Annotated in this window: 53 protein-coding genes and 1 pseudogene (2 of these 54 only partly in view); 21 read left to right on the top strand and 33 right to left on the bottom strand. The window is 68.8% G+C overall.

All coding sequences use genetic code 11. The features are described from left to right. From OG811_RS16270 to OG811_RS16260, 3 genes are all read left to right on the top strand, one after another. A protein-coding gene (locus tag OG811_RS16270; protein WP_406075363.1) for a hypothetical protein crosses the window boundary here: on the top strand, positions 1–507 show its 3' portion. It extends 243 nt beyond the left edge of the window; only the last 507 of its 750 coding nucleotides appear in the window; the start codon falls outside the window, past its left edge; it ends in the stop codon at positions 505–507. A 32-nt stretch (positions 508–539) separates the two neighbouring features. Beyond that, on the top strand, positions 540–1,103 hold the full coding sequence (locus OG811_RS16265) for an SOUL family heme-binding protein (protein WP_406075361.1): 564 nt from the start codon (positions 540–542) through the stop codon (positions 1,101–1,103). Between the two features lie 113 nt (positions 1,104–1,216). Continuing rightward, positions 1,217–1,756: a DUF1697 domain-containing protein gene (locus tag OG811_RS16260; protein WP_406075360.1), complete on the top strand. Its 540-nt coding sequence runs from the start codon at positions 1,217–1,219 to the stop codon at positions 1,754–1,756. 36 nt (positions 1,757–1,792) lie between these two features. Here OG811_RS16260 and OG811_RS16255 read toward each other — a convergent pair whose 3' ends face one another. After that, a complete protein-coding gene (locus OG811_RS16255; RefSeq protein WP_406075358.1) occupies positions 1,793–2,776 on the bottom strand; it encodes an MBL fold metallo-hydrolase in 984 nt (327 codons plus the stop codon). Between the two features lie 153 nt (positions 2,777–2,929). Continuing rightward, on the bottom strand, positions 2,930–3,853 hold the full coding sequence (locus OG811_RS16250) for a serine hydrolase (RefSeq protein ID WP_406075356.1): 924 nt from the start codon (positions 3,851–3,853) through the stop codon (positions 2,930–2,932). Positions 3,854–3,904: 51 nt separating this feature from the next. On the opposite strand from OG811_RS16250, the gene OG811_RS16245 reads away from it, so the two are divergent. Then, positions 3,905–4,870 (top strand): LysR family transcriptional regulator, encoded by a 966-nt coding sequence (locus tag OG811_RS16245; RefSeq protein WP_406075354.1) that lies wholly within the window; start codon positions 3,905–3,907, stop codon positions 4,868–4,870. A 108-nt stretch (positions 4,871–4,978) separates the two neighbouring features. Here OG811_RS16245 and OG811_RS16240 read toward each other — a convergent pair whose 3' ends face one another. Further along, positions 4,979–5,494 carry a GNAT family N-acetyltransferase; N-acetyltransferase gene (locus OG811_RS16240; protein WP_406075352.1) on the bottom strand — a complete coding sequence of 172 codons (516 nt, stop codon included), beginning with the start codon at positions 5,492–5,494 and terminating at the stop codon, positions 4,979–4,981. Positions 5,495–5,740: 246 nt separating this feature from the next. On the opposite strand from OG811_RS16240, the gene OG811_RS16235 reads away from it, so the two are divergent. After that, on the top strand, positions 5,741–6,754 hold the full coding sequence (locus OG811_RS16235) for an ATP-binding cassette domain-containing protein (RefSeq protein WP_406075351.1): 1,014 nt from the start codon (positions 5,741–5,743) through the stop codon (positions 6,752–6,754). Then, positions 6,751–7,608 carry an ABC transporter permease gene (locus OG811_RS16230; protein ID WP_406075350.1) on the top strand — a complete coding sequence of 286 codons (858 nt, stop codon included), beginning with the start codon at positions 6,751–6,753 and terminating at the stop codon, positions 7,606–7,608. The genes OG811_RS16235 and OG811_RS16230 overlap by 4 nt, the downstream gene beginning before the upstream one ends. A 56-nt stretch (positions 7,609–7,664) precedes the next feature. On the opposite strand, the gene OG811_RS16225 is transcribed toward OG811_RS16230, so the two are convergent. Further along, on the bottom strand, positions 7,665–10,898 hold the full coding sequence (locus tag OG811_RS16225) for an ATP-binding protein (RefSeq protein ID WP_406075348.1): 3,234 nt from the start codon (positions 10,896–10,898) through the stop codon (positions 7,665–7,667). A gap of 156 nt (positions 10,899–11,054) precedes the next feature. Here OG811_RS16225 and OG811_RS16220 point away from each other — a divergent pair, with 156 nt between their 5' ends. Together OG811_RS16220 and OG811_RS16215 are read left to right on the top strand one after the other, a co-directional pair. Further along, a complete protein-coding gene (locus OG811_RS16220; RefSeq protein WP_406075346.1) occupies positions 11,055–11,507 on the top strand; it encodes a helix-turn-helix domain-containing protein in 453 nt (150 codons plus the stop codon). Next, positions 11,500–11,868, top strand: a complete 369-nt coding sequence (locus OG811_RS16215; protein ID WP_406075344.1) for a DUF4180 domain-containing protein — start codon at positions 11,500–11,502, stop codon at positions 11,866–11,868. Before OG811_RS16220 ends, OG811_RS16215 begins: the two co-directional genes overlap by 8 nt. A gap of 5 nt (positions 11,869–11,873) precedes the next feature. On the opposite strand, the gene OG811_RS16210 is transcribed toward OG811_RS16215, so the two are convergent. Beyond that, entirely contained in the window at positions 11,874–12,485 is a 612-nt protein-coding gene (locus OG811_RS16210) for a hypothetical protein (protein ID WP_406075343.1), read from the bottom strand. Positions 12,486–12,684: 199 nt separating this feature from the next. On the opposite strand from OG811_RS16210, the gene OG811_RS16205 reads away from it, so the two are divergent. Together OG811_RS16205 and OG811_RS16200 are read left to right on the top strand one after the other, a co-directional pair. Further along, entirely contained in the window at positions 12,685–13,380 is a 696-nt protein-coding gene (locus OG811_RS16205; RefSeq protein ID WP_406075342.1) for an ImmA/IrrE family metallo-endopeptidase, read from the top strand. Positions 13,381–13,958: 578 nt separating this feature from the next. Further along, the gene (locus tag OG811_RS16200; RefSeq protein WP_406075341.1) at positions 13,959–14,180 is read left to right on the top strand and encodes a hypothetical protein; all 222 of its coding nucleotides are present in this window, start codon (positions 13,959–13,961) and stop codon (positions 14,178–14,180) included. Between the two features lie 75 nt (positions 14,181–14,255). Here OG811_RS16200 and OG811_RS16195 read toward each other — a convergent pair whose 3' ends face one another. Further along, the gene (locus OG811_RS16195; RefSeq protein WP_406075340.1) at positions 14,256–14,384 is read right to left on the bottom strand and encodes a hypothetical protein; all 129 of its coding nucleotides are present in this window, start codon (positions 14,382–14,384) and stop codon (positions 14,256–14,258) included. Positions 14,385–14,495: 111 nt separating this feature from the next. Here OG811_RS16195 and OG811_RS16190 point away from each other — a divergent pair, with 111 nt between their 5' ends. Further along, entirely contained in the window at positions 14,496–15,380 is an 885-nt protein-coding gene (locus OG811_RS16190) for a fibronectin type III domain-containing protein (protein ID WP_406075338.1), read from the top strand. A 5-nt stretch (positions 15,381–15,385) separates the two neighbouring features. On the opposite strand, the gene OG811_RS16185 is transcribed toward OG811_RS16190, so the two are convergent. From OG811_RS16185 to OG811_RS16155, 7 genes are all read right to left on the bottom strand, one after another. After that, the gene (locus OG811_RS16185; protein ID WP_406075336.1) at positions 15,386–16,174 is read right to left on the bottom strand and encodes a DUF6082 family protein; all 789 of its coding nucleotides are present in this window, start codon (positions 16,172–16,174) and stop codon (positions 15,386–15,388) included. 33 nt (positions 16,175–16,207) lie between these two features. Next, positions 16,208–16,822: a DUF6879 family protein gene (locus OG811_RS16180; RefSeq protein WP_406075335.1), complete on the bottom strand. Its 615-nt coding sequence runs from the start codon at positions 16,820–16,822 to the stop codon at positions 16,208–16,210. Continuing rightward, complete coding sequence (locus tag OG811_RS16175) at positions 16,815–17,090, bottom strand: hypothetical protein (protein ID WP_406075334.1); 276 nt, start codon at positions 17,088–17,090, stop codon at positions 16,815–16,817. Before OG811_RS16175 ends, OG811_RS16180 begins: the two co-directional genes overlap by 8 nt. Before the next feature lie 102 nt (positions 17,091–17,192). After that, the gene (locus OG811_RS16170; RefSeq protein ID WP_406075332.1) at positions 17,193–17,453 is read right to left on the bottom strand and encodes a hypothetical protein; all 261 of its coding nucleotides are present in this window, start codon (positions 17,451–17,453) and stop codon (positions 17,193–17,195) included. Beyond that, a complete protein-coding gene (locus tag OG811_RS16165; RefSeq protein ID WP_406075330.1) occupies positions 17,453–18,523 on the bottom strand; it encodes an FAD-binding oxidoreductase in 1,071 nt (356 codons plus the stop codon). Before OG811_RS16165 ends, OG811_RS16170 begins: the two co-directional genes overlap by 1 nt. Then, complete coding sequence (locus OG811_RS16160; protein ID WP_406075329.1) at positions 18,520–18,810, bottom strand: hypothetical protein; 291 nt, start codon at positions 18,808–18,810, stop codon at positions 18,520–18,522. The genes OG811_RS16165 and OG811_RS16160 overlap by 4 nt, the downstream gene beginning before the upstream one ends. Then, the gene (locus OG811_RS16155) at positions 18,807–19,034 is read right to left on the bottom strand and encodes a hypothetical protein (protein WP_406075327.1); all 228 of its coding nucleotides are present in this window, start codon (positions 19,032–19,034) and stop codon (positions 18,807–18,809) included. Before OG811_RS16155 ends, OG811_RS16160 begins: the two co-directional genes overlap by 4 nt. A 292-nt stretch (positions 19,035–19,326) precedes the next feature. Here OG811_RS16155 and OG811_RS16150 point away from each other — a divergent pair, with 292 nt between their 5' ends. Both OG811_RS16150 and OG811_RS16145 read left to right on the top strand, forming a co-directional pair. Further along, entirely contained in the window at positions 19,327–20,427 is a 1,101-nt protein-coding gene (locus tag OG811_RS16150) for a multiprotein-bridging factor 1 family protein (RefSeq protein WP_406075325.1), read from the top strand. Then, on the top strand, positions 20,424–20,963 hold the full coding sequence (locus OG811_RS16145) for an isochorismatase family cysteine hydrolase (RefSeq protein WP_406075324.1): 540 nt from the start codon (positions 20,424–20,426) through the stop codon (positions 20,961–20,963). Before OG811_RS16150 ends, OG811_RS16145 begins: the two co-directional genes overlap by 4 nt. Before the next feature lie 704 nt (positions 20,964–21,667). Here OG811_RS16145 and OG811_RS16140 read toward each other — a convergent pair. Then, positions 21,668–22,903: an IS110 family transposase gene (locus OG811_RS16140; protein WP_406069517.1), complete on the bottom strand. Its 1,236-nt coding sequence runs from the start codon at positions 22,901–22,903 to the stop codon at positions 21,668–21,670. Between the two features lie 336 nt (positions 22,904–23,239). Here OG811_RS16140 and OG811_RS16135 point away from each other — a divergent pair, with 336 nt between their 5' ends. Next, positions 23,240–24,385: a transposase gene (locus tag OG811_RS16135; protein WP_406075322.1), complete on the top strand. Its 1,146-nt coding sequence runs from the start codon at positions 23,240–23,242 to the stop codon at positions 24,383–24,385. After that, positions 24,289–24,828, top strand: a complete 540-nt coding sequence (locus OG811_RS16130) for a transposase (protein ID WP_406075321.1) — start codon at positions 24,289–24,291, stop codon at positions 24,826–24,828. Before OG811_RS16135 ends, OG811_RS16130 begins: the two co-directional genes overlap by 97 nt. Positions 24,829–24,911: 83 nt before the next feature. Here OG811_RS16130 and OG811_RS16125 read toward each other — a convergent pair whose 3' ends face one another. The 5 genes from OG811_RS16125 to OG811_RS16105 are packed head-to-tail and all read right to left on the bottom strand — an operon-like array spanning position 24,912 to position 37,397. Then, positions 24,912–29,759: a helicase HerA domain-containing protein gene (locus OG811_RS16125; protein ID WP_406075319.1), complete on the bottom strand. Its 4,848-nt coding sequence runs from the start codon at positions 29,757–29,759 to the stop codon at positions 24,912–24,914. Further along, positions 29,756–31,393 carry a methylation-associated defense system protein MAD7 gene (gene mads7, locus OG811_RS16120; RefSeq protein WP_406075317.1) on the bottom strand — a complete coding sequence of 546 codons (1,638 nt, stop codon included), beginning with the start codon at positions 31,391–31,393 and terminating at the stop codon, positions 29,756–29,758. Before mads7 ends, OG811_RS16125 begins: the two co-directional genes overlap by 4 nt. Further along, on the bottom strand, positions 31,390–35,154 hold the full coding sequence (locus OG811_RS16115) for a protein kinase domain-containing protein (protein ID WP_406075316.1): 3,765 nt from the start codon (positions 35,152–35,154) through the stop codon (positions 31,390–31,392). The genes mads7 and OG811_RS16115 overlap by 4 nt, the downstream gene beginning before the upstream one ends. 3 nt (positions 35,155–35,157) lie before the next feature. Beyond that, a complete protein-coding gene (locus OG811_RS16110) occupies positions 35,158–36,732 on the bottom strand; it encodes a 3'-5' exonuclease (RefSeq protein WP_406075315.1) in 1,575 nt (524 codons plus the stop codon). A gap of 11 nt (positions 36,733–36,743) precedes the next feature. Further along, positions 36,744–37,397, bottom strand: coding sequence for a hypothetical protein (locus OG811_RS16105; protein WP_406075314.1), 654 nt, complete (start codon positions 37,395–37,397; stop codon positions 36,744–36,746). 342 nt (positions 37,398–37,739) lie between these two features. Between OG811_RS16105 and OG811_RS16100 the strand changes: the two genes are divergently transcribed. Beyond that, the gene (locus tag OG811_RS16100; protein ID WP_406075313.1) at positions 37,740–40,823 is read left to right on the top strand and encodes a DUF3427 domain-containing protein; all 3,084 of its coding nucleotides are present in this window, start codon (positions 37,740–37,742) and stop codon (positions 40,821–40,823) included. Between the two features lie 320 nt (positions 40,824–41,143). On the opposite strand, the gene OG811_RS16095 is transcribed toward OG811_RS16100, so the two are convergent. Next, entirely contained in the window at positions 41,144–42,259 is a 1,116-nt protein-coding gene (locus OG811_RS16095) for a ricin-type beta-trefoil lectin domain protein (RefSeq protein ID WP_406075311.1), read from the bottom strand. A 332-nt stretch (positions 42,260–42,591) separates the two neighbouring features. On the opposite strand from OG811_RS16095, the gene OG811_RS16090 reads away from it, so the two are divergent. Further along, positions 42,592–43,020: a VOC family protein gene (locus OG811_RS16090; RefSeq protein ID WP_406075310.1), complete on the top strand. Its 429-nt coding sequence runs from the start codon at positions 42,592–42,594 to the stop codon at positions 43,018–43,020. 52 nt (positions 43,021–43,072) lie between these two features. On the opposite strand, the gene OG811_RS16085 is transcribed toward OG811_RS16090, so the two are convergent. After that, positions 43,073–44,266, bottom strand: coding sequence for a hypothetical protein (locus OG811_RS16085; protein ID WP_406075308.1), 1,194 nt, complete (start codon positions 44,264–44,266; stop codon positions 43,073–43,075). Between the two features lie 154 nt (positions 44,267–44,420). Between OG811_RS16085 and OG811_RS16080 the strand changes: the two genes are divergently transcribed. After that, positions 44,421–44,804, top strand: coding sequence for a hypothetical protein (locus OG811_RS16080; protein ID WP_406075306.1), 384 nt, complete (start codon positions 44,421–44,423; stop codon positions 44,802–44,804). A 170-nt stretch (positions 44,805–44,974) separates the two neighbouring features. Here the strand turns inward: OG811_RS16080 and OG811_RS16075 are convergent, their stop codons facing one another. The 6 genes from OG811_RS16075 to OG811_RS16050 all read right to left on the bottom strand — a co-directional run bounded on the left by OG811_RS16075 (position 44,975) and on the right by OG811_RS16050 (position 49,693). Further along, complete coding sequence (locus OG811_RS16075; RefSeq protein ID WP_406075304.1) at positions 44,975–45,346, bottom strand: YciI family protein; 372 nt, start codon at positions 45,344–45,346, stop codon at positions 44,975–44,977. Positions 45,347–45,390: 44 nt separating this feature from the next. Continuing rightward, positions 45,391–46,062 (bottom strand): DUF998 domain-containing protein, encoded by a 672-nt coding sequence (locus tag OG811_RS16070; protein WP_406075302.1) that lies wholly within the window; start codon positions 46,060–46,062, stop codon positions 45,391–45,393. 115 nt (positions 46,063–46,177) lie between these two features. Continuing rightward, positions 46,178–47,452 (bottom strand): RNA polymerase sigma factor, encoded by a 1,275-nt coding sequence (locus OG811_RS16065; protein ID WP_406075301.1) that lies wholly within the window; start codon positions 47,450–47,452, stop codon positions 46,178–46,180. Between the two features lie 58 nt (positions 47,453–47,510). Further along, the gene (locus tag OG811_RS16060; protein WP_406075299.1) at positions 47,511–48,044 is read right to left on the bottom strand and encodes a hypothetical protein; all 534 of its coding nucleotides are present in this window, start codon (positions 48,042–48,044) and stop codon (positions 47,511–47,513) included. A 45-nt stretch (positions 48,045–48,089) separates the two neighbouring features. Next, the gene (locus OG811_RS16055; protein WP_406075298.1) at positions 48,090–49,241 is read right to left on the bottom strand and encodes a hypothetical protein; all 1,152 of its coding nucleotides are present in this window, start codon (positions 49,239–49,241) and stop codon (positions 48,090–48,092) included. Positions 49,242–49,408: 167 nt separating this feature from the next. Then, positions 49,409–49,693: a putative quinol monooxygenase gene (locus OG811_RS16050; protein WP_406075296.1), complete on the bottom strand. Its 285-nt coding sequence runs from the start codon at positions 49,691–49,693 to the stop codon at positions 49,409–49,411. A 345-nt stretch (positions 49,694–50,038) separates the two neighbouring features. On the opposite strand from OG811_RS16050, the gene OG811_RS16045 reads away from it, so the two are divergent. Further along, positions 50,039–50,317: a hypothetical protein gene (locus OG811_RS16045; protein ID WP_406075294.1), complete on the top strand. Its 279-nt coding sequence runs from the start codon at positions 50,039–50,041 to the stop codon at positions 50,315–50,317. 7 nt (positions 50,318–50,324) lie between these two features. Here OG811_RS16045 and OG811_RS16040 read toward each other — a convergent pair whose 3' ends face one another. The 3 genes from OG811_RS16040 to OG811_RS16030 all read right to left on the bottom strand — a co-directional run bounded on the left by OG811_RS16040 (position 50,325) and on the right by OG811_RS16030 (position 54,251). Continuing rightward, positions 50,325–51,095, bottom strand: coding sequence for a hypothetical protein (locus tag OG811_RS16040; protein ID WP_406075292.1), 771 nt, complete (start codon positions 51,093–51,095; stop codon positions 50,325–50,327). A 91-nt stretch (positions 51,096–51,186) separates the two neighbouring features. Beyond that, complete coding sequence (locus tag OG811_RS16035; protein WP_406075290.1) at positions 51,187–51,945, bottom strand: MerR family transcriptional regulator; 759 nt, start codon at positions 51,943–51,945, stop codon at positions 51,187–51,189. 50 nt (positions 51,946–51,995) lie between these two features. Then, entirely contained in the window at positions 51,996–54,251 is a 2,256-nt protein-coding gene (locus OG811_RS16030; RefSeq protein ID WP_406075289.1) for a putative bifunctional diguanylate cyclase/phosphodiesterase, read from the bottom strand. A gap of 535 nt (positions 54,252–54,786) precedes the next feature. Here OG811_RS16030 and OG811_RS16025 point away from each other — a divergent pair. Both OG811_RS16025 and OG811_RS16020 read left to right on the top strand, forming a co-directional pair. After that, positions 54,787–54,936, top strand: a pseudogene (locus tag OG811_RS16025) (DNA-binding protein); the annotation flags it as partial. Then, entirely contained in the window at positions 54,933–55,250 is a 318-nt protein-coding gene (locus OG811_RS16020) for a helix-turn-helix domain-containing protein (protein ID WP_406075288.1), read from the top strand. The pseudogene OG811_RS16025 and the gene OG811_RS16020, both read left to right, overlap by 4 nt. Positions 55,251–55,326: 76 nt before the next feature. Here OG811_RS16020 and OG811_RS16015 read toward each other — a convergent pair whose 3' ends face one another. The 3 genes from OG811_RS16015 to OG811_RS16005 form a co-directional block, all read right to left on the bottom strand. After that, positions 55,327–56,196 carry an SRPBCC family protein gene (locus OG811_RS16015; protein WP_406075286.1) on the bottom strand — a complete coding sequence of 290 codons (870 nt, stop codon included), beginning with the start codon at positions 56,194–56,196 and terminating at the stop codon, positions 55,327–55,329. After that, entirely contained in the window at positions 56,189–56,746 is a 558-nt protein-coding gene (locus tag OG811_RS16010; protein WP_406075285.1) for a helix-turn-helix domain-containing protein, read from the bottom strand. The genes OG811_RS16015 and OG811_RS16010 overlap by 8 nt, the downstream gene beginning before the upstream one ends. Before the next feature lie 100 nt (positions 56,747–56,846). Beyond that, positions 56,847–57,316 carry the final stretch of a class I SAM-dependent methyltransferase gene (locus tag OG811_RS16005; protein WP_406075283.1) on the bottom strand. 874 nt of this gene lie beyond the right edge of the window, so 470 of the gene's 1,344 nt are visible here — the last part of the coding sequence; the start codon falls outside the window, past its right edge — the gene reads right to left on this strand; it ends in the stop codon at positions 56,847–56,849.

The raw sequence follows: 57,316 nt of genomic DNA, 5'->3' as shown, positions 1-57,316 counted from the left end.
ATCGCCGGGATCGGCACCGCCGAACGACTGATCGTCACCGTCGACGCGGCGCAGGTCCGGCTGCGCCGCTCCGACCAGCACCGCACCGTCGCACGGGTCGACGCCCGGGTGGTCTTCCTCGCCGACGGGCACCTGGTGCTGCTCGACGGCGACGGCGCGGAGCTGGTCCGGGAGTCGACGGACCTACCCGCCACCCAACTCGCTGCGGCGTTCCGCACACACGGCTGGGGCTGGGCGGACGACGACCCGCACCGGTCGGCGTACCGGCTGTGGGTGCCCAAGCTGCCCGGCCTGCCCGCCGGGGCGGACGCCCTGCTGCAGGCCCGCGAGCGGGCGGTCCGGAAGGATCGCCACGATGACGCCCGGGAACTGCGCCGGGAGTTGAGCCTGCTCGGGGTGGTGCTGCGCGACGAGGAGAAGCGGCAGTACTGGCGGCTGAACGGACGCGCCGTCACGCCCGGGCAGCAGGAGACGACTTCTGTCGAGCGCGGGCCGGATGGGCGGTAGCGTCTGTCCCAGTAGATCACTGGGAGCGCGCGATGACCGAACAGCAGCCGTACCGGGTGGTGTCTCGACACCCCGGCTTCGAATTGCGTCGTTACCCGGCCCACCTGGTGGCCGAGATGCAGATCCAGGCGTCGTTCACCCGAGCGCCGATCGAGGCGTTCCGGCCGCTGGTCGCGTACATCGGGGGGGCCAACCGGGCCCGACACCCGATCGGTTCGGCCGCACCCGCGATGTCCGCGGCCGGCGGCTCGGAGAAGATCGCGATGACCGCGCCGGTGGTGCAGGTGGAGGGTGAGTGGCCGGGCGCGTACCTGATCCAGTTCGTCATGCCGGCCACCTTCACCGCCGCCACCCTGCCCGAGCCGGTGGACGCCCGGGTGCGGATCCGCGAGATTCCGGCGCAACTGGCGGCGGCGATGCGTTTCTCCGGGCGGTGGACGGAGCAGGCGTTCAGCCAACGGGCCACCCTGCTCGGCCGGTCGGTCACCGCCGCCGGGCTGCAACCCACCGACGCCATCCGGTACGCCCGGTTCGACCCGCCGTGGAAGCCGTGGTTCCTGCGCCGCAACGAGGTCGTGCTGCCCGTCGTGGAGTGAGCATCCTCCGTCGATCTAGGGATTATCGTCGCCAGTTGATCTCCAACAACGACGATAATCCCTAGATCGACGGACGAGAGAGAGGGAGAGGGAGAGGGGAGGGGGAGGACCGCATGAGTCGGTATGTCGCTCTGCTGCGCGGGGTCAACGTCGGTACCACCCGGCTTGCGATGGCGGACCTGCGCCGGATCGTCAGCGACCTCGGGCACGAGGACGTGAGGACGTACCTGCAGAGCGGCAACGTGGCCTTCGGCAGCACCGTGCGGGATGCCGAGAAGCTGGCCGCCGGGATCGAGCGGACGCTCGCCGACGAGCTGGGGTTGACCGTGCCGGTGCTGGTGCGCAGCGGCCGGGAGCTGGCGGCGGTGGCCGGCGGCAACCCGTACGCCGACCGGGAGAACGATCCGACGAGGCTGCTGGTGGCCTTCCTCGCCACCGCCCCGAAAACGTCCACGGTGGACGCGCTGACCGTGCCCGGCGGCGAGAACGTGGCGTTCACGGTGACCGGCCGGGAGGTCTACCTGCACTTCCCCGACGGTGGCTACGGGCGGTCGAAGTTCACCAACGCGTACCTGGAGAAGAAGCTCGGCGTGGTGGCCACCACCCGGAACTGGAAGTCGGTGCGCGCCCTGGCCGAGATGGCCGCCGGCTGACCAGGTGGGGGCCGCACCGGCCCCCACCGAAGCCGGTCAGAAGTGGTACGCGGTCTCGTACTCGGGCACCAGCACCCGGCTGCGCGGCGAGATCCGGCGCACCGCCGCGATCATGTCGTTCAACCGGGTGCGGTCGGTGGGGGCGACGACCGGAGGGTTCTGCAACGGGGTCTCGAAGTTGTCGTAGTGCACCGGCACCACGACCTTCGGGTAGTCGAGGCCGGCCAGCAGCCGGGGCAGGTAGTCGCCGGTGGTCGTGGCGTTCTGCAGGGCCACCATCGCCACGTCGGGCGCCAGCCCGGTGAGGTTCCGCTCGGCGACGTCGCTGGCCCCGGTGAAGTACACCGACGGGCCACCCTCGACCCGCAGCAGGTAGCCCAGCGTGTCGCCCTCCGGCAGGTCCGCGATGGTCGCCGGCTGCGCCGGCTGACTCACCCGCACCCCCGGAAAGGCCAGGGAGTACGAGGGGTTGCGGCTGTGCAGCGAGCCGACCACCTCGACGGTGTGGTCGCCGAAGTCCAGCAGCTCCCCACCCTTCACCGGGCTGAGCTGCGTCGACGGCACCCCGTAGGCCAACCCCAGGTGATACGCGGTCAGCGTGCCGAACACCCGCGCGCCGGTGCGCCCGGCGATGTACGGCACGTCCATGAAGTGGTCCCAGTGGGTGTGCGTGACCAGCACCGTGGTGGCCCGGTCGACGCGCGGATCGATCACGTCGGGGCGCACGGTCAACGGGGTGGCCGTCTTGAACGCGCCGGTGAACAGCCCGGTGTCGATCCGGCTGAGATACGGGTCGACGAGGACGGTCCGGTCCCCGATGTCGACGCGCCAGCCGGCCGTACCCCACCAGCGGAAGCTGACCGCGCCACGGCGTCGGGTGCTCGGCGCGGCTGCGGCGGTTGGCGTCGGTGCGGCGGCCTGGGCCGGGGTGGCGGTGCCGGCGGCGAGGCCACCGGCGGAGACCAGGGCGGTGGTGGCGGCGGCGTCGCGCAGGAAGCGGCGGCGGTCGATACTGGGCATGCGGATCTGCTCCCCGTGGTCGGGCGATTGGTCGAGACGAGCCAACCAGCGCCACCCGGCCCCGGTCCAAGATCGAAGACCGTCGGCTCCGATACGCCACCGCATATCTGGCCTGTTCAACAGGCGTGCGCCGACGCGCGGACGGGTGCGAAATCAGTCGCCGCGCAGCGCCTCGACGGCCGTCCGGGCGGCGTCGCCCATCGCCAGGTCCACGTCGATCCGGCGTGGGGCCAACTCGTCGGCGCGGGCGAAGACGGCGATGGCGTACCGGCCACCATCGGGGTATTCGGCGACCCCGGCCTCCAGGTGCAGCCCGGGCAGGGTGCCGGTCTTGCCGGAGACCCGGACGCCGGGCGGGAAACCGGCGGCCAGCCGGGTCCAGAAGATCTGCTGGGCCATCCAGGTACGGACCATCGCGCAGGCCGCCGCCGGCCCGGCCTCGCCCCGCCAGATCAGCGTGAGCAGGCGAGTGATCTCCCGGGCGGTGCTGGACGTGGTGTGCGCGGGATCGAAGACACGCATCGCCCTGATCCGGTCTGCTGGCAGCGTGGGGAAGATCCGGGCGAACTCCGCCTCGGTCCGCGCGCCCACGTCGGCGAGCATCATCTCGACCAGCTCCCGAGGACCGCCGAGGACGCGGGTACGGGTCAGCCCCAGCTCGGCGGCGAGCATCGGCAGCAGGTCCGGGCCGACCTTGCGCAGCAGCAGGTCGGCGGCCGTGTTGTCGCTGACCGACATGGCGAAGTACGCGAGGTCACGCAGCGACACCTCGGCGTCGTCGGTGCAGCCGGCCAGGCCCCACCCGCCGAGCCGGTCGGCGGCGGTGACCAGGACCCGTTCGGTCGGGTCCAGCTGACCGGCCTCGACCTGCCGGGCGAACTCCAGCACCAGCAGGATCTTGAAGATCGAAGCGATCACCACCTGCTCGTCGGCCCGCACCCCGACCGCCCGACCGCCGTCGGCCGGCTCGTCACTCGCTCCTGTGCTCAGGTCCACGGCGTCCAGGTCGACGACGTGCAGGCTCGCCGTCACCCCGGCGGCGGCGAAAATGGCCTCGATGCGCTCCCCCACGTCCACCCCGGCACGGTATCCAGCGGCACCCTGCCCGCGCTGGCGTAGGGTCCGGCCGTGGACCTGCTCCGGCACCTGCGGCACTTCGTGGTGGTCGCACACGAGCTGCACTTCGGGCGGGCCGCGGAGCTGCTCGGGATGGCCCAGCCGCCCCTGAGCCAGTCGATCCAACGGCTGGAGCGGGAGCTGACGGTCGAGCTGTTCGACCGGTCCCGCCGTCAGGTACGCCTCACCACCGCCGGGGAGTTGCTGCTCGGCGAGGCGGAGGACCTGCTCGCCGGTGAGGGTCGGCTGCGCAACCTCATGGGCCAGGTGCGGGCGGGTGAGCTGGGCGTACTGCGGGCCGGTGTGCCGCCGGAGACGCCCGCGGTGACGCTGCGCGCGCTGCTGGACGGGCTCACCACCCGGGCAGCCGGCCTGGACGTGGAGCTGCACGAGCTGACCACCGCCGAGCAGGTGCGGATGCTCGCCGAGCGGACCCTGGACGTGGGGCTGGTGCATCACCCGGTGTCGGCGGACGGGCTGCGCTTCGGCGCCCCGGTCGACGTACCCCTGGGGGTGCTGCTGCCGCGCACCTCGCCGCTGGCCCGCGACCGTGAGGTGGCGCTCGCGTCGCTGGCCGGTCTGGATCTGGTGGCCGCGCCCCGGGCCACCGCGCCCGGCTGGCACGACCACCTGCTGGCGGTGTGCCGGCAGCACGGTTGGCGCCCGGCGCGGGTGCGCCCGGCCCGCAACCCGGAATTCCTGTTCGGGCTGGTGCTGGCCGGTGGCGCGGTGGCCGTGGAACCAGCGACGGTGGCACGACGGGAGCCCCGGATGGCCTGGCGGCCGATCGCCGAAGCACCGCTGGAGAGGCGCACCTCGGCGGCCTGGCCGGACCGGTCGGCACACCCGGCCGCGTCGATGTTCGGGCAGCTCGCCGCCGAGGTGTTGGCCGACACCGAGCCCGGTACGCCCGCGCCAACCGCCACGTCGGTCCCGGCGGCACGGCCCTGGCCGGTGCTGTTCGACACGACCGGGTGAACGGTCACCCCGGCGGGCATGTCTTCAGCGAGCGTGATGCCTCAGGGGCATCTTGATGACTGTGCGGCATCGCGCTGTTTCGGATCCGTCTCCCCGCCGCGCCCGCCCTCAGCCCTCGGTCGGTGGGGCGGTCAGGTCGAGCTGCCAGTCGTTGGCGCGCATCATCTGCCCCGGCGGATACTCGAAACCCGTCTCGCCGAGCAGCGTGAAGCCGGCCTTGCGGCAGACCGCGTTCGAGGCGGGATTGTCGACCGAGGGGTAGGCGTGGGCGTAGTGCCGGTCCCGCCGGGCGCGGGCCACGTCGACGACCGCACGCACCGCGACGGTGGCCAGCCCCTGCCCCCGGTACGCGGGCAGCACCGCCCAGCCCAGCTCGTACACCGGTTGCTCGCGCCACTCGCGGGCCCAGTAGCCGACGCTGCCCGCCCGCGCGCCGTCCGGCAGCACCAGCGTGAACATGCAGCCCTGCCCGGTGTCGGCGAAGTGCACATACCGGTCGTGCCGGGCGAGCACCTGCTCGTCGGTCTCCGGGCCACCGGTGTGCCTGCGGGTGTCCGGTGAGTTGAGCTGCCGCAGCAGGTCGAGGTCGTCCTCGTGCCACGGTTCGATGCGCACCTGTGCCATCCCACTCCCCTGTTCGTCGACCCCAGTCAAGCCGACCCCACCGACATTCCGCCCCCAAACAGCGCCGCTAGATCAGATCTAGCGGGCGGCCGGCGCCGCCTCGCGCCTTGAGAATGGGAGGCGGTCGGCTTCGTGTCGTACGGCTGCCGGTCCACCGGCCTGCACGCGGTCCACCAGCTGCGCGACGTCTTCACCGCAGTGCACCGACGAGCTGCGCCGCAATTCGTCTGACGGAAGGTAAGGATCATGAGTAGACGCACCACCGGCCTGGCCATCGAGGCCGAGGGGCTCACCCGCTCGTTCGGGGAGACCCGGGCGCTGGCCGGGATCGACCTGCAGGTGCCCGCCGGCACCGTCTACGGCCTGCTCGGCCCGAACGGGGCGGGCAAGACCACCGCCGTCCGGGTGCTCGCGACGTTGCTGCGCCCCGACGGTGGCTCGGCGCGGGTCTTCGGGCACGACGTGGTCACCGAGGCCGACAAGGTCCGGTCCCGGGTCAGCCTCACCGGCCAGTACGCCTCGGTCGACGAGGACCTGACCGGTACGGAGAACCTGGTGCTCCTCGCCCGCCTGCTCGGCCTGCGCAAGCCGGCCGCCCGTGAGCGCGCGGCTGCCCTGCTCGCCGCATTCGGTCTGACCGAGGCGAGCGACCGCCAGGTTAAGAAGTACTCGGGTGGGATGCGGCGGCGCATCGACATCGCCGCGAGCATCGTCAACACGCCCGACCTGCTCTTCCTCGACGAGCCGACGACCGGTCTCGACCCGCGCAGTCGCAATCAGGTGTGGGAGATCGTCCGGGCCGTGGTGTCGCACGGCACGACCGTCCTGCTGACCACTCAGTACCTGGACGAGGCCGACCAGCTCGCCGGGCGGATCGCGGTCGTCGACCACGGCCGGGTGATCGCGGAGGGCACCCCGGGCGAGCTGAAGTCGTCGGTCGGATCCGGCACCGTCCACCTGCGACTGCGTGATCCTGGGCAGCGGCCCGAGGCGGAGAAGGTGCTCCGGGAGGCGCTCGACGTGCCGGTGCAGCTCGAAGCCGACCCGGTGGCGTTGACCGCCCGGGTCGGTGAGGCCGGCACCGACCTCGACGCCAGCGCCCAGGCCGCTCGAGCGCTCGGCGACCTGGCCCGTGCCGGCATCGTCGTCGACAACTTCTCCCTCGGTCAGCCGAGCCTGGACGAGGTCTTCCTGGCTCTGACCGATCACCCCGCCGTGCCGGCCGACGAGCGCGACGACGAGCTGGAGGCAGCCCGATGAGCAACGTCACGACCACCGCGACCGAACGGGCGCCGTCCGTCTACGTCCCGTCCGCCGAGGCACTGGCGACCGTGCTCGCGCCCGGTTCCCGACCGCCTCGACCGAGCGCGCTGGGCGCGTCGCTCACCTTCGGATGGCGGGCCATGCTGAAGATCAAGCACGTGCCGGAGCAGCTCTTCGACGTGACCGCGTTCCCGATCATCATGGTGCTGATGTTCACGTACCTGTTCGGCGGCGCCCTCGCCGGCAGCCCGCGCGAATACCTGCAGTTCTTCCTGCCCGGCATCATGGTGACCAGCGTCGTGATGATCACCATGTACACCGGCGTCGGCCTCAACACCGACATCGAGAAGGGCATCTTCGACCGGTTCCGGACGCTGCCCGTCTGGCGCCCGGCCGCCCTGGTCGGCATGATCTTCGGCGACGTGCTGCGCTACATCCTCGCCGCCCTGGTGATCCTGGGCCTGGGGCTGGTGCTCGGGTTCCGGCCCGAGGGCGGGGTGGTCGGCGTTGCCGCCGGAATCGGGCTGTTGGTGGTCTTCTCGTTCGCGTTCTCCTGGGTGTGGACGTTCTTCGGGCTGATCCTGCGCAGTGAGAAATCGGTGATGGGGGTCAGCATGATGGTGCTGTTCCCGCTGACGTTCCTCAGCAACGTCTTCGTCGAACCGAGCACGATGCCCGGCTGGCTCCAAGCGTTCGTGAAGGTCAACCCGGTGACGCAGCTGGTCGCCGCGATCCGCGGCGCGATGAGCGGCGAGTCCGACCCGTCCGCCACGATGTGGCTGCTGCTGTGGAGCGCAGGATTCGTGCTCGTCTTCGGCACGCTGACCATGTACAAGTACAACCGCCGCTGACCCCGCACTGACCGACGGGTGCCGCCCACGGCTGTGGTGGCGCCCGTCGGTCGGTCTCAGAGGCGCCAGGGTGGTGGGGTCGGTGGTTGGTAGCGGCAGGTGTTGCCGGTCGAGACGGAGTCGCGTAGGTGGCTGGCGAGGGCCGGGTGCCGCTCGTCGAGCTTGCGCAGCGTGTCCCGGATCCGCGCGGTCACCGTCTTGCGGGCCCGCTCGGCCTCGTCCCCCAGGCGGCGGCTCCGACCGGCCAGCCCCGCTGCGGCACGTAGCTCGTCGAGCAGTGCACCCCGCTCGGCATCCAGGGTGGACACCTTTCGGTCGTCGTCGCGCGCGGCAGCCCGGTCGATCTCCTCGTCGAGGCGTGCCAGGTGCCGCCGGTAGCGGGCCTTCGCCTCGTCGTCGAGGACCGGGTCGGCGCCCATCCTGCGGGCGGCCACCAACTCCGGGCCGGCGGCCGGGTCGAGCAGCTCGACCGAGGGCACGTCGCTGCCCGGCCGGCTCAGCAGCAGATGCAGGTCGTGCAGGCCCTTGGCGTCGGGCAGGTGCACCACGACACCGTCGTACGCGAGTTGCCAGACCGGCCCGTCGCGCCGAAACTCGTATCCCTCGATCGCCAGCGCGACCGGCGTGACCTGGACGGGTGCGGCGGGCACGGCTGCGTCGGTGGGGGTTGGGTCGGCGAGCCGGTGGAGCACCTGCGTCATGCCGAGAGCGGTAGCTTCCTGGGCGGTGGTGGCGCGCAGCACGGTCAGTGCCACGGCGTCGCCCGGGTGGCCCCGGCCGGCGAGGGCGTTCGCGAGGCCTGCGCGGGCGATGAGCGACCAGGGTCGGGAGCCCAGCCGGTCGGCGGAATCGCGGGCGGCCGTGAAGCCGGCGATGGCGTCGTCCCAGCGTTCCTGGGCGGCGTCGATCAACGCCAGCCAGTGGTCGACGGGGCCGCTGATGTCGCAGCCGAAGAGCCCCACCGTCCACTCGCCACGGTGCGCGGCGAGTGCGGCCCGCGCGGCGGCGCAGCGCTGCGGGTCAGCGGACGCGGCGGCGACCTGCGCGCGCAACCGCAGCCAGAGCGGCGACACCGGGCGCGGGTACCGGATGTTGGCGGCCTCGATGCCGGCGGTCAGTCGGATCGCCGTCTCGTCGTCGCCACGTTCTGCCGCGGTGATCGCCCGGAGCAACTCCTGGTAGGGGTAGTCGATCGGGGCCAGCCCGTCCAACAGGGTGTCGGTCTCGGCGAACCGGCCCTGGAGCAGCAGCCGGGACCAGCGCAGGTGATGGCCCATGAACCCGAACTCGGCATGGCTCGGGTCGGCGACGTCGGTGAGATCGGTGAACCGCTCGTCAGCCGCGGTGAAGTCACCCCGGAAAGCCGCGATGATTGCGCTGTCGACCGCGGCCGCCATCCGGTATCGGGTGAGGTCGCCCTGCCGATCCGCGTTGACGAAGGTGGTGAACTCCTCGATGAAGCCGGGGTCGCCCAACTCCAGCAACGCCACCCAGCGCAGGGAGGTGGCCCACAGCTCGGTCTCCCGGTCTGACGTCCGGCGGGCCACGTTCCGGATCTCGGCGGTCAGCGCGGCACGGGCCGCCGCGGTGCCCAGGCCCCATGTCGTGTCGTGGCGGGCCCAGAGGCTGAAGGTGAGCGCCTCGTCGTCCTGCCCCCGACGGGCGATCGTCTCGGTTGCGGTGATCAGGTCGGCGACCAGCGTGCCGACCGACGCGTCGGCGTCCGGTTCGCCGATCAGCCGCCGGTACGCCTCGCGCACCAACTCCGCCGCCTCGATCGAGAAGGCGATCTCGACCTGGCGGGCGCGGTTGACGATGAGGGCGACGCGGGCCAGCAGCACCGGGTCGTCGAGTGTGCGAGCCAACGCTCCGGCCTCGGTGAGCAGTGCGGTGGCTTCTTCTCGGCCGGCGTGGTGATATTGCGCCTCACCGAACTCGATGAGGATCCGCACTCGTTGCTCCCGGTCGTCGACGACCTCCAGCGCCCGGCGGAAGTGCACCGCCGCCTCGTCGGCGGCCAGCCGGACAAACGCGTCCCGCCCGGCGGCGACCAGCAGCGTGGCCACCCGGGCCCGGTCGAGCGCGGGCCCGGCGAGGTAGGCGTGGCGGGCGAGGTCGGCCGGGATCAGCCGGTCGGTGAGCTCCCGCAGGTCGTCGACGACCCGCACGACCATGCCGTGCCGCGCCTGCCGGTCGTCGTCGGTCAGCCCGTCGTAGAGGGTCTCCCGGACCAGGTCGTGGGCGAAGGCGAACCGGCCATCGCCCCGGGCGACCACCAGCCGGGCGGTCATTGCACGGTCGAGCAGCCGGTCGACCTGCGCCACCGGGGCGGCCACGCAGGCGGCGAGGACCTGTCGGTGGAACTCGCGACCCAGCACGGCGGCGACGGTGAGCGCCTCGACCACAGCCGGGGGTAGCTGGGCCAGGCGGCGCCGGACCGCTTCCCGTACGCCGGGTGCGATCGTGCCGGCCGCGTCGTCGGCGTGCCACAGCCGGGCGGTCTGTTCGATGAAGAACGGGTTGCCGCCGGTACGCCGGTGCACCTCGTCGACCAGGCCGGCGTCGGGTTCCCGCCCGGCGGTCCGTGCCATCAGTGCGGCCACCTCGTCCCGGGAGAGGCCGGTGAGGGTGATCGTGGTGGCCTTCGCGACCAACGGCATCAGTAGTGGGCGCAGCGGGTGCTCACCCGAGTCGACCTCGGCGTCGCGGTAGGTGCCGATCAGTAGTAACCGCTCGAACCAGGTGTGCTGGGCGGTGAAGCGCAGCAGCCGCAGTGAGGCCGGGTCGGCCCAGTGCAGGTCGTCGAGGACGACCACGACCGGCCGGTGCTGGGAGACCGCGACCAGCGCGGCGGTCACCGCGTCGTACAGTGCGAACGCCTCACGGTCGGCGACGTCCCCGCCCGTGTCGACGCCGGCCCAGTTGGCGGTGCGATTGGCCTGATCGCCGCCGGTGTCGGCCTCGCCGAGCAGGGCCGCGAGGGCGGGCTCCGCCGACTGCCGCGCCACCGCCCAGTCGTCGGCGGAGCGCCGCAGGCCGCGCAGCACCTGCACCCATGGCCAGTAACCGGGGGCGCTGTCGGAATCCCAGCAGGCGGCGCCGAGCACCAGCGCACCGCGCTGCCGGGCCTCCCGCGCTGCCGACGTGACGAGGGTCGTCTTGCCGATGCCGGGCTCGCCGGTGACCAGCGCGAGACCGCCATGGCTGGTGGCGGCGCGATCCAGCTCGGCGCGCAGCAGGCCCGCGGGGTGATCCCGCCCGATGATCGCGTCGCCGCGCCGCGCGTCCATGGTTTCCAGACGGTACTGGACTCCTCCGACACGATCTCGACGTTGGGGTCCGCGAGGGTAGGGCAGGTGTGCTGAGCGCCCTTTGGAGCTGATGTCGTAAACGAATCAGATCTTATCCTTCCGTAAACTTCCCTATTGGGTGTAGGTTAGGGAGCGATGAAGGAAGAAATGCACTCGGTCGAACAGGTCGCCGACCGGCTGGGGCTGCACGTGCGCACGGTGCGCGGCTACATCCGCTCCGGCCGGCTGCGGGCGGTGCGGATCGGCAAGCAGTACCGGATCGCCGCCAGCGATCTCGACGCGCTCACCGGTCAGGCTCCAGCCGCCACCCGCGTCAGTGGGCACGCGGAGGTGTCGAGCATCGTGCAGATCGACGGCGTCGACCGGGCCGCCGCCGACCGGCTCGGCACGCTCATGCTCGCCAGCGCCAACACCAGCCACGACCAGGCAAATCCACTGCGGGTGCAGACGGTGCACGACGAGGAGCGTTGCCGCATGAAGATCATCATTCTGGGTGATCCCGCCTCCACCGCCGAGCTGCTGCACCTGCTCGACGCTGTCCTCAACGCCGACAACGGCCTGCTCGGCCGGGAGGTCCACGATGCCTGACGAGATCCAGGAACGCGCCGGGGTGCCGGTGCTGGTCTGCGACCCTGCCGGCCCACCGGTGGCCACCGAGCAGGACGCGCTGGACCTGATCGGCGCGGCGTTCCTCGGTGCCCAGGTGGTCGCCATGCCCGCCAACAGATTCGACGAACGCTTCTTCTCGCTGGGCACCCGCTTCGCGGGCGACGTGATGCAGAAGTTCGTCAACTACCGGCTGCGGCTGGCCGTCGTCGGCGACATCTCGGCGCAGCTCGCGGAGAGTTCCGCGTTGCGCGCCCTGGTGTACGAGTCGAACCAGGGCGGGCACATCTGGTTCGTCCCCGACCTCGACGCGCTCGACACCCGCCTGCGCGCTGCGCGGTAGCAACCTCACCGGTCGTGGACCACCGCGTCCGCCTCGATCCCCCTGGCCTGGGCCTGCTCGGCCGCCCAGCGCAGATAGGCCAGCCACTCCTCGGATGACCACCCGTTCTGGCGGCCGACGCCGGCCTCGGCGGGGAGTTGGCTGGCCACGACACGGTCGAGGATCAGGGGCTGCACACCGCCCGCCCCTCGCCGGTAACCGACGAAGTAGAGGACCTTCGTGAACAAACCCGGCCCCAACCACGGCAGGAGAGCGTGGTCGGGGTCGCGGAACCGGCGGTACGCCGTCCGCAACGCGTCCTCGTCGGGTGCTGACGCCGACACCTCCGTGAGCGCGTGCGCCAGGCGCTTGCCGTCCGGGTCGGCGCCGAGGGACCTGGTGGCACGCCACGGGCCGTACCCGATGGGTCCGTAACCCCAGATCAGCACGGCGGCCAGCAGTTGCCGTGGGCTCGCGGAGCCGGCCCGGTATGCGTCGGCCACCGCGAAGATGTCGCGCCGCCAGATCTCGCCGCTCGCCGGAAGACTGTCGGGCCACGCGTCCGGCGGCAGCCCCGCCCGCCACCGGTCCACCTGCACGGTGACCGGGCTCCGCTCTCCCAATATTGGTCTACGCATGGTTGCCTCCCTCACGTCTCGGAGCGGCCCGTCGCACGTGGGGATCTCCGTAGCCCGAACGCTATTGCTGGGTGCTTCCATCGACTGACCGGTGCCGCCATGTCGGGGTATCGACGGGCGGAAATCACCGTTCGATTTCGTAGTGTCGATTCGCTGGGGTCGAGACGTAGAGCATGGGTCAGGTGTCCGACGTGTGGACGTGTTGGAACTGATCCGGCTCGCGACCGCGCTCGACGTACCCATTGATCACCTGCTTCAGCGACGACCAGCGGTGATCTCGCGTCGCTCGGAGGTTATCGCCGAGGACAACGACACAGACGTGGCGAGGCGTTCTCAACGACTGGAGATCACACTCGCCTCCTGGCTGAGGGACGTCCGCCAACTCCTTGACGCCGGCACCCTCACCCTCGTCCGTCCCGTCCAGTACGAAGGCAGTGTCACCTCGGACGAGGATGCCCGCGCTGCTGCTCGATGGCTGCGCGACGTGCGAGGCATTGGCACGGAGCCGATTGACACCCTGATGGACTTCTGCGAGCGCAGCGGTCAGTACGTCCTCATCAGTGACCTGCCGGGCGAAGGCGCATCAATGGTGGACGGGGACCTGGCGGTGTCGGTCGTCAGCCTCGAAGGAGATCCGGGTCGACGTCGAGCTACCGCCGCCCACGAACTGGGCCACCTGGTTTTGGGCGACGAATACTCCAGTGATCTGGCGGTCCATGTGTCCCGCGCCGATCGGGAAAGCCTGATCAACGCCTTCGCCGCCGAACTACTCCTTCCGATCGCCGCGTTCGGCGATGTCACCAGCCGCCCAGCCTCGCGGGAAGATCTGATCCGGTTCACCGCGCGCTACCGCACGTCGTGGTCGCTCGCGGTGCGCCAGGCGGAATGCGCTTGATGGCTCGATGTGTCATCCGTACGCTGGAGCCGAACCACGCCAACCCGGGCGGAGATCATGGACGCGGTTGGCTGGGCTCCGCAGCCTGATCTCGACGCCATTCGTGTACCACCGGGTTATCGCACGCTGTCATGGAGACATGGCGCCGTTCCCTCATCTCGGACGCCCGCGCGGTCGAACTCCTGCATGGCCAGATCGGGCTGGATGACCTGCCCGCGCGTGATGAGACAGACCTGACACCGTGAGCAACGCAGCTCTGGATTGCGAGCCGCTGCTCGTCTTCGACACGACCGTGCTGCACCATTTCGCCCTCGCCGACCGGCTCGACCGAAGTCAACGTCGGTGCCATCATCGACGCGCTACGCGAGACACAGCACCGACTGCCGTGCACCGGGGCGGAGTTTCCCGCATACGCACGAAAGGCCGGGCTGCTCCAGCTCAGCCGTCCCCCCTACATTCCGGGCCCGACGCGGCCGCCGACCATCCACCAGGTCTAGTAGGTAATGCCCCTGCTCCTGCCGCCACCGAGCCCACCGGGCTTCATGACTAGCCGCCCGGCGATCGGGTACGCGCGATGCATGGGTAGCCACAAGCAGAACAAACACGACAGCGGCGGCGAGTCGGCGCGAGGCCGGCGACATCCGGGCAGCGGCGCTCACGGCCGCCAGGGCTCAACCATGGAGCACTCGCCCGACCAACGGCACCGCCGTACCGCGACCGGCCCGGCCGGCACCGAAGGCGACCTGGGGCGGGCCAAGACTTCGGGCGACGGGCGGATCCAGCGCCAGGGCGGCTCCTGACCGGCTCCTGACCGACCAGTCAACGGTGTCGCCGCCCCGCGCGTTCGCGGGGCGGCGACACCGGATGAGGGGTTGTTACGCCGTCGCGCAGATGGCGTACGCCATGTCGGACCAGTTCCCGGCGAACGCGTCCTCCTCGTACGCACCCGAGGCCGCCGAAGTCGGGGCGGTAGCGGGACCACCGTTGGGGCGGAAGTCGTCCACGATGCCCTCGCCAAACCGACTACGTCGTGTAGCGGGTCACGGGCGCGGACCTTAGCCGAGATATTGATAGTTGGCTATTATTTTCGAGTGCGCGGCCCTAGCATTCGCACTATGCGTGCTCGCCGTGTCACCGCCGCCGTCGTCCTCGCCGCGCTGGCGAGCCTGCTCGCCGTCAACGCCGCACGCGCCGGCGGTCCGGCTATCAGCACCCCCGGCAGCCCAACAGTGGTGGCCAACCAACCACACCAGCTCACCCTCAGTTGGGCACCCTCCACCTGGGTCGGCGATCCGGCCGCCGAGCAGCCGATCAACTACGAGGTGCAGGTGCCGCTGGGCCCCAACACGTACCGCTGGCTCGGCACCACGCTCGACACCACGATCACGCTGACCGACCTCGCGCCCGGCACGACGTACCGGATCGCGGTTGCCGCCCGCGCGCTCGGCGGCTACTCCGACAGCTCGCCTGCCACCACCGTGCGCACCGCCAGCGGCCGCGCGACGGTCAGCTACCTCAATCTCGACTGGGCCCCGACGAACAACCAGATTCAGCACGTCCTCCGGGTCACCAACACCGGCACCGGGCCGCTCGACCTGAGCACGGTGCGGGTGCGCTACCACCTGCGCTTCGAGGGCGGCAACACCTCGCTGGTGCCGAACTGCGACTGGGCCGCACTGGGCTGCGACCGGATCCGGCAAACCGTGCAGTTCTTCCTCCCACCGGGTGGGCCGCCCGGATTGACGACGCCGGCGCCGCCGGGCTACCCGATCCCGGGCACCGCGGCCCCCGGCTGGGTTGAGCTGACCTTCACCAACGGAGTGCTCGATCCTGGCGCGTCGACCGGGCCGATCCAGCTACGGCACCACCGGCACAGTTGGAGTGACATCGACGAGCGCGACGACCCGAGTTGGCTTCAGGCCACCGGGCAGTGGACCGAGAACGGGCGGATCACGCTCGACGTCGACGGGGTACGAGAGTTCGGCGACACGAACGCCTGACGCACTCATCTGTCACGCCGGGCTGGGGCACCGTGGCCGCGACAGCGGCCGGCAATGACGGCAGCGGCACCCAGCACAACTCCGACCGCGAGCACGGTGGCTCGTCCCTTCGCGGCCTGCCGCTCGGGCCCTACCCCGGGGCCGCTCGTCCGCGTAGCCACACGGGGCTCGTTCTCCGCTGGCCCTGCCGCGGCTGCCAGCAGATACCGACGGTCGACAATCGCGGTGAAGCGCCGCGCGCGTCGTGACGTCTCGGCCGTCGTACGAGGGCCTCGCGCCTCCGCCCAGAATCGGCGACCAACCTGCCCCTTGAAGAACTGATCGGCGAGCACCTCCAGGTGTCGCGCGGCGAGTACGTCCACCTCCCACATCGACTGCCAGTGGGTCACGATCAGATTCGCGTACACGTGCTTACGGAACCATTCGACGTCGGCGGCGTCTTCGATTGGCCCCCAGCATTCGAGGAGGGCCGGATCGTCGATCGCCATCTTGAGCAGGTCGGTGTGCAGGGCACGTACTGCCTGCTCCCGGGCTGCCTTGGCCTCCCGGGACTGCAGCACCAACGACGACACGACACCGATGAGCGCCAGGGCCGCGAGGATCGCTGACGCGGCACCGTACGTCTGACCGACGTTGCCCAACAGCGGCCAGTCGTACCCGGGACGCCTTCCGATCCAGAGCAGCACGGCGGGCGAGATCAGGACGGCTGCAAGCATGGCCAGGACGGCAACGAGCAGGATCGTTGGCGTGGCGGATCGACGGGCCAGGTCGGAGACCATCCGGAGTCGGGGCACACTGCCTCCACGCTCGCTGGTGGAGGCAGGCTACTACAGCTGGGGCACCGCTGGACTTGTCCCGTCGACCTCTCGGCGAAAGAAGGATTCGAAGGACTCAGCCCGGTCAAGCAGCGTCAGGACCTGACTTCGACAGCCCTGTACGACCGTCGGTTCGACCGATTTCTCCGCACCGATCGGTGTGCCCGAGGTGTCGTACAAGACCTCGTAGACGGCCTGACGGCCCACCACCATCAGCTCAGGGATCGGTCCGGCCGCGGCCTCCAACTCGGTCACCGACTGGGCATCCAGCACACGGATCTGCTCGCCGGCTTCCGCACGGTAGCGAAGGAAATGCAGCTCCCAGACCAGATAGGGCGTCAGTGGCAGCTCAACGATCCGCAGGCGCCGGAGCCCGGAACCGAGCTGGTCAAGGTGCGCAAAGAACGCCACCAGCTCCGGATTCGGCTCGGCAGCGATCTGAAGAGCGTCCTCCCAACGACCGTCGGCGTAGGCCTCCCAGCTCGAGCTGCCTGGCTCGCGGAAGGTCTGGATCCGCTCGGTCTTGAGGATGGGGCCGTTGGTCGACTCGACCGTTGCGTAGAAGTCTGCGTCGTACTCGGCGAGACTGAGCCGCTGCCGGGTGGCCGATTCCAGCAGGTCACGCATCCGGGATGTCCGGCTTGGCCGCCACGAGCATGCTTCGCGGAATGACGACTACCCGTTCGTCTGCACCCACACTGACGTCGTCCGGTAGTCGGCTCGCGAGGACGTCGGTCAGATCGCGGCCGATGACCGCGACATCGCCGTTGGACAGCTCCCAGATGTCGGGACAGGTTGTGGTCCCCCCGCTCTCGCCCAGTTCTGCGGCGGACCTACCGAGTCTCCGAGCGAAGCTGGCAGTGCGGTCTGCTTCCCAATGTCCAGCCATGTTCATCTCCCACAATCGTGGACTGGCAGTCAGGTTAACAAGGTCAGGGCTCCCACCCGGACGAGATTTTTGGTGTTTTCGGATAGGAGGAAGTGGATCTGTTGAGCTTCAGGGCCGCTCATGCCGGATTCTGGCCTGCCGGGTCTGCCAGGTGCGGAGCGCGTTCTTGACGCGGTGGTTCTCGGCTTGGGCGAGGTCGAGTTGGCGGCCCTGTTCGTGCAGTTCGTGGGCAAGGCGGTAGAGCAGCGCGTTGACGACATCGGGCTGATAGCCACGGCGGCCGAGGCGAGTGCGGGGCAGGTCCAGCGCGGCGACCCGTTCGGGGGTCAGCGGGCCGGTCAGGGCGTGTCGACTGCGGTAGACAGCCATCAGCGGCTGAAGCCAACAGGCAGGTGGAGGCGCGCGGCGGGGATGCCGAGAGCGAGCAACCGTGGCCGCGCGCCGGCCAGCATCGCTGGTGGGCCGCAGAGGTAGATCTCCTGATCCGGCTGGTGGTGGTCAAGTGCCATGGTCAGGGCGTCGCCCTGTTCGGCCGGCTCGGCGCAGGGGTCGTCGGAGAAGGCCGGCACGATGGTCAGCCAGTCGTGGGCGCATTGCAGCTTGTCGAGAGCGATCGAGTCGTACAGGTCGGTGAAGGTGCGCGCGCCGACGACCAGCGTCACCCGCCGACCGTCCGGTGCGGCGGCGACCTGCTCGACGAGGGCGCGCAGCGGCGCCAGGCCGGTGCCACCGGCAACGAGCAGCAGATCGGTGGCTCGCGCCACATCGAGGCGCAGGCCGGTGTTGCCGGGTGGGCCGAGCCAGAGCAGCTCGCCGGGGCGTACCTCATGGACCAGGCGGTGGGAGACGGTCCCGGCGGGTACGGCGCGGACGTGCAGCTCGACGGTGCCGTCCGCGCGTGGGGCGTTGGCCGGCGAGAGCCAACGCCAGTGCCCCGGCAGGCGCGGTGTGCAGACCGGCACGGCCTGGCCTGGCTGGTAGGGCAGTCGCCGCCAGGGACGTACCGTCAGAATGGCGATGTCGGGGGACGGCCGTTCGTGGCCGATCACCTGGACGTGCCACCAGGCCGGACCGTCATCGACCCGGGCGGCGGCGTGGCGCACGGCGTGCGTGGCGCGGCACAGGGCGCGCTCCCCAGCGAGGGTGAGCGACGGCGTCCACAGTGGGTCGGCGTGGCGGGCCACGGTGGCGAGCAGCGCGTCGCCGATGGTGGTGGAGTGCGGGAGCAGGTCAAAGTGACGGTACGCGCGGCCGAGCACCATGAGCAGCGCCGCCCGGTTCGCCGGGTCGTCACCGCCGACCAGGAGGCGGCCCAGTGCGGTGAAGAACAGCGGCGCGTCGCGGTGTGGGAGCAGCCCTGGTCGGCGGTCTTCGAGGGTGCACCAGAAGTCGCCGGCAGCCCGGTCGTCGACGGACGCCCAGGCGGTGGCCAGGTTCACGCGGGCACCTCGAACGCCCGCCTCGCCAGGGCAATGCGGGCCTCCGGCAGCTCGGCCGCCCACAGCACCCCCACCAGGTAGTCGACGACCCTCCGATGCTGCGCCTCCGACAACCCCAGGCCGCCCCAGCCGGCGTCTGGCGTTGCTTCTCCGTCGAGCGCGTTGGCCAGGCCCGCGGTGAGGTGCGCGGCGAGCCGGCCCAGGTCAACCCCGATGAGGTACGGCGACAGCTCCGCGTCCGCCACCACCAGGCGCAGCCAACGGGCGACCACTTCTGCCGCGGTCATGCCGGTGTGCCTTGAGTGAGCTGCACTTCGCTGAAACCGGCGGCCTCGACGGTGGCCCGGCCCCAGCGGGCGAGCCGACACGGGTACGGGACGCGTTCGCTGCGGCACAACTCGCCCTGCGGCCAGCGCTCGGGAACGTGGATGGTGACCGCTCGCAGTGCGATGGACAGGTCCTCGTCGGTGACGGGCGTGAGGACCGGGAAATCGTCGATCAGGGTGGGCATGCCGGCTCCGAGACGTTGACGGATCGAGTGGCGCCGGGGCGGGCGGGAACGGAGCTGCGCCGTTCGGGTCGGCACAGCTCCGGAGCCAGCACCCGCCCCGGGCCATGCGTCCAGCCTGATCAAACGGCTGATACCGCGACATGACTACTCGCTGTACTTGCGCTGTACCTACCCTGCATCGAAGTCGTTAAGCTGGCCGAAGCGGCCACGACGCGATCGGAGGCGAGAAGACTTGCCTACTGTCCAAGCGTGGACGGGTCGGGAGACCCGTGCGCTACGACAAGCGCTGCGGATGAGCATTCGCGACTTCGCCGAGAACCTCGGGGTGAGTGAGCGGACCGTCTCCAAATGGGAGGCCGGACAAGATGCCGTGCGGCCTCGGCCGGAGATGCAGGCCGCACTCGACACCGCGCTAAGCAGAGCCGGCAGTCAGGCGGCAGATCGTTTCGTCGCTGCAACTAGCAGGGCTGCCCCCCAGCACACCCATGTCGGGGCTGACTATCGGGTCCAGTCGCACAAGTTCATACCGGCCTACACGAGCCCGTCGGCAGCTACGGAACTAGCCACCCAAGGCCTCTTTCAGCGACGTCCGCACGAGTGGTTGGACGTCTCGATCGCGGGGCTGCCACACCCCGAGGGAACCTGCACCGCACACGTCTTCGAGTGCGGTGTCGTGGTGCTGCACATCGTGCAGGAGCTGAACTTTCGCACCTTGGCCGCACTGGCTGCCTGGCGATACGCCAGCTACGAAGAGGACGTACCCTGGGCAGCCAATCAGGTTGCGAGGCTTCTCTCGCCTACTTCGTCCTCCGATCACGTAGCGCCGGAGTACGTGCTGTCGATGTACGTCCTGCAGGAGTCCGCATGGACCGGCGACGAGCTTGAGAACGCCCTGCGCCTCATGAGCCTGCCGTCTGTGCTGGTCAACCGTCGCGCAAGGCCCTGTCCCGAACCGGTCGCCGACGACGTCGAACTCCGCTTGCTAGCCCAAGGCTTCGATCAACCCTCGGTTCAGTCCTTCGGCGTGCACGGAGTCTCCCTGGGCTACGCCAGTTGGGCGGGCGTGGCCTACCACGCCCTCTCCCCCGAGCAGGCCCTCATGGTCGACGACCTGGTCTCCTGTGAGGTCGACGTGCAGATGCTCTGGGCCTACTGCCGCCACATCCAGCGTCAGGTCGAAGACGGACGGGATCCGGCCATGCCGCCCGAGTTCGGCTGGCGCTTCCTACGTGCTGCCCACTCACGATTGACGACGGCCAGGGCGCGCGAGACAGCGCAACATTGCATGATGCGCGAGGCGGCGCTCTCAACGAGCGGCCTCCCGGCACGTCTGATGCAGGCCCAAGCCGCCCTTCGCGAGACGGCTGCGTTGAGTGGCAGAGTCGACGCATGAACGAGACGCGTGCCGCCCTGATCGTCATCGACATGCAGAACGGCTTCATCAACGACCGCAGCCGAGGCGTCATCCCGAAGGTCGTCGAGCTGGTCGAACAGTGGGAGGCGACCGGGCGGCCAGTCGTGTTCACCCGCTATCACAACTACCCCGGCAGCCCATTCGAGCGACTGATCCACTGGTCCTCGGTGCAGCACCCGCCCGAGACAGAGATCGTGCCCGAGCTGGCACAGCACGCCAACCGCGCCAGAGCGGTGATCGACAAGAATATCTACTCGTACTTCTCCTCCGCTGGTACCGCCTTGACGGAACAGGAGGGATGGACCGACCTGGTGTTCTGCGGCGTAGCGACGGAGAGTTGCGTGCTGAAGTCGGCGGTTGATGCATTCGAGCGCGATCTAACACCGTGGCTGGTGACGGACGCGTCCGCCAGCCATGGCGGACAACCCGCACACGAGGCCGGCCTGTTGGTCGCGCGCCGATTCATCGGGAGCGGACAGCTCATCGACATCGACGACGTACGCGTCACATTCTGAGGATTTCGGCGACGGCCAGGCATTCTTTGACCAACTACACGTCTTTCCGCTTCGCCACCCGCTTGGCCGACAACGGGATCCTGCCCTCCATGGGCTCCATCGGCGACTCCTACGACAAGGCCTTGATGGAGAACTTCTTCTCCACCCTGAAGACCGAACTCGTCTACCGCACCACCTGGCGCAACCGCGACGACGCCGAAACGCGATCTTCAGCTACATCGACGGCTGGTGCAACACCCGCCGCATCCAGAAGGATCCGGGCTACCTCAGCCCAGACGAGTACGAGACCGCCTGGAAGTTAACCCACATCGATCAGCCAGACTCAACCAGCATCACCCCGACGCCAACCGGCGGCAGGTAACAACACCTCCGCGAAAGCGGGGGGGACCTAACAACTCCGCCTCGCCCGCGCTCTCGCCGCCGACCTGCGCCGCCCCTGGGAGAAACTCGCACACCCGAGCGTCTCTCGCCCGCCCGCGTCCGCCGGGGGTACCTCGCGCGAGGATCACCTGTCCGGCCGTTGCACCGAAACTCTGTCGGCCAGGAACGGGGCGACCACCCGGCGCCGCAACACCCACCCCGCCCGCGCCACGACGTCCACGTCTTGACCTCCCCCGTTCAGAGGGGAATTGATTCATCGAGGGCGGTAAAGGAAAGGTACTCCTGACGCGAAGATTCCCCTTCGCGTCAGAGGTTGGTTCGCTTCACGATGCCTTCTCCAGGGTGACGCTGTACCCCATGGCTTCGAGTTGATGGATGGCTCGTTTCTTGGATCGGTCCGGGTGAAGGCGGGTGAAGTAGTCGGCGCCGGGGTCGTCGTAGAAGGTGCCGGTGGTGCCCATGTGCCAGATCGCGATGAGCATGGAGTGCTGGATGGCCATGTTGGCCTTCTGCGGTCCACGGCGTGAGGCGATGCGCCGGTATCGGGCGCCGAGGTAGCTGCGCGGGTTCTGGGAGCACGCCATCGCCGCCGCCCCCAACGCTCCTTGTAGGTAGGGGTTGCCGGGTCGGGTTCGGCTGGACTTCACCTTGCCCGCCGATTCGTTGTTGCCGGGTGTCGTACCGGCCCACGAGGCCAGGTGCTTCGCAGTCGGGAAGCGAGTCATGTCGGCGCCGGTCTCGGCGATGATCACGTCGGCGGTCAGAATGCCGATGCCGGGGATGGAGCAGATCAGGTCACGGAAGCCCTGAAAGGGCTCCATCATCACCTCGATCCGCTCGGTGAGCCTGTTGATCGCTGCCGTATGCCAGTCGATCAGGTCCAGGTGCACGCGAGCGAGGAACGCATGGTGCTCGGTGAACCGGCCGTTCAACGCTTCGGTCAGCTGGGGGATCTTTGACCGGAGCCGACGCTTGGCCAGATCCGCGAGCGCGGCCGGATCCCTGTCACCAGCGATCAACGCCTCCAACATCGCCCGCCCAGACACTCCAAGGATGTCGGACGCGACCGCGGACAGCTTGATCCCGGCGTCCTCCAGCAACTTCTCCAGCCGCTGGACCTCCCGGCCACGTTCCCTCGTGATCGCCGTGCGTGCCCGGGTCAGATCCCGCAACTGACGGATCGGCTCGGGCGGTACGAACGACCCCCTCACCAGGCCGTGCGCACCGAGCTGAGCAAGCCAGGTCGCGTCCGCGACATCGGTCTTACGACCTGGCAGCGTCTTCACGTGCCGGGCGTTGACCAGCATGACCTCGAAGCCGGCGTCCTCAAGCAGGTAGTAGAACGGCTTCCAATAGTCGCTGGTCGCCTCCATCACCACACACGTCACCTGCTGATCGACGAGGTGGTCACGCAACGCGAGGATCTGGCTTGTCATCGACCCCCAGGTCGTGACCGTCTCAGTCGTCTTACGGCGACCAGCCCCCGCGATCCGCACGCACACCTTGGCGTCCTTCTTCGAGATGTCCATCCCGGCGCAGCGGGAGTGAACGACTTCCATCACCAGCCTCCTTCACACGCGGACCACGGCGTCCGTCGCGGGGAGGGCAGGGAGATTCGAAAGTCTGACGCTCGGGCTCACTGGCACCAATCCACGGTTCCCGTGGAAGCCCTCCGCCACCATGCTGACCTACAGGCTCATCAGCACCACAGAGCATTCGGGGTCGACCACGACGAACCCCATCACAATCCGCCCGAACACAGTCGGGCCGCAACCAGCAACCGGCGCCGAATCTTCGCACACCGTGGTGCGCCTCGAAGACGGCGCCGCGTTGCTGACCTGTAAGGATGTGAGTGTCTACGTCATATCCACAGCAGAATCGGGTGCACCTTTCCGGTGAGTAAGAGTAGCGGATGGGACCAGCGGCTGCAGGTAGCCGCCGGCGGTAAAGGCTTGGTCGGGCATGCGGGCGCGGTCCTGCTGCGGCGGTGCGCGGACCGGGCCGGGCTGACCGGTGCGTTGAACACGATTTTGCCCCGTGGGCGAGGGCCGGGCTGGTGGGATCGGGGCACGGTGCTGATCTGTCTGGCGACCGCGATCGTGCTCGGCGCTACCAGCATGTCCGACATCGGGCTGCTGGCGCATCAGGCCCCCGTGTTCGCTGATCCGCCGTCGGAAGCGACCGTCCGCCGAGCCCTGGCCGGTCTGGACCCGGTGTCGCTCGGCCGGATAGCCAAGGCCAGGGCGAGAGTCCGGGCCCGGGTCTGGGATCTACTTGCCCGCCGGCCTGACGGTTTTCCGTGGCTGATGGTGGCGGGCAAGGTGCTGACCGGGTGGGTGGTCATCGATCTGGACGCCACCCTGATCACCGCCCACTCACCGAAACAGGGTGCGGCGGCCACGTTCAAACGCGGGTTCGGGTTCCACCCGCTCGGGGCGTGGTGCGCGAACACCGGCGAGAGCCTGGCCATGCTGCTGCGCTCCGGTAACGCCGGCTCGAACACCGTCACCGACCATATTCGCGTCCTCGGCGAGGCGATCGCCCAGGTTCCCGTGAAGCACCGGCGCAAGATCCTCATCAGGGTCGACGGGGCCGGCGCCACCCACGACCTGCTCCAGCACATCGAAGAGATGAACCGGCTGTGGCGCACCGTGACGTTCACCGTCGGATGGACGATCACTGACATCGACGAAACCGCGATCGAACAACTGCCCGCCGAGGCGTGGACCGACAGCCTGCGGCAGGACGGCACCGCCACCGATCAGGCCCAGTCCGCCGAACTGACCGGTCTCAACCAGCGGGTCGCGAACTGGACCGATGGGCTACGGCTGATCGTCCGGCGGACCCGGCCTACCGCCGACACGCCAAGAAACTCACCGACCTGGAAAAACGCACCGGCTGGCGGTACGCGATCGTCGCGACCAACATCCGCCGTATCCACGGCGTGCCGGGCTCGCACCACCCACAGTTCCTCGACGTGCTGCACCGTTCACACGCCGACGTGGAAGACCGGGTCCGACACGGCAAGGCGATGGGCCTGAGGAACCTGCCCTCCAAAGCCTGGACCGTCAACCGCGGCTGGATCCTCGCGGCGAACATCGCCGCGGACCTGACCGCCTGGACCCGACTCCTCGGCCTGCACGACCAACCCGACCTCGCCCATGCCGAACCCGACACCCTGCGCTACCGAATCCTGCACCTACCCGCGAAACTCGCCACCCACGCCCGCCAGCGAACCTTGTCCATCCCCGACACCTGGCCTTGGGCCCAGGCGTTCCTACTCTGCTGGCACCGCCTCGGCCTGCTACCCCTGACCTGCTGGCCCCGCCACCCCGCCCCTACCAGCAGAAAGACCGTTCCGGCACCAGGAGAACCGGCGCGCCCGCAGCGACACGCGGTACTACCGACCTCCAACAGGATGGACAAAACGGTCAAGCCGAAACGGATGAGCAGGGACCAAACTCCTCCGACGGATCGAGGCTGACCACAAAGGACGCCGAGAAACCAGCTACGAGGGCAAACGAAGACCACGAATCCCCGCCCATGTCGCACAGGCTAAAAATCAAGTTAGGGGTTCATGTAGATTCTCCGAGCCTGCACTTCGTCCGGCGTTGCGACGTAAGCCTGACCAACGCCGAGCTGCTCAATCTGCTGGCTAAGATCTTGACCGGCACGGCCTCGCAGATAACCAGCCACCGCTTTCGAGGCCGGGAAGTTGGTTCGAAAGACGATTTTCGTTCCGGCGTTTTCCAGAACCTGGCGACGGAAATCTTCCAGTCCTTGACTGGCGACGACTACTGAGATGCCGTACTTACGGCCTTCCTTCATAAGTTTCGGCAATGTCACATCTTTCGCGAGCCGGTGTGCCTCGTCCAAGACGACTGCGAGACGCATGCCACCGCCCTCACCCCATCGGAACATCTCGCGGTACACCTTCCGGAGGAGGAAGGCGCCGGCGGCCAGCTGAACTTGTTCGAGGCCGAGGCCACTGACATCGACGACAACGCCACCGCCGCTCATTGGGTTGAAGGACCCGGTATCTCCGTCTCGGAACAGGCCAAAGTCTGTCAGCGGGCGCAGCCGATCACGGGCGTTTCGACCCCGGCTTTGCGCCTCCACCTCCTCAAGCGCCGCGGCGAAGTCCGACATGTTTGGCAGTTGCTGCCCCGGCTCTACGCCTTCCCAACCGCACTCGGCGTAGCACCGTTGGAGTGCCTTGTAGACATGGTTGCGCTGGATCTCCCCGAGGCCGCACACGTACGACATGATCTCGGCAATCTCCCAAGCAGCGTTGTTCGCGGCCTGAGCGACGTCGGTGCGCGGCTCCAGCGGATTGAACGGCAAGCCTTCCGTAGCGTTGATCACTGCAGCGCCGGCTGGCGGGTCTGCGGCCATGTCTCCGTGAAAGTCAAAGACCAATGCGGGCAGCCCCTGAGACGCGAAGTCTCGGATGATCTTCCTCGTCGTCACTGATTTGCCTTGGCCGGGGATCCCGATGATGAAGGCATGCGGGCTGCCTTTGGTGCTCACGCGCCAGGTCGCAGGCAGGCCCGAACCGTCAGCGCCGAGCGTTACCTCGACGGTGTTGAGGTGCCCGCGGTCACCGTCCGCCCCATCCGCCGAGTCATCGTCTGCGGGCAGAGGAATCTTCACGCCGGGATTGGGGGCTGCCGCCTCATCTCCCTGGTCCGCTGCCCCTGAGCCGTTCACAGTCGAGGCGTCGTCACCGCTCCCTGGCTCGGGCCGTGTAGAGGGAGGGTTGTCCAGTTCATCCCGCTTCGATAGTTCCATCTGCGTTGTGAAACCCACCCGGCCCAGCTCCTGTGCGGTGAGCACCGCCATGGGGATGTCCCGGTGCTTTCGTGGGAAGCCTTCGTCACCGTCGAGCGCAATGACGTATCCGCGCATGGTGATGTCCGGGTTCTCCTGCTGCTCTTCAATCCGATCCACGTATCGATGAATGTCGACGAGCCGTGCGCTATCAATCAGTTTGTGCACAGACGCCCTATCGGCGTAGTAGTGCAGCAGGTTTGCTAGCCGCGCTCGCTGAAGTTCGCCGTCGACTCGAGGCGGGTCGGTGGCAAAGTATCGCGCCTGCAGAAGTTTTCTGGTGTCCATGAGTTGGTCGGCGATGCGGTCGGCGAGGGCTTGCGGGAGGAAAGCCTCGCGTCGGGCTTTGACCTCGACGCATTCGATCCGGAAGGATCGTTGCCCGACACGGACCAAGAGCAGGTCGCATCGACGGGCTCGTTCGCCGTCGCGCGATGTCGGGCCGAAGATCTCGGGGTGGGCGTCGACCGGTATGACAATGACACCGTCAAGCTCGCCACGTTGTCGTAGATGCATGACGAGTGCACCGAGGCTGACGGCTTCGCGGGCGAGGGTGTTCTCGCCGAGCAGCCGCAGAGCGAGGCGCCCTGATACGACCGACAGGGTTTCAAGGAGATCGCCGACGCTCGCGTCGATGGCAGCCAGCCCGAGTTCCCGCATGGCGGAGGCAAGCAGCGCGGCGACCTCGGCACGGTGGGAGGTGGTGACGCTAAGACGTTCGCCCATGCCTTCGACGAAGTCCGGGGCGTAATCCAATAGGTATGCGCTGTCGAATCCGCTGCTCAGCGGGTCCTCATACAGGTTGAGGCCGAGAAAGCGGTCTACGGTGAGCACCCAGTCGGTGCGCTCATGGAGGCTGCGAAGCTGTGACAGACGGTCTTCGTTGAGAGTGACGTCGACGCTTGGCGTCGCGGAGGCATCTCCCATCCATCTTGCTAGGGCACCTTGATGGGCTCGGTGCGTGGCGGAGATGTCGCCGTGCTCGTTGGCCGGCCGCGGCCGTAGCGCAGCGACGTTGCGCCACACCAGTCGTCCGTCCCGCTCGACGGCGTGGGTCGTTGTCGGCGTCAGGAGGTCACGGAAGGAAGCCGAGCGGCTGGGTGGTGCGGAGGTAAGGCCAAGCTTTCCGGTGGGAAGGTTCTGTACAACCGCGAGGTGCGCGCCAGTTTCGTCTTCCAGGATCGCCTTGGTGGCCCGCACGGCCAATGACAAGGGTGGGGACAGGTGACTTCCCTGTGCGGCACGTGAGATCAGGCGCAATGAGCGCTGCAGGTCCTGGACAGGCGCCATTGGATCGGTGAAGGAGGTCTGGTCCGTGTAGGCGACGACTTCGAGCCGCTGACCCTCTGGTGCGTCCTCGCTTCCGGGGATGACCAGCGGGCGCAGAGCTCCGGCCAAGAGCCGGCCCGAGCCGGGATTGACGGCCAACAGCCGCAGCGCGGACCCTCCTGGGTGCGCCGCTCGAAAGGCCGCTATACGTTCGAGGACCATGTCCGACGCGGCGCGTTCTTGGGCCCCTTCACGGACGATTCCCAATGCGGCGCTGATGACGTCGGCGGCGGTCTCGGCGGCGGCTCGATCGACGGGCAGATATAGAGCGGTGCCGTGGGTGAGTTCGGAGTCATACACCATCGGTGTTTCGTCGGCTGACAGCAGCACGAAGGGCAGATTCGCCGCCGTTACCCGACCCGCAAGTTGCAGGTCCACGGCCGCGGGTCGGGCGGATCGTGGAAGACCGTCGAGTCCTGCCGCCCACCGGCGGAATACGTCATCATGCGTCGCAATCCACGCAAGGCGAAGAGGGTGCAGTGGGAGAATCACTACACCGCTGACCGGACCCGCTGCCGTTCGTGCATGCACGGTCAACGTGTCCAGGCGCAGCAGAGCAGAAATCTGTTCGCGGTCGGTAGTGTCGAGCGCCCGACGGTAGGTAGAGAGGTAAGACGCGACGAGCTGCCGCAGCTCGTCGGTCCATTCGATCGATTCGGCAGTATCGCGGGGGGCGGCTTCGGCGAGGGCTTGAAGGACTCTGCCGCGCCGTTCGCCGAGTGTGCGAGGCAGCTCGAGGGGTACATCAGCTATAGATTGAGCTTCTAGACGCGTGCCGGGCGCGACAGTGCCGGACAACGCCGAGGGCCGAGCTCGTTGTTCGATGAGGCGACGCTGCAGGTTCACCAACAGGTCCGAAACGCGGATTTGACTGACGCGCCGATTGCCTAGTCGAACGGAGAAAACCTGTCCCGGCAGATCCCACGTGACGAGGTCCTCGGTGCGATCGTCCAGCCCGTCGACGGCTGCCCGTAGCACGGCCTCTGGAAGGGACGTCGCCGAGGCGGTTCGCAGACTCTCGGTTGGGTCGCCGTCGACGACGACGACTTCGAACTCCTGGCTGTCAACCTCGGCTGGTGCGCCGTCGGATAGCAGGACTCGGTCGCCATGGGAATCAAGAGCTTGCAACCGGACAACGAAACGGCTGCCCTGAGCCAGGTCGTCTTCGGTCACGTTGAGCTTGACGGTGGCACGCCTCTTGCTGCCGGCGGCCTTCGCGCTACCAATCGCGCTGGTCTCCTCTGACCGGGCGTCTTCGGGCGGCAACACCTCGAGTAGCCAGTTCGCGACAGTGCTGGTTTTCGGTGGATCGGTGGTCCACTTGACAGCGACGGTCCCGTGGCTGTCCTCGGGGACCTGGCAGATAAGCTGACCGTCCGCGCCGAACTTAAGTTTGCTGGTGGCGTCCAACGCATTGTTGGCCTTGATAAAAGGCGCGATAACGACCGAGGTGAGCTCGCTCTCGACGTCGTCAACGAGAGGCCAGCATTCGAAGGTAAGTCGCCCCGAGTGCTCGTCGCCCAGCAACTTCGTCCATCGGGTCGCGTTCGACAGCGGCGACCCCTTTGATTCGAGAAACGCCCGTAGCCGCAGCCTTTCTTCGGAGTCCCGCAGTCCTGCATCCACGAGCCGGTCGCTGACCGAAGCGGTGGGTCGGCGTGCGTGAGCGATCGCAGTCGCGGCAGCGGCGTTGCGTGCGAGTCTCTCAATGGCTGCGGGCCCGTGGTCAGGTATGAGTCCAAGGCGCCACAGTTGACGACCTAGGTTCATCTCATCTGGCTGCTGCTCAACAGCGGCCAGGAAGCTGGCCCACGCCGCTGTGCCAGCACGCCGGCCCGCCTGCGCTCGGAGGATCCGTAGTTCCTCGGCGATGTCGGATTGCCGCAGCTCACGGTCGAGGACCTGTCCGGCTCTCTGTAGCAGGTCGACGAGTGGCAGTCGCTTGAAGGAGTTGTCCAGGGAACTGGCCGCATGTCCTTCGCCGGCTGGTACGAGCAGGAGCAGCGGTCGTCGCTTGCGATTTCTCAGCTCAACGGCACGATCCGAGTCAATTGCGTGATCATGCGACGGCTGCCTCTGCAGGACGTGCACGTCGACGCGTGGGAGGCTCTCGGTAAGGGTATTGGCCAACCGGATTGCGTCCGTAGTGTCGATGTCGTCCAGCCGGACGCAATGGCCGGGGGCCACGTCACGCAGGTCCTCGACTAAGAGCCGGGCAACGGTGTCGTCGAGGAGGTCGAGGTGGAATGCGCTCACGCGGCGGCCTCTCTCGGACGGTTGACGAACTGGGCGCTGAAGTCATCAGAGAGGCTCTGGAAACAACCGAGCAGTTGGAGCTTTCGCACAAATGCTTCAAGGTTGTCGGCCGCTCCAGCTCGGCTGTCCGGGCCGTCCAACATGACAGGTGGGCGGGCGATGAGCAGGCCGAAACGTTGCTCGAGGCGGCGCAACACCTCGGCGATGGGCAGCTTCGCTCGGGTACGAATCCCGGACGGTTCAACGAAGCACAGGGTGAGCAGCGCCGTAAGCAGCTCATCCGACGGCGCGTAGCGCCATGTCGTGCGCGCCTTTTGCGTGCCGGCGAGTAGGCCATAGGTCTTGTTGATCCCACCGGTCGACCAGAACCAGGCAACCTGCTTCTCCATGCCGCCTTTGCGGAGGCCGTCGACCAGGACGGTCGTGAGTTGCTCCGGGACGCTCAGTCCTGAACGGCGAACCTCGTCGATGAAAGCACGCCCTTCGTCGCCGGAGACGGAGTCGTCCAGTGCCTGCTCAATCGCGCGTAGCTGCATGCGCAGCGCAAGGATCATTTCCGGATCAGTGCGCATGTCGCTGATGGCCCTTAGCTGTTGGCTGGCTGGCATCTCTCGGACGGAGTTGCCGCCGCCGACCAAGACTAGAGCCTGGTACAGGGTACGCAGCAGCAACCGATCAGCGAAGAAAGACCCGAGATTGTCGAGATCGCGCTGCACACAGCGCTGCGACAACTCGTCGGACGGGCCGCCGCGCCGCCTGGTGAAGTCGCAGTAGATCTCGAGCGGGTTGTCCGCATCTGGCTTATCGAGGTCGGCGGTCGGCTGGTGTTGAAGGACGGCACGCGCGGCGGCGGCCGTTCGCAAGGGGAGCTGGAATAACCTCAGTGACAGCAATGCGGCCAAGTGCGACATGGCTTCCGCTGGCGGCATGAGGGCGCCGTAGAGGCGCAGGAAGGCCAGCACATCGCCGCCGAGTGGAGCGACCGCTCCGGGGACGGCGAAGTCGGGCAATTCCTTAGATTTGAATAGCTTCGCGTTACCTGGGAAGACTTCCAGCAAGCGCAGGCAAAGCAAACTGTTGATGTCTATGCAGGTACTCTCGTCGTAGCATGGGGTCGCCGACGGCATCGGCCCCAGATCGACGCCAGCGCCGAACACATCCATAAAGAGCTTCATGATAATCTGCTCCGGATGTTTCTGCCCAACGCCTCGAACCGCAAGCAATAGACTGCGATAGGTCAGCTCGTCAGCCCGCCTGTTGCGTCTGCTCTTCGGTAGTCCTGACCTATAGGTAGCGATGGTTAGTGGTTGCAGGTAATCCATTTGAGCAACGTTTCGGCGCCGACCGGCCGTGCCCGTCTTTACGACCGAGGTGCGTAACCACCCGTCGAGTATCTCGCGACCGCGTTCGTGGCCGAAGCCAACGAGCTTGACCGACTGGCGTAGAGCCGATAGTCGGCTTTCATAGTCCTTCGGATCGGTGGTGGAGGCTGCCGTACGACCCCCTTTAACAGCGAGTTCCAGGATAGGGGTCATCATGCGGTCGACGTCGACGTCGTTGAGCTCGACCGGTAGCAGCAGGTCAAAACCGAGCGCGTTGAGGTCTTTAAGCTGCTTAGGCAGGACGAAACTCACGTCTCCTCCAGGTAGATGTGTTGGCCGCGGAGCACGGCGGTGCTCGCTGATCCGGCCGGGTCGACGATGCGCACGACTGTCGCACTTTGGCGCCGAAGCTGAGCGGCGAAGCCGTCCAGGTCTTGCCGGACAGCATCGGAATGTACGTCGTTGAGAACCTCTCCGTCTGCAGCACGTAGGACGAGTTCGACGGTGTCCAGTGTCAGTGGTAGCCGGGAACCGGCGTCGTGCTGCAGCGTGAGCCGGTCCGGGATGGACTCGACATAGGACTTAGTCCCGCCGTGCACTTCGAGACGGAACTGGTCCGAGGGAATCTCTTTTAACACGGCCCAGCCGCTGCCACGGTCGCCTTCCTTAATGGCGAGACCAGTACCGTCGTAGCGCGGCGCGCCGACAATGCGACTGGCGCCCAGCAGCAGACGAGGCAAGGCGGCGTCATCCTCGGGGTGCCGCAGCATATAAAGGAAGTCGTCGAGGTAGCGGTAGGCTCGCGCTCGACGACGGTCGAGGGCTGGAGTCGTCCAAGTTGCCATGTAGAGCCGCCGTAGCGCGGTAGCTGCAGCACGCGGATCAAAGGCGGCAGAATCGGGGACAAGCTCTGGATCGAGCCGGGCGACGCGCTCTACCTCCGGTGAGGCGACAAGGGCAGGGTCCACGTCGGCCCATTCCCGTACCAGGTAGTCGCCGCTGGCGGCGTCGAAGGCCAGGTCGTGCAGCAGTGCGGACTTGTCGCGCGAGGGGTCCAGGTTCTGACGGGTTGCCTCGTGCACCTCCTGACAGGTGCGGTCCCCCGTGATTAGCCAGGCAATCGCGGAGCGCACGTCCCGGAAGGTGGCGCGGCGCAGGCGGCGAAGGTGGCTTATGAGCACCAGCTCGCCGACCGCTTGCTGCGAGTGCGTCTGGAGCGCGGTCGCGTTCTGTAGCATCGGGCAGGTCTTGCGGGAGATGCAGCTGGCGCAAACTTGCCAGCGGGTGTGGGCGGTGAAAGCATCCACGATGTCAGTGGCCAACCCATGGGAGTCGAGGTCGGCCAATGCGCGCTGCTTGAGGTCTACGACGGTCACCTCAGGAGACGCCGGGGCTTGCTCGTCGATCTGCGCGCGAACTTGGCCGGCAAGATCCTCGTACAGGTCTTCGAAATCTGTGAAGAACTGCAGCAGTCTGCCGTCGTTGGCTGCGATCAAAGCCGTATGTTTGTTCGGGTCGCGCCCGTCGGGGTCTAGGGCTTGTTGGATCAGACTGTCGGACGAGGTGCCCTCATGTGACTCGCTTGCGTCGTAGACCGCGACATAGGTATGACCGTCGCGTTCGAGCCGCCAGCCTGCGTCGTTAACTGCGAGGGTCGTGGCACCTCGCTCGCGCAGTTCCTGGCCAGCCTTCGCGAGAAACGCGGTTTTTCCGTCACCGGGATTGCCGGTGAGCAACACGACTCGTAGTGCACCTTCAAGGATTGCCGGCATGAGCTCGACGTCCAGACGAGTGCGGACGTAGGTGTCGACGGCGAAGTCATCGTCGAGACCTCGATTGCCGCTGTTGCCTCCGGTGCTGCCACGGTACAGCCGACGAAGACTGTCGACGGTGGGGTTGATGAGCTCCTCACCGGGGGCCGCCGAGGAAGCCTGCGCCATGTCCAACTGCGTGGCGAGCTTTACTGCACTGGCAGGCCGTTTGACCGGGTCCGGGTCAAGTGCCTGGAACAGCACCTCAAGGAATGCTGCGCCGTCTGGCCCCCACTGTTCCTTCTCGCTCTGGGTCGGTAGCACTGGCGTCGAATCCCGCAGCGGCCCTTCAGCGGCATCGCCGGCATACGGCGGCCGGCCGAGCATGCACATCGCGAGACTTGCGGCGAGCGCGTAAAGATCGCTCTGCACCGTCGCCGGAGCGCCTTGCAGCACTTCGGGCGCCATGACGAACGGTGTCCCTCCCCCCGAACGGTTACCGATCTTTCCCGTAAGGCCGAAGTCAATGAGGACGGCGGAGTCGTCGGGGGTGATGATGATGTTGCCGGGGCTGATATCCCCGTGCACAAGGTCGAGCCCATGGATGTGGTCGAGTGCCTGCAGGACGGTTGAGGCGATGCGGCGGGTGAGGTCCAACTGCAGCGGCTCTTGTCGCGCCTTGTCTCGAAGGCTTACCCCGTCGATGTAGTCGTTGACGAGAAACCCCGGCGGGGGCTGCATCTGGATGTCGTACACCCGGGCGCAGTTGGCATGCCTCACCCGTTCAGCGGCGTCGTACTCCTGGCGGGCGCGTGCCGCGACGTCCTCGTCGTGAAATTGCTTTAGCACCAAGCGCCGTTGTCGGTCGGCGTCCCACACTGCCCAAGTCGTGGCGTAGGCCCCTTGGCCCAGTCGACGCTCGATGCCGTAGCGGTCCTTAATCGTGGCGCCCGGACGAAAATCGTCACCAGCCGGCCGTGCCGGCTCTGCCGGTTCGATCAGTCGAGTGGCAACCTCCGCGGCCGTAGGGCGGCGCTCAGGCTTAGCGATCAGGCAGTCGGCGAGGGCGGCGCCGAGATCGCCGTGCTCCTGCAGTGCGTCGGCGACAGCTGGGACATCGGGGGCGTCGTGCACCTCGCCAATGAGCCAGACCGCCATGGACAAGGCCAGGGAGTAGACATCTGCGGCAGGGGTCGCCAGAACGAGGCTCTCCTTGCACTCGGGGGCACGGTAGGGCAACCCGAGATCCTCGTAGTCGACGAAGAGTGCAACCGACTGCTCGCCGCTGATCCGAGCCAGATAGAAGTCGCTGAAGCAGACGCGCATCTGCCGGCCGAGCCAAATACGTCGCGGGTGCAGGCCCCGGTGGAGCAGTTTGGCCCCGTGTACCTCGGTCAACGCCTGGAAAGCGTCGCGCACGACGGGTCGCGCCACTTCGACGGGGAGCCGATCATCCGGCCGAGCAGGATCGGATTGATCGACCGAGACACGCAGATTGCGAGCATCCGGCGGCGGAACGACAGGAACAATCAGCCATTGCCGGGCCTCGTCGGCGATGACAGGGTGCGACTGCCAGGCCCGGCCGAGGTCGGCCAGGCTGCGAATGGCGCGCTCCTCCCGCCGGATAAAGTGTTCCGGGTCGTCACCGCCCCAGCCGTGCAGGGGATAGCAGCGCAGGAGGACGACTTGCTGGTCGAGCTGTGCGCGGAAGCAGCGGGCACGTCCCACCGGCGCGAGTTCTTGATCCACGGTATACGGGCCGATGTTGACGACGCGATCATCTCGCTGCGGCAGTCCTTTCAGCACTGCCAGCGCAGACGCCCGCACCGGCGCAAAACCCGAACGCGCTGCCTTGTCAAGCCTTCGTAGGCCCTCCGCTGCTAGCGGCAGAGGCAAAATCAGCTCGCGCGAGTCATGTTCCCTGGCGCCGAGCAGATGCACATCGGGCTTCGACAGGATGATGCCAGCATGGACTCGGTGCTGGCCGCGCGCGGCAACTCCCCAGTGCGTCACTTTTTTTTGCAACAAGCCAGCGACGACGCGGGCGAGGTGACTCGCCCGGTCGAGGGGGTTGCGGCGGGGTTGACCGTTCACGAGCCACTGAGCGTCGCCCGCAACGATCGTCGGGCCCCAGTGCTTTTCGTCGAGGAGAAAGATCAGCTGCTCTCCCACTACCAGCAAGTCGACGTCGTCGCGCCGGTCTCCGGGCAGCTTCCGTCCAGCGATGACCTCCCAGTCAACCGGCAGATCGGCGGCCAGCGACTCGGCGGCCAGCTTCTCGCCCGGCCCCACCCAGTCCCCAAGGACGGTCAACTGAGCCATGAATCAGGCTCCTTCGGGATAGTCGTCAGGCCATGTCCATCGCCGTATGTCGCCCTCGAGCGACCGGAGGCGGTCAAGATAGTAGCTGTCCTTGGAGTACGTGATCAGCAGCTGATCGCGGGCGCGGGTGGCGCCAACGTAGCCCACTCGTCCCCAACGCGCAGTCTCAATCGTTCCGTCCGGGGCCGGAAGCCCTTCCAATCCAACGAGAAACACGACGGCGAACTCGTAGCCTTTGGCGGAGTGGACCGTCATGACGGTGACAGCCGGCTTCGACGGTTGATAGCTGTCAGATTCCCAGGATCTAGCAATTTGGTAGGGAACATTAGCTTCATCCAATGCACGAGCGACTGCACCGATACCGCGTTTGAAGGCTACGAGCACGCCGATCTCGTGTGGCTCCCGTTGTTCCTGATCGAGCAAAAGCCGGATGTCCGCCGCCACCGCCAAGGCCTGCGAGGCGGGCTTTTCCGCCCAAATGAGGTCGACCGGCTCGCCGGCGGGCGCCTGGCCGGCGCCTGCGACAGTGAAGGTGGAATCAAGGGCCGCAGCGACATCGAGAATCTCCCGTGTGCTCCGGTACGGGATGTCGAGTTGCAGTTCGTCGATCGCATGGCCCGCGAGGGCGTTCCGGGCGTCTCCGTCGCGGTACAGGGCTTGAACGGGGTCGCCGGCCAGCATCGCTCCTCCGCGCCCCGGACGCAGCGCAGCCAGGGCGAACCTCGTCCAGGCCGGGAAGAAGTCCTGCCACTCATCAATCAAGAGGCCGTCGATAGTCGGGGTGATGCCGCGACGGATGGCTCGTCCAAGGTCGGCCTCGGAGTGCAATTCTTCCCGCAGATCGATGCGGTGGCCCATGTCCTGGGCGAACCGCCCGAAGGTGTTGACCTGAACAGACGGAGTATCGGCGAGGAGGCGCCGCAGGTGCGGCACGAGTAGACGGTTGTAGCAGAGGACCTGGATACGCCAGTCCGGATGCGACCTCGCTAGCCAGCGTGCTCGCGCGACGAGTACCAAGGTCTTGCCGCTGCCTGCAGGACCGTGGACAACCGCAACATCCCGTATGTTCCGCATGGCGACTTCCGCCTGCGCAGAATCGAGCCGCAAGCGATAATGCGCCCGCCCTTCCGCATTGGGATCGTCAAGCGATCGAACGGGCAGGTCAGGGAAGAGAAGTGCCGGCGTGAGCCGCTGCTGCAGCCGCCGGAGAGCGTCAACATCTACCATGGCAGGGAGCCACGTCTCCGCCCAACGCCCACCCTGAACATCGGCGGCACCCAGCAGAAGTGCGCTGCCCTCAGCAGCCGGGGCAGGTGCCACGATTCGGCGGATGATCGGAAGATCGCCTAGTTCCGGAGCGTCCTGACGGAGGTTAGCCACTTTGCGATTTAGACGAATAGCAGGCGCTCTGTCTTGAACATCAATGTTTTCACCGGCGATATCCATGACACATAGGCCACGTTCCTCATCGAGTAGAATCATGTCCGGCCAGTCGTCACTGCCGGCCTCGATGACGTGCATGCCCAGCTGGCGCGCTGAGTCCAGTACCAGTTTCCTTAGGCCCTCAACGCTCGCCACAGAATCTCTTGTCATGAGTCGACCGAGCGCTCGGGCGCCCGCCGCGAAACTAGCAGCCGGTGTACCGGCAGGTCCGGGTTGTGCCGCAGCAGCACGGCCACCGCGATCTGCATCGGATCCCCGGTCAGGCCCGTCCAGCGCACGGTCTCGACCGTCGAGAGCCCGTCGAGCTGCCCTGGGTCAACGACGAAAAGGGCCGGCTCGAACCTGCCGGCCGCGCGCAACAGAGCATTCGACCGCATTTGGTAAGCCTCATCCACAATAATCCCAACCCAGGAACAGTCGGTGACGGTGGCCGATTTGGCGATCGTACCGACGGTGACGGCCCGAACGCCGAGGTCGGTCACCTTCACCCCGACCCAGACCATCTCCTGGCCCTTCACCCGCTCCGACTTTCGGTAGTCGGCGGCGGCGGAGAGCCGGCCGATGCACAGCTCGGACAACTTCTGCGCCAGACGGTCGGTCAGGTCGTCGACCTGCTCGTTGGTCTGCGCGATGACGATCAATCGCTCAACGGCAGCGCACACTACAAGGGCTGACTTGCCGGCCTCGCGCGACGAGACAACCACCACTCTGCAGCGATCGCGGAAGCGCAGATTGGCCAGCACCGCTGTGATCACCCGCTCCGCTTCCACCGCGGGCGGCATCTCCAGCCCGGCAAGCATCGACCTCACCTCCCCACAAGGTGTGGCGCGGACATTACGCCCGGAGCCCCGAGAGTGGGACCCCGAGGTATTCAGCCGATCAGCCGGTCCCAAGTAAGCTGTTTGCGCTGTCGAGAACCTCCAAAGGTGAGATTGCTAAAGGCGACGACCTGCCGATGCTGCGCGTTTCCGCAGGTCAACTGCAGGCGATAGCAGTGCACGGATAGTCAGTGGGCCCCTGGTGAGGGTGATAGGCCAGGCAAGTCTTTAAACGATGTAAAGCACCACTGTCGCCAACCCGACAGCTGCAGTAGGCCCTGTGGCGGACAGCGCCGCACGGCCACTGCCAGCTAGGTTGCCGGGATGACGGATCTTGAGCGAGGTCTCTACGAGCACCTGATCACTCGTGAGCTGGCCGACCGCCTCCAGCACGTCGACCCCGCCCTCATCCAACGCAACAAACTCGACCCTGCCGACGCCCACCACACCCTCGCCCGCCACATCGCCGCCCTGGCCGCCCGAGCCCTCCAGTCCCTCCCCAACGGCGACGACAAGCTCCACCACCAGGTCACCCTGGCGAACCAGATCGCGGACGCCATCGCCACCCTGAGCCCAAAGGCAGCCACGGAGCAGGACCAGGTAGCCGACGCCAAGCACCTGCTCCACGCCATCGCCGCCCCACCGACTCCACCCGCGCAGCCCACCTTCCCGCAGCGCCCCACCACCCCGCTCTCCACCGGCGCCCTCCTCGTCAACGGCCGTCACCAGCCCCGCATCGGTCACGAGGTCAACCACGAGATGGCCTCCGCCGACCAGGTCGACCTGCTCTGCGCGTTCATCAAGTGGTACGGCCTCCGCATCGTCGAGCCAGCCATCCGCGCGCTGGTCGCCCGAGGCGGCAAAGTCCGGGTCATCACCACGACCTACCTCGGCGCCACCGATCAAAGAGCGTTGGATCGGCTCGCCGAGCTGGGCGCCGAGATCAAGGTGTCCTACGAAACGAGGACCACCCGTCTGCACGCCAAGGCATGGCTGTTCCGCCGGGCCAACGGCACCACCACCGCATACGTCGGCTCGTCGAACCTGTCGAAGACCGCGCTGGTGGACGGCGTGGAGTGGAACGTCCGCATCTCGAACATGGAGCAGCCGCACGTCATCGACACGTTCGCGGCGACGTTCGAGGACTACTGGAACGATCCGGCTTTCGAGTCGTACAACGCAGCCAGGGACGCCGAGCGGCTACGACACGCGTTGAGCGGCGAGCGCCGCGACGAGGCCCCGACCCAGATCTCGAACCTCGACGTGCGCCCGTACCCCTATCAGGCCGAGATCCTGGCCGACCTGGATGCCGAGCGGCTGGTGCACGGACGCTGGCGCAACCTGGTGGTGATGGCGACCGGCACCGGCAAGACGGTGGTCGCCGCCCTCGACTACCGCCGGCTGCACCGCAACAAAAGGGCAGACTCGCTGCTCTTCGTCGCTCATCAGGAGCAGATCCTGCGGCAGAGCCTGTCGACGTTCCGGCAGGTGATGGGGGATGGCAGCTTCGGCGAGACGCTGGTCGCGGGCGAGAAGCCGAACGGCTGGAAGCACGTCTTTGCCTCCATCCAGTCGCTGCACCGGCGGGAGGTCGACCCCGAGGCGTACGACATGGTGATCGTGGATGAGTTCCACCACGCGGAGGCCCCGACGTACGCCCGGCTGTTGGAGCGGCTGCGTCCCCGCGTACTCCTGGGCCTGACGGCGACCCCCGACCGGGCCGACGGCGGCGACGTGCGCCGGTGGTTCGATGGCCGGGCGGCCGTTGAGCTGCACCTGTGGGAGGCGTTGGAGCGGCAGTTGCTGGCGCCGTTCCAGTATTTCGGGCTGCACGACGACGTGGACCTGTCGCAGGTCGCCTGGAAGCGCGGGCAGGGCTACGACCCGACGCAGCTGAACACGATCTACACCGGCAACGATGCGCGGGCGCGAACGGTGCTGCGGGCGGTCCGCGACAAGGTGGACGTCGGGCGGATGCGCGCGCTCGGGTTCTGCGTGAGCATCGGGCACGCCGAGTTCATGGCCGCCTGGTTCAGGAAGCACGGTGTCGAGGCGGCGGCGGTGACCTCGCGGGCCGGCACCGATCGGGCGGGGCTGTTGCGGGACTTCAAGGCCGGCAAGCTTCGGGTGCTCTTCACCGTGGACCTGTTCAACGAGGGCGTTGACCTGCCGATGGTCGACACGATCCTGATGCTGCGGCCCACCGAGAGCGCCACGATCTTCCTGCAACAGCTCGGCCGTGGGCTGCGCCTCGACGACGACAAGCCCTGCCTCACCGTGCTCGACTTCATTGGCGGGCAGCACGCCAACTTCCGCTTCGACCTGCGCTGGCGTGCCTTGACCGGGGTCAGCCGACGGGCGATCACCGAAGCGGTCCGCGAGGACTTCCCGAGCCTGCCGAGCGGCTGCCACGTCGAGCTGGACCGGGTGGCGAAGGAGGTCGTGCTCGCCAATCTGCGATCGGCACTGCCCACCTCGAAGGCCGGTCTGGTAGCCGAACTGCGGCAGCTCGGCGACGTCAGCCTGGCAACATTCCTCCGCGAGACCGGCCTAGAGATCGAGGACGTCTACCGGTCGGCCAGCGTCGGCGGCTGGACCGGCCTACGCCGGCTCGCCGGCATCGAGACGTCCGCGCCCGGCCCAGACGACCGGGAACTCGGCCGGGCCATCGGTCGGATGCTGCACACCGACGACGTCGACCGGCTGGAGCTGCTGACCCGGGTCGCGGCCGGACCGCCGGCGCCAGGTCAGCAGGTGTACGCGGGGAACGGCCGACTGCTGGACATGCTGCACTTCAGCCTTTGGGGGCCGACCGCATCCCTAGCCAGGCGCAACGACCGGCTGGCACGACTGTGGAAGGAGCCGGCGCGCTGCACTGAGCTGCGGCAGGTCGCCGAGGTGCTGCGGGATCGCATCCATCGGGTCACGCCGACTGCCGCTCCGGGTGCGGTGCCATTGCGGGTGCACGCCCGGTACAGCCGCAACGAAGCGTGCGCCGCCTTCGGGATGACGAACCCGGGGTCACTGCGTGAGGGGGTGAAGTGGCTGCCCGACGCGGGTGCCGACCTGTTCTTCGTCACCCTGGTCAAGTCGGAGGCGCACTACTCCCCCACCACCATGTACGCCGACCGGGCCATCACCGAGACCCTGTTTCAGTGGGAGTCCCAGAGCACAACATCCTCGGCGTCGACGACGGGGCAGCGCTACGCGTCGGGCGGCTCGACCGTGCACCTCTTCGTTCGGGAAACCCGGATCGCCGACCGCGACCTGGGCGCACCGCCGTACCTCTACGCCGGCACCATGACGTACGAGTCGCACACCGGCGACCGACCCATGCGCGTCCTGTGGCAGCTCCACCACGCCCTCCCCGCCGACGTGTACGCCACCGCTCGCACGATCGCCGCTTAAGCCATCCGCAGCACACCCGTGGAGAGCCACTGAACGGTGCTGATCGCGCCCGGCCCGACGAAGCATCGAGCCGGGCGCGTCGAATGAGCTATGCCACGAAGCGGGACCGACGTCGGCGTCCGATCACGTAGCTCACGCCGCCGATGAGCAGAAGCGCACCGCCAATGCCGGCCAGGGCGGAGAGGTAAGACCCGCCTGGAGGAGTACGCCGACGAGCCTCGCCGCGCGCCTCGACGCTGGGGTGTCACGTGGTGCTGGCCGAGGGCGCGGCGACTAACCGGTGGCTCTGCTCCGAGCCGCGAAGACGCGGCCCGGCGGAGCTATCGGCGGTTCCACTGCTGGTTGGCCTGGCCGGTGCAGGTCCAGAGGATGAGCTTCGTGCCGTTGCTGGTGCCCTGGTTGATGGGGTCCAGACAGAGGCCGGACTGCACTCCGGTGATGGTGCCGTTCGCGTTGACGTTCCACTGCTGGTTCGTCCCGCCGTGGCAGTCGTAGATGGTGACCTGGGTACCCGGGGAGGTGCCGTAGCCGGCGGCGTCGAGGCACTTGTTGCCGTAGACGGTCAGTGCCTTGCCGGCGGTGTAGGTCCACCGCTGGTTCGTACCGCCGTGGCAGTCCCACAGATTCACCTGGGTGCCGTTGGTGGTGGAGCTCCCGGGGACGTCGACGCACCTGCCGGACCGGGCGCCCACGAGGGTGGTGGTGGTCTGCCCGCCGCCGCTGCCCGGGTTGCCGATGCTTCCGGGCACCGACTGCAGGGCGCTGTACCAACGGGCGGCCATCTTGTCGTAGCCGCCGGCCGTGGGGTGGATGCCGTCGATCAGGTCGGCGGTGGTGAGAGCGCTGTGCATGTCGACCAGGCGCACCCGTTTACCGGCGTTCACCTTGTTCTGGACGATGCCGGGTATCGCCGCGTTGAAGGTGCGAACGGCTGTCTCCTGGCCGCTGTTGGAGAGCGGAATGAGCTGCGCCACGAACACCTCCGCGGTCGGCACGGTGGTGGTGATGCGGTCGATCAGCGTGGAGAGCCGATTCGGCGCGGTGCTCACGTTGTAGTTCTGCAGGATGTCGTTGGTGCCGATGTGCAGCAGGACGGTCTGCGGCCGCTGGGTGTTCAGCCAGCCGACGATGTTCGCGTCGATCTGGTCGATACGCCAACCGGGATGCCCCTGGTGGTCGTGGTCGCCCAGGCCGGCTGGCCCGTTGAACTGCGATCCGACGAAGTCCACGGTGTACCGGTCGTTGACGAGACGCTGCCAGAGCCCGATGCGGTACCCGCCCGGCACCTGGGTGCCCTCGGTGATGGAGTCGCCGAGCGGCATCACACGCACCCCGCCGTTGGACTCCGCCTGGGCCGGACCGGTGGGTGTCACCACTCCGGCGACCACGACACCGAGCGCGGCGAGCGTCGCGAGCCATTGTGCCCTCGTTCGCATAGCTTCTCCCCTGGTTGGTCGAGCTGGCCGAGGGCATGGGCCGGCCGGACCGAGCAGCCGCCGGCTGCCGGGCGTTACCCGGCGCGCCGACAGTCACTTGGGCATGGCGCAACTGCCTCAGCACTGGGACGAGTGTGAGCGCTAACAGCGATGATTGTAGATTCCTTGGGTTAATCTGGTCTAGCTCTGTTTGATCCATCGGCTGTCGCCCGATCGGCGGCTGTCCGGACCACCCGCCCCGCGTAGACCGCCGCGTTCGTCCGTGACCCGGACGGCAACAACCTCGGGGACGTCTGCCACGCCCCCGAGTGATCGCGGGTTAGGTTACGAACATGGAGCAGCGGATCAGTCTGGTCACTCTGGGAGTCACGGACGTGGCGCGGGCGAAAGCGTTTTACGAGCAGCTCGGCTGGCAGGGCCAGGAGGTTGAAGAGACGGTCTTCTTTCAGGCCGGCGGCCTGGCCCTCGTCCTCTGGGGTCGCGACAAGCTGGCCGACGACGCCGGCATCCACGACCCGGGCACCGGCGCAATGACCCTGGCCCAGAACGTCCGCTCCCGAGCGGAGGTCGACGAGCTGATCGCCACGGCGACCAAGGCTGGCGCCACGGTGACCAAGCCGGCGCGGGAAACGTTCTACGGCGGCTACGCCGGCTATTTCGCCGACCCGGACGGTCACCTCTGGGAGATCGCCTGGAACCCCGGCTTCACCCTCGGCCCGGACGGCACCCTGACCGTCCCCGACTTCAGCGCAATGGACTGAGTCCGCAGGCAGACCAGCCCAGCCACCGCGCATGAGCCGGCACGGGCGCGGATCAGGGCGCCGGAGACGGGCAGAGCAAAGGGCCCAGCAGCGGCAGTTGTAGGGGATCCAGGCAGACCATCAGCAGCGCGGGATCCGACGAAGGCGTCGCAGTCGGTGCCGGCCCGGTCGGGGACGCCGACGCGGTAGGCGTCGGAAGGGCAGGCGGCTCCGTGGCGGGCACCAGACCAGGCGTTGGCAAACTCGCCGACGGGGCCGGAGCGACGGACGACTGGGCCACCGCGATCGACGGTCCCACCGCACCCAAGGCGACCGGGCGGGACGCCAGCACCACCGGCCGAACAGCCGACGGGGCGTACGGAAGGCTCTGCGTCGCACGATCGACCGATCCGGCCCTGGCCTTGGGTGCCACCGGCCCGACGGGAAGGACCGGGACGAGGACCGCCTGAGCCTGAACCACGATCTCCGCCCGCTGCACCGGACCGGCCCGCTCCGGCCCCAGAGCGCCTGGACCGATCGTCGCGAACACCACCGTCGCGACGGCGGCAGCAGCGAGCGCCCGGCGGTCGGGGCGTACTGCCGCCAGCGGTGCCTCGTCCGGCCCCACCAACGGCAGCGGCGTGGGCCGGGCGTCCCGGTGCGCGGACAGCAGTGCGTCGAGCTGCGCGGTGACGGCGGCGCGTTCCCCGGCGGCCACGGCGACGGCGAGGGTGAGGTAGAAGCGGAAGTTCACCACGGCGCTGGCCGGAACGAGCAGCCCCAGAAGTCGACTGTGGTCCGGCAGCAGGGTGACCGGGACGTCCGTGTGGTGGGCGGCGCCGACCAGGTCTGCGTACGTCCACTCGCGCCGGCGCTCACTCCCGGAGAACGCCACCCGGTGGCTGGTCACGACGGCCATGCCACTGTCGACGATCCGCAGGCCCGCCGGCAGCGCCTCGCCCGAAGCCTCAGCGAAGGCACAGAGACCGCCCGGGGTGGGCAGCCCGGGGACGTGCCGCGCCTCGGCCTCGACCAACTCGGCGCTGGGGATGACGCGGAAGACGAGTTCGTCATCGTCGAGGTCCACCGGCAGGCCGGTGCGTGGCTGCGTACACCCGAGGAAGCCGGCGGCTTCGATGCGGAGCCGGACCAGGTGGTCGTTGCGGCGCAGCCAGGCGTCGGTGGCGTCGCGGTACGCGCGCTGCCGGCGCTCGTTCTCGCGCTCGGCCCAGGCGATCCGCCAGGGGGAGCGCGTCAGTGAGGTCACGGTCACACGTGGTACAACCAGTCACATACGTGACAGGGAACGCGGGCGGGATCGATGCATCCCTTTGCGCCCGAAAGGAGAGAATTGACGGGCATACGCGGGGACGGCCGCGGGGCCAGCCTGCGCAGGGCCCCCACAGCCAAGGAGTTTCCTGATGCTCGATGACATGCGCGTGCTGCGTGACGCGGTGCGGGAGTACCGCGTCACGGCGACGGCCGCTGGTCTCGACTGGCCGGACCAGGTCGAGTCGCCGGTCGGTCAACCGCCGGACGTGGTCTACCAGGTCTTCGGCGTGGATCACATCGCGGAGCAGCTGACGTGGTTGCAGTCGCAGCGCTGGCCCGACCGGCACCTGCTGCCCAACGTCGGGTGGCGGATGCCATGGCCGGAGGGCGGGGACGCGCTGGACTATCTGACGCTGCTGCGAGCCCGGCAGCGCGAGTGCGGGGTGAACATGGCCATCGTCGAGGACGGCTTCGAACACACCGAGGAGTTGTCCGACGCCATCGACGCCGCCAAGGCGTCGCTCGACGCGTAGTCCGGGTGCCGGCGGCTGTCCGGGTGACAACCCGAACAGCCGCCGGCCACGTCGGACCTACGAGGCCAGGGCGCGGACTACCTGCGCAGTGAGGTGAAGAACTGCCTCATCTCAGCGATCGAGCGGGGGATGTTGATGCGGCGGCACGGCGGCGGCACGGCATGGCTGGATCAGGCCGGCTGACCGCCCTCCGGCATCTCGAAGACCCGGCGGACGTCCACCTCGACCTCGCCGATCGTCTCGGCGAAGATGTCGGCGAACCGCCGCCCCCACTCCACCGCCTCCTCCTGGGAGCGCACGTCCAGCAGGGCGAACCCGGCGATCAACTCCTTGGTCTCGGTGAACGGACCGTCGGTGACGGTGATCTTGCCGCCGCTCACGGTGATCCGAGTCGCGCCCTTGGAGGTCTCACACAGCCCCTCGGCGGCGAGCAGCACACCGGACTGCGCCACCTCCTTCATGAAACCCTCCATCCGGGCGATGAACTCGGGGCTCGGGTTGAACGCCTCGGGCAGGTTCTCGTCGAGCTTGTGCATCAGCATGTAGCGCATGGTTTTCGGTCCTCTCGTGATCAATGAAACGACGGTCAGCGGGCGAGCTGGCGGCCGCAGAGCGCCGTCAGCCAGGCGAAGATGACAGCGCAGCCGAGCGCCATCCGGACGCTGATGGTGTCCTGGTCGGGCCAGGCCAGCAGCACGACCGCGGCCAGCGCGCAGCCGAGGGAGAACGCCGCCCAGCCCCGCTCCCCGACCCGCGACGACCGACGGGCGAAGACGAGACAGGCCACGACCAGCGACCCGAAGGCCAGCATCGCCCCGACACCGTGGCCGACGGCGTGCCAGCTCAACGTGTCCGGCGCGCCCTCCGGGGCACCCGCCGGCCAGCCCATGCTGGGATCGGAGACCAGCACCCCGCCGATGATCAGGCCGATGCCGTGTACGGCGACGAGCGCCGGTCCCCACGTGCCGGCCGGCTCGCCGCGCAGCGCCCGGCGCAGCCCGACCGCACCGGCCAGGGCGAGCAGCCCGGTCAGCACGAAGTTGGCGATCTGGATCCAACCCAGATCGCCGAGGGCGAGCAGGCTCAGCGGTTGCCGGCTCAGGTCGAACCCGTCGCGGGTGAGCACCTGGGCCGCCGCCACCACCCCGAACAGCGGGCCGGCGACAACTCCACCGGCCAGCAGCGCCCTGGTCGTCGTACGCCGGGAGTCGACGCCCGCCACCGCGGACCCTGCGCTCATCGCGTTCGCCGTCGTCATGTCGATCTCCTCGTCCCTGCCGGCCGGTCGCCGGTCTCGCACGCCGGTGTGAGCCGGCTTTTCACTGACGCGTCGAGCGGCCGGCACGGGATACGACATGACGGTCGAACATTTCTCAACGGGCCGGCGCGACGCCTCGGGCGCAGTCGGCGGCGCGGGCGAGCAGCAGCGCGCGCTCACGTTCGTTGCCGGTGAGCTGGGCTGCCCGGTCGAACTCAGCCCGCGCCTCGTCGTAGCGGCCCAGCTTCGCCAGCAGGTCCCCGAGCACGCTCGGCAGCAGGTGGTAGCCGGCCAGCGCCGGCTCCTCGGCCAGCGCCCGGGCCAGGTCCAGGCCGGCGGCCGGGCCGTCGGCGAAGGAGACCGCGACGGCCCGGTTCAGCTCCACGACCGGCGACGGCACGATCCGGGCCAGCTCCGCGTAGCCGGCCGCGATCCGCGCCCAGTCCGTCTCCTGCGGGGTACGCGCCCGCGCGTGACAGGACGCGATCTCCGCCTGAAGGGTGTACGGGCCGGGTGGGATGTCGGCGGCTCGGGCCTGGTCGAGGGCGGCCAGGCCCCGGCGGATCAGCATCGGGTCCCACCGTCCGCGGTCCTGTTCCATGAGCAGGATCGGCTCTCCGGTGGAGTCGACCCGGGCGGCGGTGCGGGACGCCTGGATCTCGAGCAGCGCGGCGAGCCCGTGCACCTCCGGTTCTGCGGGCATCAGCCCCTGCAGGACACGGGCCAGGCGCAGCGCGTCCGCGCAGAGGGCCGGACGCATCCAGTCGTCGCCGGCGGTCGCCGAGTAGCCCTCGTTGAAGATCAGATAGATCACCTTCAGCACGGAGGCGAGCCGTTCGCCACGCTCCTCGACGCCGGGCACCTCGAACGGCACCTTCGCCTCGGCCAGGGTCTTCTTGGCCCGGGTGATCCGCTGCGCGACGGTCGCCTCGGGCACCAGGAACGCCCGGGCGATCTCCTCGGTCTTGAGCCCGCCGAGCATCCGCAGGGTCAGCGCCGCCCGCGCCTGCGGCGACAACACCGGGTGGCAGGCGGTGAAGACCAGGCGCAGGAGGTCGTCGTCGATCCGTTCCTCGAAGGCGGCGTCGAAGTCGGGGGTGAACTGCTCGTCGCCGAGGTCGCGCCCGAGGTCGGCGACCCGGCGTTCGAGCAGGCTCCGGCGGCGCAGCGCGTCGATGGCCCGTCGTTTGCCGACCGTGGTGAGCCAGGCGCCCGGGTTGGCCGGCACCCCGTCGCGCGGCCACTGTTCCAGGGCTGCCACCAACGCGTCCTGGGCCAACTCCTCGGCCCAGCCCACGTCACGCACCAGGCCGGCAAGGGCGGCGATCACCCGCCCGGCCTCGATCCGCCATACCGCCTCGACGGTGCGGTGCACCTGCTCGTCCCCCATGACCGCCCATCACAGCAGGCCGGTCCAGTTGGGACAAGGAACGCCGCGCAACCAGGCGTCAGCCGGCCCGCCGCCGGTCCGGCAGCGGGCCTCGGGCCGGAAACCGCGACTGTGTACGCGGCGGGTACGCCTCGCAGTGCTCGGCCCAGTGCTCGGCGGCGGTGGCGAGGGCGTCGGCGGAGACGGTGAGGATCAGCGGGTAGATCGCGCCGGACGGGCGGCGCATCCACGGTGGCAGTGACTCGGCGGAGAACTCCACGATCAGCTCCAGCCGGCGCCGGCGGATCACCCGGGTGCGCAGGGCCAGGTTGGGTTCGGTGAAGCGGACCAGCGCCGGTGGTGCGCTCAGCCCGAGGGCCGCGGTGGCCTGCCCGTGCAGCCAGCCGCCGAGCGCGCGGGCCTCCTCCACCATGAGACTCGGGTAGTGGTGTGACCAGGTCTGACCGTCGGCGGTGCGGGCGTCCACCTCGATGAGCAGCCAGTCGTGCCAGCCGGGCGTGGCCCGGTCGGGGTCGTCGGGCGGGTCGACGCCGGGCTGGTAGCCGACGGGGCGTATCCGCACCCGAGCGCCATCGTCAGACCGGATCTCCACTCGATCATTCTGACCGAACGAAGCGGACTTTCGCCCCCGAAACGGTCACTTGCTGACGGTCCGCCGCACGCCTCGGTGCTCGGCGCAGGCGTTGGACCGGCCGCCGGTCAGGCTGACCGAGCCGTCGCGGCACTGCACGAGGTAACCCCGACCGGCCCAGAACTGCGGCACACAGTCAAACCAGTCGCACACCTCGGTGGCCGGCCGACGAATCCGCGTGCCGCCACAGAAGTCGTACCCCAGCGGGTTTTCCGGCGCCCCGCAGCGCGGGTTCGCGGTCGTGCTGGCTGCCGGGCGTGGCGACTTTGTCGGCTTCGGCGCTGCGGTGCCCCGCACGGGCGCCGGGATGGCCGGGCGGACCAGCGCGGGCGCCACGCTGGGGCTGGGCGCCGGGATGGCGGCGACGGCGACCTCCGGGCCGCCGGTCGGGTCGGACGGATTCGACTCGATCAGCGCGGCCGGCACCAGCAGCGCGATGGCGGCGGCCACCGCGAGTGTCCTCCGACCACCGGGTACGAACGACGACAGCCGGGCCTGCCCGGGGGTCGCCGCAGCGGACCGGAACGGCTTGAGCTTCGCGTGCTCGGCGATCAGCTCGTCGAGCTGGGCGAGCACCGCGGCGCGCTGTTCGATCGCGTCGGCGAAGGCCAGGGTCAGCTTGAACCGGAAGTCCGGCGCGGCCTTGGTGGGCAGCAGCAACCCGGAGGTAGGCCGCCGGTCCAGCACCTGGATCAGGGTGACCGGCGCCGCCGGGTCGTGGGCCAGGCCGGTCATCCGGCCGTACGCCCAGTCGCGCCGGCCGCGTCCGCCGAGCAGCACGAGCCGACGGCTGGTGATCACAGCCATGCCGGCGTCGGTGACGCGTACGCCGTCGGGGCGGCGCGGGCGCAGCGGCCCGGTCTGCGCGGCGACCGTGAGGTCCGGCGCGGGCAGCACGGTGGTGTGCCGTATCTCGACAAGTTGCGCGGCGGGCAGCGCCCAGAGCACCACCTCGTCGGCGGCCAGTTCCAGCGGTAGGCCGGCACCGGCTGCCGCTGAGCCGTGGAAGTCCGCGGCCAGGGCGCGCAGCCGCCGTAACTCGTCGTCGCGTCGCCGCCACGCCGCCTCAGCGCCGCGGTACGTGTCGACCCGCCGCACGTTCTGCCGATGCGCCCACCGGTACCGCCAGGTGGAACCCGTCGATTCAGTCTTTGCCACGCCGACTCCTCCGCCGCGCAGGCCACCAATCTGGGGGTGTCACCCCGTTCAACAGGGGCGGCGCGGCGCCCGGACACGCCGGAACGGGCAAAATACCCGAATGGCGGAGCAACCAACACGATAAGGCGATACCGCTGCCGGCTCGACCTGCTGTTGTAGCGACCGGGTCAGGGTGCCTCGACGCCGGCGATCAGGTAGCGGTGCACGTCGGCGTCGAGGATGGCCGCTGTCTGCACGTCATCCGGCCCGGAGCCACGGAACGCGGCCAACTGCTCGGCGGACTCCCAGCGTTCGTAGACGTGGATCCGGCCCGGCTCCAACGGGTCGGCCGCGAGCAGGAAGTCGAGGCAGCCGGCTGCGGCGCGCGCCTGCGCGATTACCTGGCCGCAGTCGGACAGGTACGCGTCGCGCGCGGCCGGTTCGACCTGCAGACTGCCTGCGATGATCAACATGGGTCCTCCGGGGGTCGGTGTTGCTGATGAGTCTGATGCCTCTGAGTCATTTTGATGCCTGTGTGTCATCACGCTCATGCGGACATCACCGCCCGGACGGGTGACACCTGTCCCGGCGACCCCACCCGCCTCCGACGCTTCATATCGTGCAAACGTGAGAAAAAGCGACAAGTGGCGCTCATCTTCCCTGCTGGCGATGCCTGCCCGCGTATCCCTGAAGTAGCTGGCGGCGGCGGTCGCGCTTGCCGTGGTCGCGACGACCGGGCCGGCCACCGCGGACGGTCCGGGCCGCGGGCCCGACGCGGACCGACGCCGGAGCGGGCGCCGACCAGCGAGGTGTCCTGGTTGTCGTTCCCCGGCGGGGTGTTCGCGGTGGACTCGCTCGGGCACACCGTGCGCTACCGCGCCTGCGACGGCGACACCGGCCGGGTCGCCGACCCGGACATGCGGGTCGCCGCCGGGGTGGCCAGCGGCGAGGTCGTCGTCGACGGCACGGGCTACCGCTACCGCGTGCCGTTGGTCGGGCGGAGCGAGGGCACGCTCGAGGTGATCCGACGGCACCGCCAGCCGACCGAGCTGACCGGCGTGGTGGTCACCCCGACCGGCGGGACGGTCGAGGAGTGAGCCTGCGTCAGGCGCCGGGGATGTTCGCCGGCGGGTCCTCGCCGACCAGGTCCGCCGCCGGCGGCTCGGCCGACACCGGCAGCCCGAAGTCCGCGTACGTCAGGTCGAGCTGGGCGGTCTGCGACTGCTCGCTGGCCAACTCGATGCGGTAGCGAACCAACCGCCCCTGCTCATCGACGGACGCGGTGAACGGCACCGCGCCGGCCCGGTCGCCAAGCACCTTGCCAACGCCGCTGCCCAGCACCTCGCCGCTGTTGCGCAGGTCCAACGTGCCGGCGTACTCCCGTGCCCCCGTCTGCCGAACCCCCGCTGGCGCGGCCAGCGTGCTGGCCAACCGCGTGTTGTCCAAACCCTGCTTGGCCGCCGGCGCGCCCGGTGCGCCCACGTGCCACCAGGTCTTGCCGTCCCAGACCGGGACGCGGCGGTCCGGGGCGGTGACCCGCACGTACACGTCCGGCCCGGTGGTCAACCGCTCGATCTTCACGGCACCGGTGGGCACCTTCAGCGAGGTGGTTTCCAGACCACGCTTCGCCTTCGGGTCCCAGAGCAGCACCGTGGCGTCGCCGTCCGCGCCGCCGGTGCCCACCGTCAGCTTGTACGGCTGCTCGTCGGCCTTCGCGGCGGCGGCCTTCAGCACACTGACCGGGTCGGTTGCGACAGACGACGCCGCCGGACCGCCCGCGTCGGGTTCGTCGCCGGTCGCCACGAACGCCCACACCCCGGCGGCGACCGCCACGGCGAGGACGACGCCGGCGGCGATCAGCTTGGGCTTCTGCACGGTCATCTCCCCCGAGCGGCACGCCGTCAGCCGGTCGCCGATCGACGCTCACCGCGGTGCGGTCCGGCCAGACTAGCCGGACCGCACCCCGTCACGCGCGGTTGATCGCATTGGCGTGGATCGCCTCGTTCAGGTACGCCGCCAGCCCCGGGGCGATGTTCTCGTAGTACGCGGTGAACCGCTCGTCGGCCAGGTACATGTCGGCCAACCCGGTGTGCCCCTCGTACGGGCACTCGTAGAACCAGCGGCTGATGAGCTGCCGGTGCTCCTCGGCCAGGTCCATCGCCTCCGGGCTGTCGGCCGGCACGCCCGAGGCCAGCACGGCGACCATCCGCCGACCCCAGTCCTCGTTCTCCGCCTTGTGGCGCAGCCAGTCGTCCTTGCTGTAGCGGGAGGCCCGCCGGTTCGACTCCCGGTACGCGTCGGTGTCACCCCACCGCCGCTCCGCCTCGGCCTGGTGCTCCTCCGGGTCGACGTCGCCGAAGACCTCGAACCGCTCCTCCGGGGTGAGTTGGATGTTCAACTTGCTCGCCTCCAGCGCGAATTCGATCGCCGTGACCATCTCCTGCAACCGCTTGACCCGTACCGTCAGCAGTTCGTGCTGACGGCGCAGGTGCGCGGCCGGATCGGCCGCCGGGTCGTCGATGATCGCCGTGATCTCCTCAAGCGGGAAACCCAGCTCCCGGTAGTACCGGACGAGCTGCAACCGCTGCAGATCCGCGTCGTCGTAGCGGCGGTAACCGGCCGAGGTCCGCCCGCTCGGCGAGAGCAGCCCGATCTCGTCATAGTGATGCAACGTCCGGACCGTCACCCCGGCGACCTTCGCCACCTGACCCACCGTGTACGCCATGGTCCCCCTCCCTTCCGGGAACCAGGCTGCCGCCTGCCGCTACGTCAGGGTCAAGCCCGATTCTGACCCACCATGGCCGGGCCGTCCGGCCGCCCGTACAGATAGCCCTGACCGCGCGGGCAGCCGATCGCGGCGACAGCCTCGTGCTGGCGCTCGGTCTCCACCCCCTCGGCGACCACCGCCAGGTCGAACGCGCCGGCCAGCCGGGTGACCATTTCCACCGTGGCGTACGCCCGGTCGTCCGTCCCCAGCCGGGCCACGAACGACCGGTCGATCTTCAGCTCGGTGGCCGGGATGCGGTGCAGGTAGCTCAGCGACGAGTAGCCCGTGCCGAAGTCGTCGATGGCGATCCTGATGCCCAGCTCCCGGAGCTGGTGCAACCGCTCCAGCACCGTGTCGGTGCCCTCGATCAACGCCGACTCGGTCAGCTCCAGGGTCAACGCCCGCGGTGCCAGCCCGGCGGCGCTGATGGCCGCGGTGACCGTGGCGATCAGGTCCGGTCGGCGCAGGTGCGCGGCGGCGATGTTCACCGCGACGGTCGCCTCCGGCGCCCGGCCCTGCCAGGTCGCCGCAGCCCGGCACGCCTCGTGGATCACCCAGCGGTCGATCGGCAGGATCAGCCCGGTCTCCTCGGCCAGCGGCAGGAACCGGGCCGGCGGCAGCATCCCCAGGCGGGGGTGCCGCCAACGCACCAGCGCCTCGGCGCTGCGGACCGCGCCGGTGGCCAGGTCGACGATGGGTTGGAACTCCAGGTGCAGCTGCTCCTCGTCGACCGCGCGGCGCAGGTCGGCGATCAGCTCGGCGCGGGAGACGGCCGACTCCCGCAGCGCCGGGGTGCACGTCCGGTACGCGGACTTCCCCGCCGCCTTGGCCGCGTACATGGCGATGTCGGCGTCGCGCAGCAGGTCGGTGTGGGAGGCGTGCTGCGGGCCGAACTCGGCGATGCCGATGCTGGCCGAGGGGTGCACCCCGACGTCCTCCTCGCCGTCGGAGGGCTGCAGCGCGTCCAGCAGCCGCTCGGCGAGCCGCTCGGGTGAGACTGGCCGATCGCCGTCGACCAGCACCGCGAACTCGTCCCCGCCGAGCCGGGCGATGGTGCCGTCGCCGTCCACGGCCGCCCGCATCCGGGCCGCCAGCCCGGTCAGCAGAGTGTCGCCGGTGGCGTGCCCGAACCGGTCGTTGACCTGCTTGAACCCGTCCAGGTCAAGCAGCAGCACGGCCACCGGTCGCCCGTCGCGCAGGGCCAGGCGCAGCCGCCGGTTGAACAGCAGCCGGTTGGGCAGCCCGGTGAGTTGGTCGCCGTACGCGAGCCGGCGCAGCCGGGCCACCAGCCGCAGGTTCTCGTTGGCGGCCAACCCCTGGCGGATGGCGAGGGCCGCGAGCAACACCATCATGGTCACGAAGATCAGCTGCGGGGTCTGCCCGGTGGGCCGACGGGCCAGCACCACCGCGATGATCGCCCCGCCCACCGGCAGGTACGGCAACGCCACCCGCCACCAGGGCGGCAGCGGCGACTCGGCGGTGTCGTCGGTGCCGTCGCAGTCCGGCGGCGGCGGGTTCCGGGTGGCCAGGCCGATGAGCAGGTAGCTCAGCGGCCAACACAGGTCGATCGGGTGACCGGCTGCGTAGTCGGCGCGGGCGACCAGCGACACGTAGACGATGTCGGCGACGACCCGCAGAGTGAGGCTCGCCGCGAGCACGCTCATCGGCCGCCACATCGGCCGGGCCGGGCCGGCGACCGCGACCAGGATGGTGAGCTGCATCAGGTCGAACATCGGGTAGAGCAGCCCCAGCGTGCGCGCCGGGTCGGCCAACTCGGCCGCGGCCACCCCGCGGAAGACCAGCACCCAACCGATCGGCACCAGGGCCAGCGCTACGATCACCCCGTCCAGCAACGTACGGGCCCGCCCGACCGCGGTCCGTGGCGCGGACGGCGAGTTGAGCAGCGCGGCCGTGCCGGTGAGGATGCCGGCGGTGAAGACCACCCCGACCACCGGCGTGTGCGGCAGGTCGCCGCCGACGAGCCGCTGCACCGTCCAGATCGCCCGGCCCAGCGCGGCGAGCGCCATGGTGACGGCGAGCAGCGCCCAGAATCGGCGCAGCGGTGCCGGGTGCCGACGGGCCACCCCGACGCACGCGACCGTCGCCCAGCCGGCCACCACCATCCCGCCGAGGTCACTGACCAGCGCAGCGCCGGGCAACGCGACGACCAGCCAGCACGCCTCCACGAGAACGACCGCAGCCGCGACGTACGCACCGGCGGGGTTGAGCTTCCCCGCAGCCTGCTTCACGTCCTGTCGGGACACGGTCGCTCCGGCTCTTCGTCGTGCGTGCACCCTCGGAGGACCGGTCCACGGCAAACCCCGAAAGCCTAACCACCACTCAGGTACGCCGCCAGGGTTCGACACTCGCGTCGAGGGTGGTGGCAGCACCCAGCGACGGCCTCTCCGCGACGGGTAGAGGCTGACGGCGCGGCTCAGCGGCCGCCGGAGCGGTTCCAGGGTGACCGGGGCAGTGTGGTGCCGGCGAGTGGGCGGCGTGCGCGGCGGCGTTTACGCCGGCCGGGGGTGCAGGGCGGGCAGGCAACGGTGTACACCGCCACGCCGACCGGCGGCGATGGTCGACCGATCAGCCAGCAGAGGAAGCGTTCCATCGGAGGATCAGCCGACCGGAAGGCGGATCGGGATGAGGGGAATGAAGAACATCGCCCCGCAGTACCCACTCAACCCCGAAAAGTCACCAGATTCAGCCAGCGGATCAGGACACTATCGCTGACGCCTACTCGAGCAGTATAGCGATTGGTATACTTCGTTCGTGCGCCAGGAAGAGTGGGATGTCTTCTTCGACCCTTGGCGCGCGAGCATTCTGCTGGTTGCCGGCGACAAGGCTGGCCGATGGACAACCTGGTATCGAGAGGCCATCCCGCTCGCCGAGCAACGGTACGAGATTTACTTAAAGGAACGCGCACAGCAGGAGGGGGGACAGCGGTGAGTGGTCACGTGCGGTGGACGGACATCCGAGCGGAGTACGTGCAGCGTGCTGGCGGCGAGGCGGCTGTCGAAGCCGGTAAGGAAGAGCTGCTCGCGGAGGTCGTCGGGCACCGTCTCGCCGAGGTACGACGCTCTCGCGGCTTTACTCAGCAACAGATCGCTGAGCGGATGGGCGTGACCAAGGGTCGGGTGTCCCAGATCGAGCAGGGCCGGATCTCCGGTCAAGATGTGGTGGCCCGGTACGCTGCCGCCCTCGGTGGCCGGCTACACCAGGCAATTTACTTCGACGACGGTGACATCGCCGCCATAGCGTGAAGCCACGAGGGCCCAGGGCGTGCTCGCGCGCGCCGGCCCGTGGTGCGGTGGGCCGGCGCTCGCAGGTGTCCGCGGCTCAGCTGGCGGGCTCGGGCTCCAGGCCGGGGACCTCGGCGGGGAGCCAGATCGGCTGCCAGTCCGACACCTCGTGGTAGCGCCGGAGCTCGGCCAGCCCGGCCACCGACCCGCTCCAGGCCCCGTACGGCGGGCTGGCCTCGTCGAAGCCGCTCTGCACGAAGGTCAGCGTGGTCCGGCCACCGGACTCGGCCAGCTCCCAGCTCGTCACGCCGGTCGGTCCCCAGTCCACGGACATCCGTCGGCCGGGCTCCAGGTCGACGACCTTGGCCGCGTAGCCGGTCTCGAATCCGCCCATGGCGTACCGGCCGCCGACCCACGGCTCGATCCCGATGGGGTAGCCGAACCAGGCGCTGGCCTGCTCGGAGTCGGTCAGCGACTCCCACACCTTGTCGGCGGGGGCGGCGATGACCAGCTCGCCGCGCAGCTCGGCGGAGGTGAAGTCGGTGCGGGGCAGCAGCGGCCGGCCCTCCAGGTGGGAGGCCAGGTTGGCGATGGCGAGCGCCCAGTAGGTCTGGAGCACGCCGCGGATGCTGGAGCCGCTCATCGCCTCGGCGAAGTCGAAGTGGCTCTGCGTCAGCGTCAGCACGGTGCTGTCCGTGCCCTCGGCGGTCAGCTGGAACTCGGTGGTGGTCTTCACCCCGTCGAGCAGCCAGCTGAAGCGCAGCGTGTCGTCGTCGGCGTGCAGCAACTGCTGGTGTGGGGCGTCGCCCTCGGGCGTGTAGCGGCCCCAGAACTCGTACCGCTGGGGCAGCTCGACCTCGACGTGCTCGGCCAGCCAGAGACGCAGCTCGGCCGGGTCGGTCAGGGCCTCGCGGACGCGGCTGACGGGCGCGGAGAGTCGGGCCTGGACCTTCAACGGTTCACTCATGGTCGTTTCCTTTCGGATAGCAGGCGACGGCGAGCTTGAAGGCATCTCCTTCGCTGCCGCCGTAGCGGGTGAACAAGTCCTGAAGTGCGGTTTGCAGGTCGTGCAGGAACTGCTGGCGCTGCTCGGCCGGCACCCGGATCTCGCCGGAGACCCCGATCGAGGGCAGCTCGGGCGCCGCCCGGTCCAGGGCGGCGATGTCGGCCTGGACCTCTTCCATCAGATCGAGCAGGTAGCCCAGGCTCAGCTCGTCGCGGGCCCGGCGCAGCCCGATCCGCCCGACGAGCCGTGGGGACAACCAGTACGCCCGGGCAGCGGCCTGGTAGATGCCTTCGGTGATGCCGCGGACCTTGCGCTCGTTGACCAGCTCGACCAGCCCGGCCGCGACGAGCTGTTTGACGTGGTAGTAGACGCGCTGTGGCGTCTGGTCGAGTCGGGCCGCGATCTCGGTGCAGGTGCGCGGCTCGGCCAGTTGCCGCAGCACCTCGACGCGCTGCGGCTTGAGCAGGACTTCGGCCTGCTCGATCTGCTCCAGGTACAGGACGTCTCTCATGGCAAAATCAGTTTGTACGTACAAAACTTGTTTGTCAATTGGTTCGCGAGAAGCCGCGCCCACTTTCTCGGCGCGGCTTCAGGCGGCGGTCAGGAGACGGTCACGGCAGCCAGTCCGGCCGCAGCGGGTAGCCGTTCACGCCCTCGGGGCCGTTGTGGGTGGCCAGCACCTGATGCAGCTGGATGCCGTTGCGCTCGAATGCCATCCGCGATCCGGCCATGTACAGGCCCCACACCCGGGCGGTGCCCGCACCCACCTCCGAGACGCAGAAGTCCCAGTGCTCGACCAGGTTGCGGCACCAGGCGGCCAGCGTCAGCGCGTAGTGCTGGCGCAGGTTCTCCTCGTGGTGCACCTCCAGCCCGGCGTCGTGCAGCTCGCTGATCAGCCGGCCCGGACCGGCCAACTCCCCGTCCGGAAAGACGTACCGGTCGATGAACGCGCCCGAGCGGTGCGGCGCCCGATTGTCCGCGCGGGTGATGCAGTGGTTGAGCAGGCGCCCGCCCTGCCGCAGCCGATCGCGCAGCGCCCCGAAGTAGGCCGGGTAGTTGCGCACCCCGATGTGCTCGGTCA

This window comes from Micromonospora sp. NBC_01638 (assembly GCF_045209745.1).
Classification (GTDB): Bacteria; Actinomycetota; Actinomycetes; order Mycobacteriales; family Micromonosporaceae; genus Micromonospora.
The sequence above is the reverse complement of the archived record's forward strand: the minus strand, read 5'-3'. Positions and strand labels throughout refer to the sequence as shown.

Coding starts and splice junctions, on each gene's coding strand:
- OG811_RS16240 (WP_406075352.1), bottom strand. CDS start 5,494: ATGGCACAGGTGCGCATCGAACCGTGGCACGAGGACGACCTCGACCTG.
- OG811_RS16200 (WP_406075341.1), top strand. CDS start 13,959: ATGGGTAGCCACAAGCAGAACAAACACGACAGCGGCGGCGAGTCGGCG.
- OG811_RS16215 (WP_406075344.1), top strand. CDS start 11,500: ATGCCTGACGAGATCCAGGAACGCGCCGGGGTGCCGGTGCTGGTCTGC.
- OG811_RS16105 (WP_406075314.1), bottom strand. CDS start 37,397: ATGCTTGCCGGGCTGGAGATGCCGCCCGCGGTGGAAGCGGAGCGGGTG.
- OG811_RS16170 (WP_406075332.1), bottom strand. CDS start 17,453: ATGGCTGTCTACCGCAGTCGACACGCCCTGACCGGCCCGCTGACCCCC.
- OG811_RS16015 (WP_406075286.1), bottom strand. CDS start 56,196: ATGAGTGAACCGTTGAAGGTCCAGGCCCGACTCTCCGCGCCCGTCAGC.
- OG811_RS16255 (WP_406075358.1), bottom strand. CDS start 2,776: ATGCCCAGTATCGACCGCCGCCGCTTCCTGCGCGACGCCGCCGCCACC.
- OG811_RS16090 (WP_406075310.1), top strand. CDS start 42,592: ATGGAGCAGCGGATCAGTCTGGTCACTCTGGGAGTCACGGACGTGGCG.
- OG811_RS16260 (WP_406075360.1), top strand. CDS start 1,217: ATGAGTCGGTATGTCGCTCTGCTGCGCGGGGTCAACGTCGGTACCACC.
- OG811_RS16070 (WP_406075302.1), bottom strand. CDS start 46,062: ATGACGACGGCGAACGCGATGAGCGCAGGGTCCGCGGTGGCGGGCGTC.
- OG811_RS16100 (WP_406075313.1), top strand. CDS start 37,740: ATGACGGATCTTGAGCGAGGTCTCTACGAGCACCTGATCACTCGTGAG.
- OG811_RS16095 (WP_406075311.1), bottom strand. CDS start 42,259: ATGCGAACGAGGGCACAATGGCTCGCGACGCTCGCCGCGCTCGGTGTC.
- OG811_RS16265 (WP_406075361.1), top strand. CDS start 540: ATGACCGAACAGCAGCCGTACCGGGTGGTGTCTCGACACCCCGGCTTC.
- OG811_RS16050 (WP_406075296.1), bottom strand. CDS start 49,693: ATGTTGATCATCGCAGGCAGTCTGCAGGTCGAACCGGCCGCGCGCGAC.
- OG811_RS16115 (WP_406075316.1), bottom strand. CDS start 35,154: ATGGCTCAGTTGACCGTCCTTGGGGACTGGGTGGGGCCGGGCGAGAAG.
- OG811_RS16155 (WP_406075327.1), bottom strand. CDS start 19,034: ATGCCCACCCTGATCGACGATTTCCCGGTCCTCACGCCCGTCACCGAC.
- OG811_RS16080 (WP_406075306.1), top strand. CDS start 44,421: ATGCTCGATGACATGCGCGTGCTGCGTGACGCGGTGCGGGAGTACCGC.
- OG811_RS16210 (WP_406075343.1), bottom strand. CDS start 12,485: ATGCGTAGACCAATATTGGGAGAGCGGAGCCCGGTCACCGTGCAGGTG.
- OG811_RS16190 (WP_406075338.1), top strand. CDS start 14,496: ATGCGTGCTCGCCGTGTCACCGCCGCCGTCGTCCTCGCCGCGCTGGCG.
- OG811_RS16140 (WP_406069517.1), bottom strand. CDS start 22,903: ATGGAAGTCGTTCACTCCCGCTGCGCCGGGATGGACATCTCGAAGAAG.
- OG811_RS16075 (WP_406075304.1), bottom strand. CDS start 45,346: ATGCTGATGCACAAGCTCGACGAGAACCTGCCCGAGGCGTTCAACCCG.
- OG811_RS16065 (WP_406075301.1), bottom strand. CDS start 47,452: ATGGGGGACGAGCAGGTGCACCGCACCGTCGAGGCGGTATGGCGGATC.
- OG811_RS16235 (WP_406075351.1), top strand. CDS start 5,741: ATGAGTAGACGCACCACCGGCCTGGCCATCGAGGCCGAGGGGCTCACC.
- OG811_RS16035 (WP_406075290.1), bottom strand. CDS start 51,945: ATGGCGTACACGGTGGGTCAGGTGGCGAAGGTCGCCGGGGTGACGGTC.
- OG811_RS16230 (WP_406075350.1), top strand. CDS start 6,751: ATGAGCAACGTCACGACCACCGCGACCGAACGGGCGCCGTCCGTCTAC.
- OG811_RS16150 (WP_406075325.1), top strand. CDS start 19,327: ATGAGCATTCGCGACTTCGCCGAGAACCTCGGGGTGAGTGAGCGGACC.
- OG811_RS16225 (WP_406075348.1), bottom strand. CDS start 10,898: ATGGACGCGCGGCGCGGCGACGCGATCATCGGGCGGGATCACCCCGCG.
- OG811_RS16180 (WP_406075335.1), bottom strand. CDS start 16,822: ATGCGTGACCTGCTGGAATCGGCCACCCGGCAGCGGCTCAGTCTCGCC.
- OG811_RS16160 (WP_406075329.1), bottom strand. CDS start 18,810: ATGACCGCGGCAGAAGTGGTCGCCCGTTGGCTGCGCCTGGTGGTGGCG.
- OG811_RS16145 (WP_406075324.1), top strand. CDS start 20,424: ATGAACGAGACGCGTGCCGCCCTGATCGTCATCGACATGCAGAACGGC.
- OG811_RS16220 (WP_406075346.1), top strand. CDS start 11,055: ATGAAGGAAGAAATGCACTCGGTCGAACAGGTCGCCGACCGGCTGGGG.
- OG811_RS16175 (WP_406075334.1), bottom strand. CDS start 17,090: ATGAACATGGCTGGACATTGGGAAGCAGACCGCACTGCCAGCTTCGCT.
- OG811_RS16010 (WP_406075285.1), bottom strand. CDS start 56,746: ATGAGAGACGTCCTGTACCTGGAGCAGATCGAGCAGGCCGAAGTCCTG.